General features: G+C 71.6%; 50 protein-coding genes and 1 pseudogene (2 of these 51 only partly in view). 27 read left to right on the top strand and 24 right to left on the bottom strand.

What is annotated here, in order from left to right; all coding sequences use genetic code 11:
* The 3 genes from ABEB00_RS10945 to ABEB00_RS10935 all read right to left on the bottom strand — a co-directional run.
* Positions 1-739: the 5' portion of an HAD family hydrolase gene (locus ABEB00_RS10945; RefSeq protein WP_345619114.1), read on the bottom strand. Its footprint begins 74 nt before the window's first position; 739 of the gene's 813 nt are visible here — the first part of the coding sequence; it begins with the start codon at positions 737-739; its stop codon lies off the left edge, out of view.
* Positions 739-3,228, bottom strand: a complete 2,490-nt coding sequence (locus ABEB00_RS10940) for a phosphoribosyltransferase (protein WP_345619149.1) — start codon at positions 3,226-3,228, stop codon at positions 739-741. The genes ABEB00_RS10945 and ABEB00_RS10940 overlap by 1 nt, the downstream gene beginning before the upstream one ends.
* Before the next feature lie 65 nt (positions 3,229-3,293).
* A complete protein-coding gene (locus tag ABEB00_RS10935) occupies positions 3,294-4,460 on the bottom strand; it encodes an HpcH/HpaI aldolase/citrate lyase family protein (protein WP_345619112.1) in 1,167 nt (388 codons plus the stop codon).
* A gap of 205 nt (positions 4,461-4,665) precedes the next feature.
* Here ABEB00_RS10935 and ABEB00_RS10930 point away from each other — a divergent pair, with 205 nt between their 5' ends.
* Positions 4,666-5,643, top strand: a complete 978-nt coding sequence (locus ABEB00_RS10930) for a TerD family protein (RefSeq protein WP_345619110.1) — start codon at positions 4,666-4,668, stop codon at positions 5,641-5,643.
* Between the two features lies 1 nt (position 5,644).
* Here ABEB00_RS10930 and ABEB00_RS10925 read toward each other — a convergent pair whose 3' ends face one another.
* The 6 genes from ABEB00_RS10925 to ABEB00_RS10900 form a co-directional block, all read right to left on the bottom strand.
* The gene (locus ABEB00_RS10925) at positions 5,645-6,379 is read right to left on the bottom strand and encodes a TerD family protein (RefSeq protein ID WP_345619109.1); all 735 of its coding nucleotides are present in this window, start codon (positions 6,377-6,379) and stop codon (positions 5,645-5,647) included.
* Positions 6,380-6,580: 201 nt separating this feature from the next.
* The gene (locus ABEB00_RS10920) at positions 6,581-7,723 is read right to left on the bottom strand and encodes a DUF475 domain-containing protein (protein WP_345619108.1); all 1,143 of its coding nucleotides are present in this window, start codon (positions 7,721-7,723) and stop codon (positions 6,581-6,583) included.
* 75 nt (positions 7,724-7,798) lie between these two features.
* Positions 7,799-8,374: a TerD family protein gene (locus ABEB00_RS10915; protein WP_345619107.1), complete on the bottom strand. Its 576-nt coding sequence runs from the start codon at positions 8,372-8,374 to the stop codon at positions 7,799-7,801.
* A 91-nt stretch (positions 8,375-8,465) separates the two neighbouring features.
* Positions 8,466-9,041, bottom strand: a complete 576-nt coding sequence (locus tag ABEB00_RS10910; protein WP_345619106.1) for a calcium homeostasis/redox stress adaptation protein — start codon at positions 9,039-9,041, stop codon at positions 8,466-8,468.
* A gap of 158 nt (positions 9,042-9,199) precedes the next feature.
* The gene (locus tag ABEB00_RS10905; RefSeq protein WP_345619105.1) at positions 9,200-9,658 is read right to left on the bottom strand and encodes a peroxiredoxin; all 459 of its coding nucleotides are present in this window, start codon (positions 9,656-9,658) and stop codon (positions 9,200-9,202) included.
* Between the two features lie 155 nt (positions 9,659-9,813).
* A complete protein-coding gene (locus ABEB00_RS10900; protein WP_345619104.1) occupies positions 9,814-10,251 on the bottom strand; it encodes a DUF3052 domain-containing protein in 438 nt (145 codons plus the stop codon).
* Between the two features lie 437 nt (positions 10,252-10,688).
* Between ABEB00_RS10900 and aceE the strand changes: the two genes are divergently transcribed.
* The gene (aceE, locus tag ABEB00_RS10895; protein ID WP_345619103.1) at positions 10,689-13,421 is read left to right on the top strand and encodes a pyruvate dehydrogenase (acetyl-transferring), homodimeric type; all 2,733 of its coding nucleotides are present in this window, start codon (positions 10,689-10,691) and stop codon (positions 13,419-13,421) included.
* A gap of 192 nt (positions 13,422-13,613) precedes the next feature.
* Here aceE and ABEB00_RS10890 read toward each other — a convergent pair whose 3' ends face one another.
* Both ABEB00_RS10890 and ABEB00_RS10885 read right to left on the bottom strand, forming a co-directional pair.
* A complete protein-coding gene (locus tag ABEB00_RS10890; protein ID WP_345619101.1) occupies positions 13,614-13,922 on the bottom strand; it encodes a small hydrophobic protein in 309 nt (102 codons plus the stop codon).
* A 109-nt stretch (positions 13,923-14,031) separates the two neighbouring features.
* Positions 14,032-15,648 carry an MFS transporter gene (locus ABEB00_RS10885; protein ID WP_345619099.1) on the bottom strand — a complete coding sequence of 539 codons (1,617 nt, stop codon included), beginning with the start codon at positions 15,646-15,648 and terminating at the stop codon, positions 14,032-14,034.
* A gap of 132 nt (positions 15,649-15,780) precedes the next feature.
* Here ABEB00_RS10885 and ABEB00_RS10880 point away from each other — a divergent pair, with 132 nt between their 5' ends.
* Both ABEB00_RS10880 and ABEB00_RS10875 read left to right on the top strand, forming a co-directional pair.
* Positions 15,781-16,449, top strand: coding sequence for a TetR family transcriptional regulator (locus ABEB00_RS10880; RefSeq protein ID WP_345619098.1), 669 nt, complete (start codon positions 15,781-15,783; stop codon positions 16,447-16,449).
* A 176-nt stretch (positions 16,450-16,625) separates the two neighbouring features.
* On the top strand, positions 16,626-17,480 hold the full coding sequence (locus ABEB00_RS10875) for a DUF4429 domain-containing protein (RefSeq protein ID WP_345619096.1): 855 nt from the start codon (positions 16,626-16,628) through the stop codon (positions 17,478-17,480).
* A gap of 21 nt (positions 17,481-17,501) precedes the next feature.
* Here the strand turns inward: ABEB00_RS10875 and ABEB00_RS10870 are convergent, their stop codons facing one another.
* Positions 17,502-18,023: a MerR family transcriptional regulator gene (locus ABEB00_RS10870; protein WP_345619094.1), complete on the bottom strand. Its 522-nt coding sequence runs from the start codon at positions 18,021-18,023 to the stop codon at positions 17,502-17,504.
* 268 nt (positions 18,024-18,291) lie between these two features.
* Here ABEB00_RS10870 and ABEB00_RS10865 point away from each other — a divergent pair, with 268 nt between their 5' ends.
* From ABEB00_RS10865 to ABEB00_RS10855, 3 genes are all read left to right on the top strand, one after another.
* Positions 18,292-19,284 carry an aldo/keto reductase gene (locus tag ABEB00_RS10865; protein ID WP_345619092.1) on the top strand — a complete coding sequence of 331 codons (993 nt, stop codon included), beginning with the start codon at positions 18,292-18,294 and terminating at the stop codon, positions 19,282-19,284.
* An 87-nt stretch (positions 19,285-19,371) separates the two neighbouring features.
* Entirely contained in the window at positions 19,372-20,190 is an 819-nt protein-coding gene (locus tag ABEB00_RS10860) for a serine hydrolase domain-containing protein (RefSeq protein ID WP_345619091.1), read from the top strand.
* A 48-nt stretch (positions 20,191-20,238) separates the two neighbouring features.
* The gene (locus ABEB00_RS10855; protein WP_345619089.1) at positions 20,239-21,363 is read left to right on the top strand and encodes a DUF5954 family protein; all 1,125 of its coding nucleotides are present in this window, start codon (positions 20,239-20,241) and stop codon (positions 21,361-21,363) included.
* Positions 21,364-21,380: 17 nt separating this feature from the next.
* On the opposite strand, the gene ABEB00_RS10850 is transcribed toward ABEB00_RS10855, so the two are convergent.
* Positions 21,381-21,797, bottom strand: coding sequence for an ATP-binding protein (locus ABEB00_RS10850; RefSeq protein ID WP_345619088.1), 417 nt, complete (start codon positions 21,795-21,797; stop codon positions 21,381-21,383).
* A gap of 83 nt (positions 21,798-21,880) precedes the next feature.
* Here ABEB00_RS10850 and ABEB00_RS10845 point away from each other — a divergent pair, with 83 nt between their 5' ends.
* Both ABEB00_RS10845 and ABEB00_RS10840 read left to right on the top strand, forming a co-directional pair.
* A complete protein-coding gene (locus ABEB00_RS10845) occupies positions 21,881-22,714 on the top strand; it encodes a helix-turn-helix domain-containing protein (protein ID WP_345619087.1) in 834 nt (277 codons plus the stop codon).
* On the top strand, positions 22,689-22,943 hold the full coding sequence (locus ABEB00_RS10840; RefSeq protein ID WP_345619086.1) for a DUF397 domain-containing protein: 255 nt from the start codon (positions 22,689-22,691) through the stop codon (positions 22,941-22,943). The genes ABEB00_RS10845 and ABEB00_RS10840 overlap by 26 nt, the downstream gene beginning before the upstream one ends.
* A gap of 1 nt (position 22,944) precedes the next feature.
* On the opposite strand, the gene ABEB00_RS10835 is transcribed toward ABEB00_RS10840, so the two are convergent.
* On the bottom strand, positions 22,945-23,598 hold the full coding sequence (locus ABEB00_RS10835; protein ID WP_345619148.1) for a pirin family protein: 654 nt from the start codon (positions 23,596-23,598) through the stop codon (positions 22,945-22,947).
* A 61-nt stretch (positions 23,599-23,659) separates the two neighbouring features.
* Between ABEB00_RS10835 and ABEB00_RS10830 the strand changes: the two genes are divergently transcribed.
* From ABEB00_RS10830 to ABEB00_RS10810, 5 genes are all read left to right on the top strand, one after another.
* Positions 23,660-24,859, top strand: a complete 1,200-nt coding sequence (locus ABEB00_RS10830; RefSeq protein ID WP_345619085.1) for a PucR family transcriptional regulator — start codon at positions 23,660-23,662, stop codon at positions 24,857-24,859.
* Positions 24,860-24,955: 96 nt separating this feature from the next.
* Positions 24,956-25,879 carry an ACP S-malonyltransferase gene (locus ABEB00_RS10825; protein ID WP_345619084.1) on the top strand — a complete coding sequence of 308 codons (924 nt, stop codon included), beginning with the start codon at positions 24,956-24,958 and terminating at the stop codon, positions 25,877-25,879.
* 17 nt (positions 25,880-25,896) lie between these two features.
* Positions 25,897-26,928: a ketoacyl-ACP synthase III gene (locus ABEB00_RS10820; RefSeq protein ID WP_345619083.1), complete on the top strand. Its 1,032-nt coding sequence runs from the start codon at positions 25,897-25,899 to the stop codon at positions 26,926-26,928.
* Between the two features lie 73 nt (positions 26,929-27,001).
* Positions 27,002-27,250, top strand: a complete 249-nt coding sequence (locus tag ABEB00_RS10815) for an acyl carrier protein (RefSeq protein WP_345619082.1) — start codon at positions 27,002-27,004, stop codon at positions 27,248-27,250.
* 108 nt (positions 27,251-27,358) lie between these two features.
* Positions 27,359-28,630: a beta-ketoacyl-[acyl-carrier-protein] synthase family protein gene (locus ABEB00_RS10810; protein ID WP_345619081.1), complete on the top strand. Its 1,272-nt coding sequence runs from the start codon at positions 27,359-27,361 to the stop codon at positions 28,628-28,630.
* 134 nt (positions 28,631-28,764) lie between these two features.
* On the opposite strand, the gene ABEB00_RS10805 is transcribed toward ABEB00_RS10810, so the two are convergent.
* Entirely contained in the window at positions 28,765-29,259 is a 495-nt protein-coding gene (locus ABEB00_RS10805; RefSeq protein ID WP_345619080.1) for a DUF3145 domain-containing protein, read from the bottom strand.
* Between the two features lie 178 nt (positions 29,260-29,437).
* On the opposite strand from ABEB00_RS10805, the gene ABEB00_RS10800 reads away from it, so the two are divergent.
* Together ABEB00_RS10800 and ABEB00_RS10795 are read left to right on the top strand one after the other, a co-directional pair.
* A complete protein-coding gene (locus ABEB00_RS10800; protein WP_345619079.1) occupies positions 29,438-30,343 on the top strand; it encodes an SGNH/GDSL hydrolase family protein in 906 nt (301 codons plus the stop codon).
* Positions 30,344-30,428: 85 nt separating this feature from the next.
* Complete coding sequence (locus ABEB00_RS10795) at positions 30,429-31,406, top strand: aldose epimerase family protein (RefSeq protein WP_345619078.1); 978 nt, start codon at positions 30,429-30,431, stop codon at positions 31,404-31,406.
* A gap of 101 nt (positions 31,407-31,507) precedes the next feature.
* Here the strand turns inward: ABEB00_RS10795 and ABEB00_RS10790 are convergent, their stop codons facing one another.
* Positions 31,508-33,973, bottom strand: coding sequence for a beta-glucosidase (locus ABEB00_RS10790; RefSeq protein ID WP_345619077.1), 2,466 nt, complete (start codon positions 33,971-33,973; stop codon positions 31,508-31,510).
* A 139-nt stretch (positions 33,974-34,112) separates the two neighbouring features.
* Between ABEB00_RS10790 and ABEB00_RS10785 the strand changes: the two genes are divergently transcribed.
* Together ABEB00_RS10785 and ABEB00_RS10780 are read left to right on the top strand one after the other, a co-directional pair.
* On the top strand, positions 34,113-34,688 hold the full coding sequence (locus ABEB00_RS10785) for a TetR/AcrR family transcriptional regulator (protein WP_345619075.1): 576 nt from the start codon (positions 34,113-34,115) through the stop codon (positions 34,686-34,688).
* A 77-nt stretch (positions 34,689-34,765) separates the two neighbouring features.
* Positions 34,766-36,112, top strand: a complete 1,347-nt coding sequence (locus ABEB00_RS10780) for a pyroglutamyl-peptidase I (RefSeq protein WP_345619073.1) — start codon at positions 34,766-34,768, stop codon at positions 36,110-36,112.
* Here the strand turns inward: ABEB00_RS10780 and ABEB00_RS10775 are convergent.
* The 3 genes from ABEB00_RS10775 to ABEB00_RS10765 all read right to left on the bottom strand — a co-directional run bounded on the left by ABEB00_RS10775 (position 36,030) and on the right by ABEB00_RS10765 (position 38,526).
* Positions 36,030-36,914 (bottom strand): EI24 domain-containing protein, encoded by an 885-nt coding sequence (locus ABEB00_RS10775; protein ID WP_345619072.1) that lies wholly within the window; start codon positions 36,912-36,914, stop codon positions 36,030-36,032. The genes ABEB00_RS10780 and ABEB00_RS10775 overlap by 83 nt on opposite strands.
* A 42-nt stretch (positions 36,915-36,956) precedes the next feature.
* Positions 36,957-37,376 (bottom strand): organic hydroperoxide resistance protein, encoded by a 420-nt coding sequence (locus ABEB00_RS10770; protein WP_345619071.1) that lies wholly within the window; start codon positions 37,374-37,376, stop codon positions 36,957-36,959.
* Positions 37,377-37,503: 127 nt separating this feature from the next.
* On the bottom strand, positions 37,504-38,526 hold the full coding sequence (locus ABEB00_RS10765; RefSeq protein ID WP_345619069.1) for an NADP-dependent oxidoreductase: 1,023 nt from the start codon (positions 38,524-38,526) through the stop codon (positions 37,504-37,506).
* Between the two features lie 130 nt (positions 38,527-38,656).
* On the opposite strand from ABEB00_RS10765, the gene ABEB00_RS10760 reads away from it, so the two are divergent.
* Complete coding sequence (locus tag ABEB00_RS10760; RefSeq protein WP_345619068.1) at positions 38,657-39,124, top strand: MarR family winged helix-turn-helix transcriptional regulator; 468 nt, start codon at positions 38,657-38,659, stop codon at positions 39,122-39,124.
* Positions 39,125-39,150: 26 nt separating this feature from the next.
* On the opposite strand, the gene ABEB00_RS10755 is transcribed toward ABEB00_RS10760, so the two are convergent.
* From ABEB00_RS10755 to ABEB00_RS10735, 5 genes are all read right to left on the bottom strand, one after another.
* On the bottom strand, positions 39,151-39,930 hold the full coding sequence (locus ABEB00_RS10755; RefSeq protein ID WP_345619066.1) for a GntR family transcriptional regulator: 780 nt from the start codon (positions 39,928-39,930) through the stop codon (positions 39,151-39,153).
* The gene (locus ABEB00_RS10750; RefSeq protein ID WP_345619064.1) at positions 39,927-40,469 is read right to left on the bottom strand and encodes a GntR family transcriptional regulator; all 543 of its coding nucleotides are present in this window, start codon (positions 40,467-40,469) and stop codon (positions 39,927-39,929) included. The genes ABEB00_RS10755 and ABEB00_RS10750 overlap by 4 nt, the downstream gene beginning before the upstream one ends.
* Positions 40,470-40,914: 445 nt before the next feature.
* Positions 40,915-44,772 (bottom strand): hypothetical protein, encoded by a 3,858-nt coding sequence (locus tag ABEB00_RS10745; RefSeq protein ID WP_345619063.1) that lies wholly within the window; start codon positions 44,770-44,772, stop codon positions 40,915-40,917.
* Positions 44,773-44,873: 101 nt separating this feature from the next.
* Positions 44,874-45,275 (bottom strand): hypothetical protein, encoded by a 402-nt coding sequence (locus ABEB00_RS10740; protein WP_345619061.1) that lies wholly within the window; start codon positions 45,273-45,275, stop codon positions 44,874-44,876.
* A gap of 168 nt (positions 45,276-45,443) precedes the next feature.
* Positions 45,444-46,133 (bottom strand): SCO2400 family protein, encoded by a 690-nt coding sequence (locus tag ABEB00_RS10735; protein WP_345619059.1) that lies wholly within the window; start codon positions 46,131-46,133, stop codon positions 45,444-45,446.
* A gap of 223 nt (positions 46,134-46,356) precedes the next feature.
* Between ABEB00_RS10735 and ABEB00_RS10730 the strand changes: the two genes are divergently transcribed.
* The 8 genes and pseudogenes from ABEB00_RS10730 to ABEB00_RS10695 all read left to right on the top strand — a co-directional run.
* A complete protein-coding gene (locus tag ABEB00_RS10730; protein ID WP_345619057.1) occupies positions 46,357-47,523 on the top strand; it encodes a mandelate racemase/muconate lactonizing enzyme family protein in 1,167 nt (388 codons plus the stop codon).
* A pseudogene (locus ABEB00_RS10725) lies at positions 47,520-48,521 on the top strand (zinc-dependent alcohol dehydrogenase); the annotation flags it as partial. The gene ABEB00_RS10730 and the pseudogene ABEB00_RS10725, both read left to right, overlap by 4 nt.
* 242 nt (positions 48,522-48,763) lie before the next feature.
* Complete coding sequence (locus ABEB00_RS10720) at positions 48,764-49,732, top strand: hypothetical protein (protein ID WP_345619055.1); 969 nt, start codon at positions 48,764-48,766, stop codon at positions 49,730-49,732.
* 130 nt (positions 49,733-49,862) lie between these two features.
* Positions 49,863-50,978, top strand: a complete 1,116-nt coding sequence (gene chvE, locus ABEB00_RS10715; RefSeq protein WP_425586469.1) for a multiple monosaccharide ABC transporter substrate-binding protein — start codon at positions 49,863-49,865, stop codon at positions 50,976-50,978.
* A gap of 32 nt (positions 50,979-51,010) precedes the next feature.
* Complete coding sequence (mmsA, locus tag ABEB00_RS10710) at positions 51,011-52,561, top strand: multiple monosaccharide ABC transporter ATP-binding protein (protein ID WP_345619051.1); 1,551 nt, start codon at positions 51,011-51,013, stop codon at positions 52,559-52,561.
* Entirely contained in the window at positions 52,558-53,802 is a 1,245-nt protein-coding gene (gene mmsB, locus ABEB00_RS10705) for a multiple monosaccharide ABC transporter permease (RefSeq protein WP_345619049.1), read from the top strand. Before mmsA ends, mmsB begins: the two co-directional genes overlap by 4 nt.
* Positions 53,803-53,870: 68 nt before the next feature.
* Positions 53,871-55,019, top strand: coding sequence for an aldose epimerase family protein (locus ABEB00_RS10700; RefSeq protein ID WP_345619047.1), 1,149 nt, complete (start codon positions 53,871-53,873; stop codon positions 55,017-55,019).
* Between the two features lie 151 nt (positions 55,020-55,170).
* On the top strand, positions 55,171-56,680 hold the 5' portion of the coding sequence (locus ABEB00_RS10695) for a pyridoxal phosphate-dependent aminotransferase (protein ID WP_345619046.1). It continues 11 nt past the right edge of the window; the window shows 1,510 of its 1,521 coding nt (coding positions 1-1,510); the start codon lies at positions 55,171-55,173; its stop codon lies beyond the right edge, outside the window.

The following is a 56,680-nucleotide window of genomic DNA, read 5'->3' as shown; positions in this document are numbered from 1 at the left end:
GGGCCGTGATCGTCGGTCCGGCCCAGCCGGTGTCGGCCAGTTCGCCGTGGCCGGGGCGCCAGCCCCGGTCGGCGGCGAGCAGCAGGTCGGCGTCGAGGAGGGAGTCGCCGGCGGCGAGGGTGAGTTCCGCGCCGGTGCGGCGGGCGACCTCGCGCATGGCGGCGCTCTTGGTGAGCGGCCCGGGGACGGCGTAGAGCTTGCGGCCCTGGAGGGAGACGGTCCAGCCGTGGTTCGCGGCCCACACGGCGAGTTCCTTCACCCAGTCGCCGGGCAGCAGGTCGCGTTCGACGACGAGGTAGGCGAAGAGGTCCTCGGCGACCCGGTGCTTGCGCACCCAGCCCGGGTCGGCGGTGGCCAGGAGATGCGCGCGCACCTCGTCCAGCGGGGCGCACTCCTCGGCGAGCCGTGCGGTCACCCGGGCGTGCCAGTCGGCGTCGCTGACGCCGTCCACCAGCAGATGGCCGCCGTTGGCGCAGATCGCGTACCGGGCGGGGGCGCCGGGCAGCCCGACCCGCCGGTACTGCGCCCGGGTCCGCGTCGTGGTCGGCACGAAGACCGTCCGCTCACCGAGTTCGGCGAGCAGCGCGGCGGCGGTCTCCGTCAGGTAGGACAGCGGTTTGCCGTCGTAGACCTCGACGCACAGCAGGCGGGGCGCGTCCTGGTCGGGCATGGTCAGGTCGAGGGCGGCGGCGGAGTAGATGAGGGTGCGGTCGAGGTCGCTGGCGACGAGGACGGGCATCAGACCGCCACCGCCCGGCCGTCGGCGCCGGTCGCGCCGCGCGTGTAGCGCGGGTGGATCAGGCCGACGCAGGTGTAGGGCAGGTCGGCGACCTCTTCCACGGGGACGCCCCGCTGGTCGGCGAGGAGGCGGACGTGGGTGAGGTCGGCGCCGGCCCCGGCCCGCGCCAGGACCTTCCAGGGGACCCGGCGCAGCATCACTCGGGTGGTCTCGCCGACGCCGGGCTTGACGAGGTTGACGTCGTGGATGCCGTACTCCTCGCTGATCCGCTCGACCGCCGCCCAGCCCTCCCAGGTGGGGGTGCGGTCGGCCGCGAGCAGTTCCCCGGCCTGGGCGGTGACGGCGTCCAGCACCTCGGGGAAGCGGGCGGAGACCGCGTCGAGGAAGACGGGTGAGAGGTCGGCGCCGGCGAGTTCGCGGTAGAACTTCGCGCCGTGGAAGTCGTGCGGTCCGACCAGGTCGGCACGGAGGACGGTGCGGGAGATCAGGCCGGAGACGGTGGAGTTGAGGCAGGCGGAGGGGATCAGGAAGTCGTCGCGGGTGCCGTAGGTGCGCACGCAGGAGCCGGGGTCGGCCAGCACGGCGATCTCCGGGTCGAACCCGCCGATGCCGTCGGACACCTCGAACGCGTCGAGGGCGGCGGCGAGTTCGCGGGTGATGGCGCCCTTGCCGGTCCAGCCGTCGACGAAGACGACGTCGGCGGGGTCGTGGTGGGCGGCCAGCCAGCGCAGCGCGTTGGCGTCGATGCCCCGGCCCCGGACGATCGACACGGCGTAGTGCGGCAGGTCGAGGCCGTGGCGGAACCGCGCCCAGCGGCGCATCAGGACGCCGACGGGGGTGCCCGCGCGGGCGAGCGAGACGAGGACCGGGCGCGGGGACCGTTCGGCGAGGACGATCTCGGTGACGGCGCCGACGGCCTGTGCCATGCGGTCCGCCGAGGCCGCGAGCGCCTCGTGGAACAGGTCCTGGTACTCCTCGCTGGGCTGGTACTCCACGGGCAGCGACTCGGCGTAGTGGGCGCCGCCGCTCTGGATGGCCTCCTCGCGTTCCTCGGTGGGCGCCTCCAGCGTCACGTCCGAGAGGTCCCGCAGGAGCCAGCCGACCTCGTCGGGGGCGTACGAGGAGAAGGCGGGGCCGCGGAGGGGCTCGGGGAGCATGGCGGGGCTTCCTCCAGGAAGATCCGGGGCGGACGGGGCCGCGGGGACGTGGGACGGGACGACCACGAGCAGGACGTGCGGGACGTGCGCGGCGAGCCGGGCCAGCAGGCCGTCGGGCGCGTGCAGCGCGGGGGTGTCGGCGCGCGAGTCGACGACGGCGACGACCGTGTCGAAACCGGCGCCGGCCACGTTGTAGGCGTACCGCTCGCCGGGGCCGTCGGCCGGGTCGTCGTGGGCGGGGAAGACCAGGCGGGTGCGTATCGCGTAGCCGGGGTCGTCGACGGCGAGGACGGGCGAGCGGGTGGTGGTGGAGTAGCGGACCTCGGCGCCGACGACCTGTTCCAGTTCGTGGGCGAGGCGCAGGGGGGCGTACATCAGTTCCTCGAAGCCGAGGACGAGCACGCGGCCGTGGTCCGCGGCGGCGGGCAGGGCCTCGGCGAGCCGGGCGGCCATGGCGGGCAGGGCGCTCTCCAGGCGGGCCCGGTGGGCGGGGGTGAAGCCGTGCCGTCCGCCGTCGGGCAGGCCGCGCGGCCAGCGCAGGTCCACGCGGCGGACGGTGCCCGCGGCGGAGGCGGGCGGCAGGGGGCGGGCGGCGGCCGCCGCCTCGTGTTCGGCCACCAGGCGCTGCCCCTTCTCCAGCACGCCCTCCGGCAGCCGGACGGTGCCGGAGGCGGCGGTGACCAGGTCCACGCGGGCGCCGATCTCCCGGGCGAACCGAGCCAGGCGGCCGGCGTCGGCGGGCGAGCGCATGTCCACCAGCGCCACCACCACGTACCGGCCGCGCGGGTAGCGCTCGTGCAGGGTGCGGACGGTGTTGAGCACGGTGTTGCCGGTGGAGAACTCGTCGTCGACGAGGACCAACGGCCCCCGGCCGGCCAGCAGCGCCGGGTCGGCGGGCAGCAGCAGATGCGAGGTGGCGTGCGAGTGGGACTCCTCGAAGCCGCCCGCCGGGGCGACGCCGTCGACCGGGCGCCGCGTGGAGTGCAGGTAGGGGGCGGTGCCCAGGCCGTCGGCGACCGAGTGGCCGAGGCCGGTGGCGGTCTCCGCGTAGCCGAGGACCACGGCCGTACGGGCTTCCTCGGCGCTCAGCAGGTCCCGTACCCGCCGGCCGAGGGCGAAGCCGTGGCCGTGGACGACGGACGGCGACTGCGGTACGTGCTTGCCGAGCACGTGGGAGACGAGCAGGTGCGCCCGCTTGGGGTTGCGGCGCAGGGCGAGGCCCAGCAGGCCGGTCAGCTTCTCGTCGCCGACGAGGCCGACGCCGAGCCGGTCGGCGACCCATGCGCCGGTCCAGGTCCCGGCGCCTTCGCGGGCGGGCGGCCGCTCGTCCATGTGGTCCTGTCTGCGGTTGTCCACTGCGTGATCCATGATCCCTTGTGCTCGGTGGGGGGTGTGCTTCAGTCGGACAGGCCGGCGGCGAGCAGTTCGACGAAGCCGATGTCCTCGTTGGCGACACCGAACACCTCGGCGCGCAGCAGGGTGCGCTCGGCCCAGGCGCGGTGCGGCTTCACCTCGTTCATCTTGTTCGTGTACGCCGACCTCAGCACACCGCCGCCGCAGCGCTCCGGGCGGAGGATGTCCTGGGCGTCGCTGAACTCCTCGTGGCTGACCACGGAGAGCGCGTGCACCGGGAGGACGTGGGAGGGGTGGATGCAGGTCTTGCCGAGCAGGCCGTTGACCTGGTCCAGGGAGATCTCCCGGAGCAGTCCGTCCATGGCGTGCTCGATCAGGCGCGCGCGCAGACCGGCGGCCTGTCCGTCCAGGAAGGGGCTCTGGCGCAGTTGCGGCTTGAACATGCGCTCCTGGGCGCGGAAGTACTCCCAGACCGGTCCGGTGACGGTGAAGCCGGTGCCGTCGGCGCGGCCGAGCATGTTCACCACGTCGGCGATCACATTGGCGACGATCTGGACGTCGTAGGCGGTCATGTCGGGGCTGCGGCGCAGGCCGTAGGAGGAGCAGAAATCGGTCACGCCGAGCCGCAGCGCGAGGACCCGGTCGCGGTACTTGTCGACCGCCCGGAAGATGCCTTCCAGCGTGTGCACGCGTGACTCGCGGTAGAGCAGTTCCGGGGACTCCAGGACGGGCATGGCGAACAGGCGCCGGCCCGAGGCGGCCTCGGCGGCGGACATCGCCTCCAGGAACGGTATGCCGCGTTCCTCGGTGAACTTGGGCAGCACGAACCCGGAGAGCACCGCGACGGCGGGGCCGAGGCGCCGGGCCAGGTCGGTGATCTGCTCGGGGGTGCGCACCCGGACGAAGAGCAGGGGCAGGTCCGGCGCGGGCCGCCCGGCCAGGTCGGTGAGCTGGCGCACCAGGTTCTCCTCACCGGCCGGCACGTCGGCGTCGTCGATGGAGTCCTCCAGGCAGAGCACCATCGAGACCACACCGCGCGCGGCCTGCTTGAGGATGTCGTCGGCCAGTCTGGGCCGGGTGGCCGGGCTGTAGAGCGTGGCTCCCAGGGCCGCGGCCAGCAGCCGGGCCGGGGAATCGGCGGTGAACGCGCCCGGCTCCTGGTGGAACAGGCGCTTCCGCACCTCGGGGGCGATGTTCCCGAAATGACGCATATGAACTCCCCCGATATCTGGGCGACCTGTGAAACGTCGGAAGGTGGCCGGTAATAGTACGTAGGAACCTATGTCCGCAGTTCCCACCGGGTATGAATTCCAGGTAACCCGGCCATGTCGGCCGCACCGGGCGGTGCGGCCCGCATCGGTGCGAGTACCCGCCCCCGCGTTGTCGTGACCAGGACCGAGAAGGCAGGATGACGGCATGACGCACGCGATGCTGAAGGGGTCGAACGTCCCGCTGGAGGCCACCACGGTACGGGCTGTACTGCGCTGGGCGCCCGGCCCGGGGGTGCCGGACGTCGACGCCTCCGCACTGCTGCTGGGCCCCGACGACCGGGTGCGTTCCGACGAGGACTTCGTCTTCTACAACCAGCCGCGGCATCCGTCCGGGCAGGTGTGGCGGCTCGGCAAGAAGCGGGTCGCCGAGGGTCTGACCGACACGATCCAGACAGACCTGACGGGCGTCGAGCCGTCGGTCGGCCGGATACTCCTGGTGGCGTCGGCGGACGATGTCCCCTTCGACCGGGTCGGCTCGCTGCGCATCCTGCTGTACGACGCCGCGGCCGACGACACCCAGCCGCTGGCGTACTTCGACGTCAGGCCGGAGACCGGTGCGGAGACCGCGCTGATCTGCGGGGAGCTGTACCGGCGCGGGGAGAGCTGGAAGTTCCGGGCGCTGGGCGAGGGCTACTCCAACGGTCTGCAGGGCCTGGCGACCGACTTCGGCATCCTGGTGGACGAGTCGGACTCCCTGGACACCGAGGCGTCCGACGCGTTCTACCTGGCGCCCGCCCGGCCCGTCGCCGCCCCGCCCGAGTACCCCACGTCGGCCCCGACCGCGCCCGTCCACCCCCCTGCGGCCCGGACGGCGCCCGCGCACTCCCCCTCGGCCCCGACCACGCCCGGCCGGCCACTGCCGCCGGAGCAGCCCGCCGGGGTGCCCGCCCAGTCCTCCTACGGCTATCCGCAGCAGCCCCCGGCGACGCCGCCGGCCTACGGTTACCCGCAGCCGGCCGGACAGTCCACGTACGGCTATCCGCCCGCGCCCGCGCCCACCCCGGCGACGGTGACCGGCACACAGTCCGGCTACGGCTATCCGCAGCCGGCGGCCGCGGCGCCCGTGGTCCCCGACCCGGAGTTCCGGATGCCGCCGCAGGGGCCGCAGTTCCTCGGCCGGTGAGTCAGCGGGCCGTCGCCTTGTAGCCGCGGCCCCACTGCAGGCCCCAGCCGTAGAGCCGGTCCAGTTCGCCCTGGAAGCCGTAGACGAACTTCACCTCGCGGCGCACGATGATCTCGCCCTTGACGTTCTCGATCATCACCACGGCGCAGGACCGGGCCTGCGGGTGGCGTTCGTCGAGGCTTATCTCGATCCGGGGGCCGTTGCTCGGGTAGAGCGTGACGCTGGCGTGCGTACGGTCGAAGGCGGGCGTCTGGTCGTAGATGTAGGCGAAGACCAGGAGCCGCTTGATGGAGTCGCGGTGGTCGAGGTTGACGTAGATCGTCTCGCCGGAGCCGGAGCCGAACCGGTCGTCGCCGCTGAGCTTGACGTACGGCGCGGCGTTGACGTCGCCGAAGTAGCCGCCGAGCGGCTGGACGACGCCGCGCGAGCCGTCCTGGAGTTCGTAGAGGCAGCCCAGGTCGAGGTCGACGTTGACCATGCTCTGGCTGTGGCCCATGACCTCCGGCGGCTTGAGCGCCTTGAGGGGGTGGCGCAGCAGGCTCTCGCGGTGCGCGCCGCCGATGTCGGAGGTCCGCATCCGCCAGGCCAGGTTGATCCGGAGGTTGCCGGTGGCCGCGCCCTGCTTGGTCAGCGAGACGTGGTTGTGCCGTTTGGTCAGCTCGATGGCGTTGCTCGCCGCGCTGCCCGAGTCGAAGTCGGCCTCCCGGCCCCGCCGCAGCCCGTCGAAGAAACCCATTCCCGCCCCCACATGTCACACATCAGCACCTCATCGAAAGGCCGCGGGTCCTTCGTCGCACCCGCAGTCCTGACGCCGACGGGGCGGCGCCGAGGAGTCGTCCTCGACGGCCGCCCCGTTCAGAGCGTTCCTCGTCCGGAGGCGGTTCACACCAGCGGCGCCGGGGCACCGGGGGCGAACCGCATCCTTCGATCAGGGGTTTCACACCCCGGAGGAGACCTCCGCCTGCTGCTCGCCGCCCGGTCCGCCGGCCTCGGCGAGCCGCTTGTTGCGGCGGACCGAGGACCAGAACGAGGCGCCGATCAGCACGACGCCGATGAGACCGGTGACGATCTCGTTGATCTCGTACTGGATGGTGACCAGCAGGATCACGGCGAGGGCGCCGATGGCGTAGTGGGCGCCGTGCTCCAGGTAGACGTAGTCGTCCAGGGTGCCCTGGCGGACCAGGTAGACGGTGAGGGACCGGACGTACATGGCGCCGATGCCCAGGCCGAGGGCCATCAGGACGATGTCGTTGGTGATGGCGAAGGCGCCGATGACGCCGTCGAAGGAGAACGACGCGTCCAGGACCTCCAGGTAGAGGAACATGAAGAACGCGGCCTTGCCCGCCAGTTTGACCGCCGACTTGGGCTTGCCCGTGCGTGCGGCCTCTTCCTCGGCCTCGTGCTCGCGTTCCTCCTCCTCTTCGAGCTTGTTCTCGAAGTGGCCGGAGAGGCCGCCGACGATCATGTAGGTGATCAGGCCCGCGATGCCGGACAGCAGGACCGTCTCGGCCTTGTCGGCGTGCGCGCCGCCGTGCTGGTGGGCGTGGGCGCCGAAGGTGATCGCGGAGACCAGCAGCACGATCAGGGCGATGCAGGCCGACAGCATGTCGACCTTGCCGAGCTTGGCGAGCGGGCGCTCCAGCCAGTTCAGCCACTTGATGTCACGGTCCTCGAAGATGAAGTCGAGGAAGATCATCAGCAGGAACATGCCACCGAAGGCGGCGATCGACGGGTGGGCGTCGGTCACCAGCTCCTGGTAGCGGTCCTTGTCGGTGAGGGCGAGGTCGACCGCCTCGATGGGGCCGAGCTGGGCGCTGATCGCCACGATCACGACGGGGAAGACCAGCCGCATGCCGAAGACGGCGATGAGGATGCCGACGGTGAGGAAGATCTTCTGCCAGAAGGCATTCATCTTCTTCAGGATTCCGGCGTTGACCACCGCGTTGTCGAAGGACAGCGAGATTTCCAGGATGGTCAGGATCGCCACGATGCCGAAGGCGGTCCACCCCCCGTAAAGAACCGCCGCGACCAGGCCGAGCGCGGTGACCGCGAACGACCAGCCGAAGGTTTTCAGAAGCACTGGCTACCCAATCATCTCTGGGGGTCCCCCCAAGCGAGAGCTTGGGGGAGGGTTTCCCCCACGCCGTACTCGGCTTTACGAAACGTTGACTCCGAAGTCTAGAGCGATGCCTCGCAGCCCCGACGCGTACCCCTGTCCCACCGCTCGGAACTTCCATTCGCCCCCGTGCCGGTAGACCTCACCGAAGATCATCGCGGTCTCGGTGGAGGCGTCCTCGCTGAGGTCGTAGCGGGCCAGTTCCTGGCCGTCGGCCTGGTTGACGACCCGGATGAAGGCGTTGCCGACCTGGCCGAAGGTCTGTCCGCGGTCGTCGGCCGCGTGGATGGAGACCGGGAAGACGATCTTGTCGCAGCGGTCGGGCACCCGGGAGAGGTCGATCAGGAGCGACTCGTCGTCGCCTTCGCCCTCGCCGGTCAGGTTGTCACCGGTGTGCTCGACCGAGCCGTCCGGGCTCCGCAACTGGTTGTAGAAGACGAACCAGTCGTCGCCGAGTACCCGGCCGCCGCCGCACACCAGCGCGCTGGCGTCGAGGTCGAAGGGCGCTCCGGTGGTGGAGCGCGCGTCCCAGCCGAGCCCGACCATCACCTGCGTGAGGTCGGGTGCGGCCTTGGACAGGGAGACGTTGCCCCCCTTGGCGAGCGTGACGCCCATGATGCTGTCCCTCCCCGAGTGGTGGTTCCTGGTGGTCGTGCGCGTCCGGCGCCGCACACCGGGTGTGCGGCGCCGGACGACGGGGTGCCGCTCAGACGTTCACGCCGAAGTCCTGCGCGATGCCGCGCAGGCCGGAGGCGTATCCCTGGCCGATGGCGCGGAACTTCCACTCGGCGCCGTGGCGGTACAGCTCGCCGAAGACCATGGCGGTCTCGGTGGAGGCGTCCTCGCTCAGGTCGTAGCGGGCGATCTCGGCGCCGCCGGCCTGGTTGACGACGCGGATGAAGGCGTTGCGGACCTGGCCGAAGGACTGCTGGCGGTTCTCGGCGTCGTAGATCGAGACCGGGAAGACGATCTTCTCGACCTCGGCGGGGACGGTCGCGAGGTCGACCTTGAGCTGCTCGTCGTCGCCCTCGCCCTCACCGGTGGTGTTGTCGCCGGTGTGCTCGACCGAGCCGTCGGGGCTCTTGAGGTTGTTGAAGAAGATGAAGTGCGCGTCGCTGGCGACCTTGCCGGAGTTGTTCAGCAGCAGTGCGCTGGCGTCCAGGTCGAAGTCGGTGCCGGTGGTGGTCCGCACGTCCCACCCCAGACCGATGATGACCGCGGTCAGGCCCGGGGCCTCCTTGGTCAGCGAAACGTTGCCGCCCTTGCTGAGGCTGACTCCCACGGGTCCTCCATTGGTGTGCGGGGGCGGGAAGCCCCGTAGTGCGTTGGATGTCGGATCAACGTGTCGATCCTAGTGACGGGTTCCCGCACCCCGCAGGCCCTGAGACCGACAAATCACGGGGTGTCGGGTCGCGGCAGGCCGGGTCGCGGGGTGCCGGGTCACAGGCTGTCGAGCGCCGTGACGTACTCGGTCAGGTCCCGGGCGTCCGGCAGCGCGTTGACGACCGTCCAGCGCACGACGCCCTCCCGGTCGATGACGAAGGTGCCGCGCACCGCGCACCCCTTGTCCTCGTCGAAGACGCCGTAGGCGCGCGAGACCTCGCCGTGCGGCCAGAAGTCGGAGAGCAGGGGGTACTCCAGGCCCTCCTGCTCGGCGAAGACGCGCAGGGTGTGGATGGAGTCGTTGGAGACGGCGAGCACCTGGGTGTCGCGTTCGGAGAACTGCGGCAGGTGGTCGCGGACCTCGCACAGCTCACCGGTGCAGACGCCGGTGAAGGCGAACGGGTAGAAGAGGAGCACCACGTTCTTGTGGCCGCGGAAGTCGGAGAGCTTCACGGCGGCGCCGTGGTTGTCCTTCAGCTCGAAGTCGGGGGCCTTGTCGCCGACCTGGATCGCCATCGTCCTGTTCGTCCCTTCGGAGGGGGAATTCGCTCAGGAACACCCTACGCAGGGACCTTCGCGGTCCGGGGGACGGGCCGACCTCGATCGGCCCGTCCTGGGGGCCCGTCCGGGGGACGGGCCCTGCTCGTCCGCGGGGCGGAGCCGGGGTCCGGCTACCGCTTGGACTTGGCGGCCTTCGGCGTCGCCAGCCGGCTGCCGCTCCAGTCCTTGCCGACGCTGACGCTCTTGGCCGCCGTCAGCCCGGCCGTCGTCGCGGCCTCCGAGATGTCGCTGGGCTCGACGTAACCGGCACGGCCGGTCTTCGGCGTGAGGAGCAGGATCGCCCCGCCCTCCTCGATGTACTGGGTGGCATCCACCAGCGCATCCGTCAGGTCGCCGTCGTCGTCACGGAACCACAGCACGACGGCGTCGGCCACGTCCTCGTAGTCCTCGTCCACCAGGTCGGTCTCGATGACGCCCTCAATGGCCTCGCGGAGCTCCTGGTCGACGTCGTCGTCGTAGCCGATCTCCTGGACCACCTGCCCGGGCTGGAACCCCAGCCTGGCGGCAGGGTTCGTCCGCTCCTCCGCGTGGTCCGCGGTCGCGCTCACGGGTTGCCTCCTGATCATGTTTTCGAATGGGGGTTCCCCCCGACCCGTCCGGGTCCGGGGGAGTCTCAGCCACGCGCGTGCGCGAAGCATTGGCCGTAGTCCACACGGGCGGGGCGGATCGCGCAAGTACCCGGCCACCGGGACCGCCGAAACGGTGACGATCCCGACCGTGTCGCCGCAACTCCAGGCACGCCGCCCGCATCGAAGAGTGACGTACACCACACCCTTCTGCCCCGTTTGCGTAATTGGGAACCATACAGGGGTACGAGTATCGAATGAATCCGCCCGGGACGCCGGGCGGGGTATCGGTTACCTCACGGTAGAGGTGACGTCCGGCCTTGTGAGGTACACGATGGGGAACGGTGCGGGCGCCCGCGCGCGACCCGGCGAACCCGGCACACCCTGGTAATACGGTCCTCCGACAGTGAAGGAACAGCGTGGTTTCCGCATCCGATCGCAACCCGATCATCATTGGCGGCCTGCCGAGTCAGGTTCCTGACTTCGACCCCGAGGAAACCCAGGAGTGGCTCGACTCCCTCGACGCCGCCGTCGACGAGCGCGGCCGGGAGCGGGCCCGCTACCTGATGCTGCGGCTGATCGAACGGGCGCGCGAGAAGCGCGTGGCCGTGCCCGAGATGCGCAGCACGGACTACGTCAACACGATCCCGACCAAGAGCGAGCCGTTCTTCCCCGGCAACGAGGAGATCGAGCGGAAGATCCTCAACGCGACGCGCTGGAACGCCGCCGTGATGGTCTCCCGGGCCCAGCGTCCGGGCATCGGCGTCGGCGGGCACATCGCCACCTTCGCCTCCTCCGCCTCCCTCTACGACGTCGGCTTCAACCACTTCTTCCGCGGCAAGGACGAGGGCGACGGCGGTGACCAGGTCTTCTTCCAGGGCCACGCCTCACCGGGCATCTACGCGCGCGCCTATCTGCTGGACCGGCTCAGCGAGCGGCACCTGGACGGGTTCCGGCAGGAGAAGTCGGCGGCGCCGCACGCGCTCTCCTCCTATCCGCACCCCCGGTCGATGCCGGACTTCTGGGAGTTCCCGACGGTGTCGATGGGGCTCGGCCCGATCGGCGCGATCTACCAGGCGCGGATGAACCGCTACCTGCACGCGCGCGAGATCACCGACACCTCGAAGTCGCACGTCTGGGCGTTCCTCGGGGACGGCGAGATGGACGAGCCGGAGTCGCTGGGCCAGCTCTCCATCGCCGCCCGCGAGGGCCTGGACAACCTCACCTTCGTCGTCAACTGCAACCTCCAGCGGCTCGACGGCCCGGTGCGCGGCAACGGCAAGATCATCCAGGAGCTGGAGTCGGTCTTCCGGGGCGCCGGCTGGAACGTGATCAAGCTGGTGTGGGACCGCACCTGGGACCCGCTGCTCGCCCAGGACCGCGACGGCGTGCTGGTCAACCGGATGAACACCACGCCGGACGGGCAGTTCCAGACGTACGCCACCGAGTCCGGCGCGTACATCCGCGACCACTTCTTCGGCGACGACCACCGGCTGCGCGCGATGGTCGAGAACATGAGCGACGACCAGATCCTGCACCTGGGGCGCGGCGGCCACGACCACAAGAAGATCTACGCGGCGTACAAGGCGGCCCTGGAGCACAAGGGGCAGCCGACGGTGATCCTGGCCAAGACGGTCAAGGGCTGGACGCTGGGGCCGAACTTCGAGGGCCGCAACGCCACCCACCAGATGAAGAAGCTGACCGTCGACGACCTCAAGCGCTTCCGCGACCGGCTGCACCTGCCGATCTCCGACGCCGAGCTGGAGTCCGGCGCGCCGCCGTACTACCACCCGGGCCGGGACACCGAGGAGATCCAGTACATGCACGACCGCCGCAGGGCGATGGGCGGGTACGTCCCCACCCGCGTCGTGCGGTCCAAGCCGCTGGCCCTGCCGGACGACAAGACGTACGCGAGCGTGAAGAAGGGCTCGGGCAACCAGTCCATCGCCACGACCATGGCCTTCGTCCGGCTCCTGAAGGACCTGATGCGGGACAAGGAGCTGGGCAGGCGGTTCGTACTGATCGCGCCGGACGAGTACCGCACGTTCGGCATGGACTCCTTCTTCCCGAGTGCGAAGATCTACAACCCGCTCGGGCAGCAGTACGAGTCGGTGGACCGGGATCTGCTGCTCGCCTACAAGGAGGCGCCGACCGGGCAGATGCTGCACGACGGCATCTCCGAGGCCGGCTGCACGGCCTCGCTGATCGCCGCGGGCTCGTCGTACGCCACCCACGGCGAGCCGATGATCCCGGTCTACGTCTTCTACTCGATGTTCGGTTTCCAGCGCACCGGCGACCAGTTCTGGCAGATGGCCGACCAGTTGGCGCGCGGTTTCGTCCTGGGCGCGACCGCGGGGCGTACGACGCTGACCGGTGAGGGGCTTCAGCACGCGGACGGCCACTCGCAGCTCCTCGCCTCCACCAACCCGGCGTGTGTGGCGTACGACCCGGCGTTCGGGTTCGAGATCGCGCACATCGTCCGGGACGGGCTGCGCCGGATGTACGGCCCCGACAGCGAGGACGTCTTCTACTACCTCACCGTCTACAACGAGCCGATCCGGCACCCCGCCGAGCCGGAGAACGTGGACGTCGAGGGAATCCTCAAGGGGGTCCACCGCTTCAGCGAGGGCACGGCCGGCTCGATCCCGGCGCAGATCCTGGCCTCCGGGGTGGCACTGCCCTGGGCGGTCGAGGCGCAGCGGATCCTCGCCGAGGAGTGGAACGTGCGGGCCGACGTCTGGTCGGCGACCTCCTGGAACGAGCTGCGGCGCGAGGCGGTCGACTGCGAGCAGCACAACCTGCTGCACCCGGAGGAGGAGCAGCGGGTGCCGTACGTGACCCGCAAGCTGTCCGGTGCCGAGGGCCCGTTCGTGGCCGTGTCGGACTGGATGCGGGCGGTGCCGGACCAGATCGCGCGGTGGGTGCCGGGCACGTGGCAGTCGCTGGGCGCGGACGGCTTCGGCTTCGCGGACACCCGCGGCGCGGCGCGGCGCTTCTTCCACATCGACGCGGAGTCGGTGGTCGTGGCGGTCCTCACCGAGCTGGCCCGCGAGGGCAAGGTCGACCGGTCGGCACTGAAGCAGGCGGTCGACCGGTACCGCCTGCTGGACGTGACCGCGGCCGACCCGGGGGTCGCGGGCGGCGACGCGTAGCGCTCCGCGGGTGCCGGGGGAGGTTGGCAGCGGGGGCGCTGGTCCCGGCGGGGCGGTGTCCCGGCGGGGCCGTGTCCCGGCGCGGCGGACTCCTCCGGGCGGCGTCGGCGGGGGCATGAGTGGGCCCCGGCGGCGGGGTGCCGACGGGGCCCTTGCTCGGAGTTCGGGTCTGGTCTGGGGCTGGGTCTGGGGTCAGAACATGCCGCCGGTGGGCGACGCCGTTCCGATGAGCCAGACGAGGGCCAGGAGCGTGTCGATCGCACCCAGGACCACGGCGACGACCGCCGTCACGGGGCGTGAGCCCGCCCAGGTGCGGCCCATGGCCAGCCATCCGCAGACGATCGCCGCGGGGCCGAGGACGATCCCCAGCACGAAGAACCCGGCGACCGCGCAGACGACGCCGATGATTCCGAGCGTCGCGCGATCCGGCCCGCTCCGCGACCCCGTCCGGCCGGGTGAGCGGGGGTACTTGCGCGTTCCCTGTCCAAAGCTCGCCATCATCAACTCCCCGAACCTGATATCCAGTTCAAGCTTTCCTGGTTCGATGGGCGAGTACCCCCGACGGGCCGGTCAATCCCTCCCCGCGGCGCGGCGCACGCGGCGGCCGGTCTCAGACGTGGCCGACGCCCGCGCCCGCCTCCGCGTGAGCACCGCGCTTGGTGAGGAAGGCGACGAACACCGCCACCACGGCGACACCCGCGGCGACCAGGGCCGCCAGGCTCATACCGGAGAGGAAGGTGTCGTACGCGACGCCCGTGATCTTCGCCGCGACCGGCGCCGGGGTGCCCTCGGGCACCGGGGCGATGCCCTGCTGGACCGCCTGGGCCACCTGGTCGAGCTGGGACGGTTCGACCGGCGGGAGGTCCGCCTTCGCCCAGTTGTCCGCGAGGTCGCTGTCGACCTTGGAGGCCATCACGGCACCGAGCACCGCCGTACCGAGGCTGCCGCCGATCTGCATCGCGGCCTGCTGGAGCCCGCCGGCCACACCGGACAGCTCCAACGGGGCGTTGCCGACGATGACTTCGGTGGCGCCGACCATGACCGGCGCGAGACCGAGGCCGAGCAGGGCGAACCAGACGGACATCAGCACGCTGCCGGTGTCCGTCTCCAGCGTGGAGATGCCGTACATGGCGACCGCGGTCAGGGCCATGCCGCCGGCCAGCGGGACCTGCGGGCCGATCTTGGTGATCAGCGCGCCCGCCGCCGGGGAGCCGACGATGATCATCGCGGTCAGCGGCAGCAGGTGCAGGCCGGCGTCGACGGGGCTCATGCCGTGCACGTTCTGCAGGTAGAAGGTGACGAAGAAGAGGCCGCCCATGAAGGCGATGGCCATCAGCATCATCAGGACGACGCCCGCCGACAGCGCCACCGAGCGGAACATCGTCAGCGGGATCAGCGGCTCCCTCACCTTCGTCTCCCAGAAGGCGAAGAGGGCGAAGCCCACCACGGACACGGCGATGAACAGCCACGTCTTGCCGTCGCCCCAGCCCCACTCCGGGGCCTTGATGAGCGCCCAGACGAGGCAGAACATCGAGGCCGAGAGCAGCACGATGCCGAGGATGTCGAAGGAGCGCGGCGCTTTCTCCGCCCGGTGGTCGAGGAGGATCAGCGCACCGAACACGAGGGCGAGGACACCGACCGGCACGTTGATGAAGAACACCGACTGCCAGTTGACGTGCTCGACCAGCACACCGCCGAGGATCGGGCCGCCCGCGGTGGAGGCGCCGATGACCATGCCCCAGATGCCGATGGCCATGTTGAGCTTCTCGGCCGGGAAGGTGGCGCGCAGCAGGCCGAGCGCGGCCGGCATCAGCAGCGCGCCGAACAGGCCCTGGAAGACCCGGAAGACGATGGCCACGGTGATGCTGTCGGAGAACCCGATGGCGCCCGAGGAGGCGGCGAAACCGGCCACGCCGATCAGGAAGGTCTGCCGGTGACCGAACCGGTCGCCGAGCTTGCCCGCGGTGATCAGGCTGACCGCGAGGGCGAGGAAGTAGGCGTTCGTTATCCACTGCAGCTCGGACCAACTGGCGCCCAGGTCCTTGCCGATGGCCGGGTTGGCGATGGTCACGATGGTGCCGTCCAGCGCCACCATCATCACCCCGAACGCGACGGTGATGAGGGTGGCCCACGGATGACCGCGTAACCCCTTGGCCGGCTTCTGACCCGACGGGTCGGAGGACGGCCTGTCCGGTCCCGACGCGTCGACGGTGATCTGACTAGTCATACACTTGAGATTAGTGACAGCCACTGACAATTGACAAACCGATTCACTTGTCGGCAACTGACGCGACACCCCCCAATCGCCCGAGCTGGGGAGACAGTTGGAGAAGAGGCCCTGGTGGGGACGGTGGAGACGGTGGAGACAGCGACCGAGACGGAGTCCGTCGAGGGCGGCGCTTCCTCGCCCGGCCTGCGCGAACGCAAGAAGCGGCGCACCCGCCAGGCGCTGCTGCGGGCCGCGCTCCGACTGTTCACCGAGCGGGGCTACGAGGAGACCACCGTCGACGACATCGCCGCCGCCGTCGGTGTCTCGCAGCGCACCTTCTTCCGCTACTTCGCCAGCAAGGAGGAGGTGGCGTCCTGCGCCTCGCGGCTCGCGGAGTCGCACTTCGTCGAGGCGGTACGGGCCCGCCCGCCCGGCGAGGCCCCGCTGGACGCGCTGCGCCGCGCGCTGATGCAGAGCTGGGACGGCATCGGCGAGGCCATCGGGCAACTGCTGCCGCTGGAGGTGCACCTGCGCTTCTATCAGGTGATCGAATCCACCCCGGCGCTGCTCGCCGCCCATCTGCGGCGGGCCACGGAGCTGGAGGAGGAGATCGCCCGGATCGTCGCCGCCCGCGAGGGGCTGGACCCGGCGGACCCGCGGCCGCGCGTGGTGGTGGCCGTCTTCGGCGCGGTGATGCGGGTGACGGAGCGGATCTGGTCGGCCAACGCCGACGCGGACCTCGCGGCACTGCGCGCCCTGACGGCGTCCTACCTCGACCAGTTGCAACCGGCCCTCACGGAGACCTGGCGAACGACCTGATCCCCGCACCGCCGTCGCCGCCCGCCTTGCGGTGGCCGGCGACCGCGCCCACGGAAACGACACCTGCCGGGCCGGTTTGTCCGAGGCCTCGACGGCCGGACGCGCGTAGAGATCGGAGAAACAGCGGCCCGCGCGGGGAGGGGACGGAGCCGCCCGTGCCGCATACGATGAGCCGTATGGGTGACGTGCTGGCCGGAATTCATGCCGTCTGGGAGTTCGAGTCCGACTCCGTGCTCATCCGTTACGAACGGGGGATTCGAACGCCGAAGCTTTTCCAGGTACTCGGGGAACGACGGGTCCCCCTGGAGGCGATCGCCGGGGTGACGCTCACCCCCGGCCGACGCGGCACAGTAGTACTGCGCATCGCGCCGCGGCAGGGCGCCGACCCGCTGATCGAGGCGGCGGCGGGCCAGCTCAGGGAGTCGTCCGACCCGTACCGGCTGGTACTGCCGGCCGAGCGCGGGACGCTCGCCGAGTACTACGCGGACGAACTCCGGGCGCTACTGGACGCCCCGGGACCGGCGGACCGTCATCTGGTGGCCGCGCCGGACGTACCGCTGCACTTCAAGGCGTACGACGCGAAGGCGTCCTTCGACGGGACCGCGGTCTCCTTCCGGTGGTTCTGGACGGGGGCCTCGTCGGCGAAGTGGAAGGCCGGCGACCAGACGTTCCCGGTGGCCGCTCTCAGCGGGGTGGAGTGGCGCTCGCCCGAGGTGTTCGAGGGCCATCTGCGGCTGCGGCGGCGCGAGGAGGCGGTGGAGCCGGCGCCCGCGCAGGCCGACCAGGACCCGGCGTCCGTGGTGTTCGGGCTCGGCTACGGGGCGGTGCACGAGTCGCTGCCGTTCGCGGCGGCGGTACTGGCCGCGGTGCGGCGTGCCTCGCCCGAGAACGCGGTGCCGGTGGCCGCCGCGCGCCGGGACCCCGCGGACATCGCGGAGCGGATCCGGCACCTCGGGGAACTGCACCAGGCGGGGCTGGTGACGGACGAGGAGTTCTCCTCGAAGAAGGCGGAGTTGCTGGCGCAGCTCTGACGGCCACGGGCGGGACAGCCCTTAGCCTTCGGCGTCCTCGTAGAAACCGATCTTGCGGTCGAGGACGGCCAGCGTGTCCTGGAGTTCCGAGATCCGGGTGAGCACGTCCCGCCGGGTCGACTCCAGCAGTTCGCGCCGGTCGCCGTAGGTGCTCCGGCCCTCGCGCACCATCTCGGCGTAGCGGACCATGCCGGCCACCGGCATGCCGGTCATCCGGAGCTTGCCGACGAAGTCGAGCCAGTCCAGGTCGGCGTTGGTGTAGCGGCGCTGGCCGGTGTGGGAGCGGTCGATGTGCGGCATCAGGCCGATCCGCTCGTACCAGCGCAGGGTGTGGGCGCTCAGCCCGGTGCGGGCGACGACCTCGCTGATGGTGTAGCGGTCCTGCCCCTCGGGCCGGGGAGGGCGCCGGGACGCGGAGGAACAGTCGGCCGCCCCGGCGGCTGTCCCGGCAGCCGCTCCGGTGACTGTCCCGGTGGCTGTCCCGGTGGCTGTCCTGGTGGCGTTCGGCCGGTTGGTCGCGGCCGTGGTCGGCATCACCGTCATACCCCCACGCTATGGCCTTGGAGTGCGCTCCAGGCAAGCGACCCGGGTAAGAAAACGGCGGGCGGCCGACGCCGGTGGAAATCGGCGTGCGCGGGACGGAACCGGTCACTGGCGTGCCTTCACCCTCACCCGCTCTCGCCGCGCCTGACCCGCCGGCGGGGGCCGGTCCTCCGGCTTGACTTCGAGCGCGCTCCAAGTCCTAGCGTCGGAGGCGTCCGTCAGTGCTCAAAGTACCGCCCGGTCCGCCGGGCAGGAGGAGTATCCGCGCATGATCACCCGAACCACGCTCGGCTCGCCCGGTCTCACCGTCAGCGCGATGGGCCTGGGGTGCATGGGGATGAGCGAGAGCTACGGCGCCGCCGACTGGGACGGCGGCCTGACCACCATCGACCGGGCCCTGGAGCTGGGCATCACGTTCCTGGACACCGCCGACGCCTACGGCACCGGGCACAACGAGGTACTGGTGGGCCGGGCCATCCACGGCCGCCGGGACCAGGTGCAGCTCGCCACCAAGTTCGGCATCGACCGCAGTGCCGGCGACCGGGCACGCCGCATCCGCGGTGCCCGGGACTACGTGCTGCGCTCCTGCGACGCCTCGCTGCTGCGGCTGGGTGTCGAGGTGATCGACCTGTACTACGCCCACCGCCCGCCCCAGGACGTGGAGATCGAGGAGACCGTCGGGGCGATGGCCGAGCTGGTCGAGGCGGGCAAGGTCCGCCATCTGGGCCTGTCCGAGGTCGACGGCGAGCTGCTGCGCCGGGCGCACGCGGTGCACCCGATCACCGCGGTGCAGAGCGAGTACTCGCTGTGGACCCGCGACGTCGAGGCGGTCACCCCGGTGATGGCCGAGCTGGGGGTCGGGCTGGTGCCGTACTCGCCGCTGGGGCGGGGGTTCCTGACCGGCACCCTGGACCGCTCCACGCTGGGCGAGAAGGACTTCCGGCGCACCAACCCCCGCTTCGCCGGCGAGGCGGGCGAGGCCAACGAGAAGATCGCGCAGACCGTGCGCGAGGTGGCCGACCGGCTGGGTGCCACCCCGGCCCAGGTGGCGCTGGCCTGGGTGTACGCCCAGGCCGAGCGGCTCGGGGTGGCGGTGGCGACCATTCCGGGCACCCGCAGCCCGGCCCGGCTGGAGCAGAACGCGGCCGCGCTGGAGCTCCCCCTGGACGCCGAGGCGCTGGCCGCGCTGGACCCGCTGAGCGGCCAGGTGATGGGCGAGCGCTACACCCCCGCGCACACCACTGAGGTCGCTCGGGGTTAGCCGGTGCACTTGACGACGGAGAAGCGGGCATGTGCCGATCGGTCTATCCGGATCACCGTCGGTGACTCAACGCTTAGGCTCGGTGGCATGTCTCTCAAGAGCCTCGCGTTGATCGAGAAGTGGCCTGTTCCCACCGCCGCGGCGGGTGTGGTGCGGGCCGACGGCACGGTGCTGGGAACGCACGGACCGGCCTCGCGGCGCTTCCCGCTGGCCTCGGTCACCAAGCCGCTCGCGGCCTACGCGGCGCTGGTCGCCTACGAGGAGGGCGCGATCGAGCTGGACGAGCCCGCCGGCCCGCCCGGGTCGACGGTCCGGCACCTGCTCGCGCACACCTCGGGGCTCGCGTTCGACGAGCACAAGGTGACCGGGCCGCCCGGGGAGCGGCGGCTGTACTCCAACGCCGGTTTCGAACAGCTCGGCGACCATGTCGCGAAGGCCACCGACATCCCGTTCGGCGAGTACGTCCGGCAGGCGGTGCTGGCACCGCTCGGCATGACGTCGACGACCCTGGACGGCTCCCCCGCGAAGGACGGCGTCTCCACCGTCGAGGACCTGCTGCGGTTCGCCGCCGAGGTGCAGGCGCCTCGCCTGCTGGACCCGCGCACGGTCGCCGAGGCGATCAGCGTGCAGTTCCCGGGCACCAAGGGCGTGGTCCCGGGCTACGGCCACCAGAACCCCAACGACTGGGGGCTCGGCTTCGAGATCCGCGGCGTCAAGACCCCGCACTGGACCGGCTCCGCGTCCTCCCCGCACACCTTCGGACACTTCGGACAGTCCGGTACGTTCCTGTGGATCGACCCCGACGCCGGGCTGGCCTGCGTGGCGCTCACCGACCGGGTGTTCGGGCCGTGGGCGGTCGAGGCGTGGCCGCCGTTCACCGACGCGGTGCTCTCCGAGTCGGCGTAATTCCCTGTTTCACGGCGAAACCACCCCCACTTCCGGCACATTCGACACATGACCGGTTTTGAGGACACGGCGCCCGGCTATCTGACCTTCCGGGTCGCCCCACAGGAAGGTCCCATCGCGGCGTTCGCCGAGCAGGAGGCGTGGCAGGCGCGGGAACGGTATCCCGGGCTGATGGGGGTGGGCCTCGCGGAGTTCTTCCACGCACGGGAACTGGACGCGGGCGGCTGGGAGCTTTCCGAGTACGGCAGCGACACCCCGCAGGGCGCCCGGGACACCCTGGGGTCGACCTTCCGGATGCGCTCCAAGGAGGCCGAGCGCGAAGGGGACGCGAAGGCCCAGAAGACGTGGATGTCGGCCGCCCACCGCATGGACCGGGAGGTCGTCAACGACCTCCGGGTCCGCGGTGAACGGTTCCGCATCGTACGGGCCTCGAAGTTCATCCGGATGGGGAACGGTGGGCCGGAACCGCCCCGGCCCTCCGACCCCGACGTGGCGGAGGTCGGCGAGGCCTACCGGGTCAAGTCCCGCACCAAGGGCTTCGTGGTCGACCCCTACACCAGCACCGGCCTCTCCGACTCCCTGCTGAGGCTGGACCTCGTGCAGCTCGTCGGGCCGGCCGCGGGCGCACCGGACGACGTACGCGCCGACGCGCGGCGAGCCGCTCGGACCTGTCCGGGCGGGGTGCTGCTGCCGGCGGTGTTCATGGTCGCCGAGCGGGAGGACGGCGAGTGGCAGTCCTTCAACCCCGGCGCCTCGCACTCCACCCCCCAGGGCGCCCGCGACGGTCTCGCGGCGTGGCTGCGGGTCATGGCGCCGTTCACCCTGCGGCTGTCGGACGAGAAGAAGGCGGAGTACGCGCGCGCGGCCGACATCCTGGACGAGAAGCGCGGCAACAGCCTCAGCGTCGACGGCATCCGGTATCGCGTCACCCGCGTCGAGCGGCTGGTCCGGATCGGCCCCGACGGCCCGGAGGGGCCCCGGCCCAGCGACTTCGACCCGGAACCGCCGGTGGAGGTCCACACCCGGCAACTGAAGGAGCAGGGCCTGTGGAAGGACGAGGAGGAACCACTCGTCCTCGACGAACGCACCCTTGAGCTGAAGGCGCTCTGGGAAGAGGAGGAGGCCCGCCGCCAGGCGGTCAAGGAGCGCAAGGCAAACAAGAAGCGCGACTGAGCCGGCTACGGGGTCGATCACTTGACCCCGCACTCGAACCACACCGTCTTGCCCCTCCCGTCAGGGAGCGGTCGCACTCCCCAGCGGTCGGTGAACGCCTCGACGAGGGACAGGCCCCGGCCGCCCTCGGCGAGTACGTCACCGACCGCTGTGACGGGCAGCCGCGGGCACCTGTCGGACACCTCCACCCGCACCCCGCCCGGCAGCAGCAGGAAGCAGACCCGACCACGCCGGTCGGGCACATGCCGTACGACGTTGGCGATCAGCTCCGTGAGCGCCAGTTCCGCGGCCTCGGTCACCTCGGACAGCCCCGAGCGGACGAGGTAGAGCCGCAGGATGCGCCGCAGGTGCCGCGCCGAGTGCTCCCCCAGGGCGAACTCGGCGTGGTACTCGCTCTCGATGTCCGCCACCTGCGGACCATTTACGTGATGCACGCCACAAGGGTGCGACGCGGTGAGTACGCTCGACTACGCAACGAAACGAACGCCGTGAGGCGTTGGAGCCCGGAGGTACCACCGTGGCCAACATCCAGTCGCTCGACCCGAGCGCCTCCCCACTCGACTACTACGGCTGGGAGCTGCGCCGTCAGCGTGAGGCACAGGGCCTGAAACAGGGCCAGCTCGGAGAAATCATCTTCTGCACGGGCTCACTGATCGGACAGATCGAGACCACGAAGAAGGTCCCCACCCGGGACTTCTCCGAGCGCGTCGACGTCGCCCTCGACACGGACGGCCTGTTCTCCCGCCTGATCGGCCTGGTCCTCCGCAGCCAACTCCCCACCTGGTTCCAGCCGTACGCGGAGATGGAGGCGAAGGCGGCATACATTTCCACGTATCAGGCGCAGTTGGTGTACGGGCTCTTGCAGACGGAGGAGTACGCGCGGGCGGTACTGGCTACCGGTGTCACGGACGATCTCGAAAACCTGGTCACCGCGAGGATGGAGCGTCAGCGCATCCTGGACAAGACACAACCGCCGCTCGCCTGGGCCATCCTGGACGAGGCCGTACTGCACCGGCCGGTCGGCGGCCCGGAGGTCATGCGGGCGCAACTGGCCCACCTGCTGAGGTTCGCGAACCACCGGTGGATGCGGATTCAGGTGCTGCCGTTCGAGGTGGGGCAACACGCGAGTCTGGCCGGGTCGTTCAACCTGCTGCGGTTCGTGGACAACCCCGAGATCGTCTACACGGAAGACGTCATCGCCGGTCACATGACCGCCAACCCCAACATCATCTTGGAGGCTGCACGCCGTTACGCTCATCTCCAAGCCGCAGCCCTCTCCGTCGAGGCTTCGGCGGCATTGATCGCCCGCCTCTTGGAGGAGCGCTATGGAGAACAACCTCAGTTGGCGTAAGTCCAGCTACAGCGGAAACACCGGCGGTGACTGCGTCGAGTGCACCGTAACCGGCGGCGCAGCCTGGCGTACCTCCTCGTACAGCGGCCCGAGCGGCGGCGACTGCGTCGCGGTCTCCGACAGTTGCCCCACAGGAGCCGTCCCCGTCCGGGACAGCAAGAACCCGGCCGGGCCCGTGGTCACCGTCGGCGCCGACGCCTGGCAGGCGTTCCTCGGCGGCCTGCGGTAACTCACGCGGCCATTTCCCACAGCAGTAGCTCCGTGTCGGTCACGCCCACCGCCTCCGAGCCCCGCGCGCCGGTGACGCGGGCCGCGTCGCCCGCGTCGAGTCGTTCGCCGTCCAGGCGGACGGCGCCGCGCACGACGTGGACGTACACGTACGCCCCGTCCGGCACCGCCGTCCGCTCCCCCGGGGCCAGTCGGCGTACGTGCAGCAGTGCGCCGGCTTCGGGGAGGGCGTACGGCGTGGAGTCGGCGATGCCTCGGACGATCTCGTAGGAGGGCTTGCCGCCCGGCTCGTGCGGGGCCAGCCACATCTGGAGGAAGGTCAGGGACGTGCCGGCGGCGTTGCGCTCGACGTGGCGGACGCCGCCCGCGGCGCTGAGGTGTTGCACGTCCCCGGCGCGGACCACCGTCTCCCGTCCGGTGTTGTCCCGGTGGGTGAGTTCGCCCTCGACCACCCAGGTCACGATCTCGGTGTGGCTGTGCGGGTGTTCGTCGAAGCCGGCGCCGGGCCCGAGGCGCTCCTCGTTGCAGGCGATCAGGGCGCCGAAGCGGAGGTTGCCGGGGTCGTAGTGGGGCCCGAAGGAGAAGGCGTGCCGCGACTCGATGCCGGCGGCCGGGTCGCCCCCTGAGTAGCGCTCGTCGGCGCGGCGTACGTCCATCACGCCGTCCACCGTAGACCCGGCGGCAAGCGTCGCCGTCCCGATAAGGCAGTCTTGTCCCGTGCCCGAACCCGAAACCAGCAAGCCCGATGCCGCGGCGCACGCCGTCCATGACCACGGCCCGACCCTGAAGCGGCTGGAGAAGTCGGCCGGCTCGCTCGCCGCGCAGGCGATCACGCGGATGGACGAGACGCTGCCGTGGTACCGGGCCATGCCGCCGGAGAACCGCTCCTGGATCGGGCTGGTGGCGCAGGCCGGTATCGCCGCCTTCACCGAGTGGTTCCGGCGTCCGGACGCCCCGCAGGCCATCTCCACCGACGTGTTCGGTACCGCGCCGCGTGAGCTGACCCGGGCGATCACGCTGCGGCAGACCGTCGAGATGGTGCGGACCACGATCGAGGTCATGGAGTCCGCGATCGACGAGGTCGCCGCCCCCGGTGACGAGTCGGTGCTGCGCGAGGCGCTCCTCGTGTACGCCCGGGAGATCGCCTTCGCCACCGCCCAGGTGTACGCGCAGGCCGCCGAGGCCCGCGGCGCCTGGGACGCGCGGCTGGAGTCGCTGGTGGTGAACGCGGTGCTCAGCGGCGAGGCCGACGAGGGCGCGGTCTCGCGGGCCGCCGCCCTGGGCTGGAACTCGCCCGAGCATGTCTGCGTGGTGCTGGGCACGGCGCCCGACGGGGACTCCGAACTGACCGTGGAGGCCATCCGGCGGGCCGCCCGGCACGCCAAGCTCCAGGTGCTGACGGGGGTGCTCGGGCACCGGCTCGTGGTGATCGCGGGTGGCAGCGACAACCCGCTCGCCGTGGCCAGGTCGCTGATCGGCCCGTTCGCGCAGGGCGCCGTCGTGGCCGGACCGGTGGTGCCGGACCTGCTGGCCGCGACCCGGTCCGCGCAGGCCGCCGCCGCCGGGCTGAAGGCGGGTTCGGCCTGGCCGGACGCCCCGCGGCCGGTGCTGGCGGACGATCTGCTTCCGGAACGCGCGATGGCCGGGGACCCCTCGGCCCGTGACCAGTTGGTGGAGGAGATCTACAGACCGCTGGAGGAGGCCGGAGCCGCGCTCCTGGAGACCCTCAGCGTCTATCTCGAACAGGCGAGCAGCCTCGAAGGCGCCGCCCGGATGCTCTTCGTCCACCCCAACACCGTGCGCTACCGGCTCCGACGTGTGACTGACGTCACCGGCTGGTCGCCCTCCGATGTACGCTCCGCGTTCACACTGCGGATCGCGCTGATCCTGGGGCGCTTGGCCGATCGAGAGACGTAGGCCCTAGTCTTTTGTGGAGGGTCTACAAATCCCCCTCCCGTTCTTCGTCCCTGTCCCCACGGGCGGCCGTGCCCGTCTCCAAGAGAGAGTGTGAGAGTGCTCGTACTCGTCGCTCCCGGCCAGGGCGCCCAGACGCCCGGCTTCCTGACTGACTGGCTCGAACTTCCCGGTGCCGCCGCCCGCGTCGCCGCGTGGTCCGACGCCATCGGACTCGACCTCGCCCACTACGGCACCCAGGCCGACGCCGACGCGATCCGCGACACGGCCGTCGCCCAGCCGTTGCTGGTCGCCGCCGGTCTCCTGTCCGCCTCGGCGCTCGGTGACATCGCCGACATCGCGCCGGGCGCGGTCGCCGGGCACAGCGTCGGCGAGTTCACCGCCGCCGTCCTCGCGGGCGTCCTCGACGAGAGCGCCGCGCTGTCCCTGGTCCGCGGGCGCGGTCAGGCCATGGCCGAGGCCGCCGCCGTCAGCGAGACCGGCATGTCGGCGCTGCTCGGCGGTGACCCCGAGGTGAGCGTCGCGCACCTGGAGAAGCTCGGTCTGACTCCGGCCAACGTGAACGGCGCCGGGCAGATCGTCGCGGCCGGGACGCTGGCGCAGCTCGCCGCGCTGAGCGAGGACAAGCCGGAGGGGGTGCGCAAGGTCGTCCCCCTGAAGGTGGCCGGCGCGTTCCACACGCACCACATGGCGCCCGCGGTCGAGACGCTGGCGCGGGCCGCCAAGGAGCTGTCCCCCGGCGACCCGAAGGTGACCTACGTCTCCAACAAGGACGGGCGGGCGGTCACCACCGGCGCCGAGATCCTGGACCGGCTGGTCGGCCAGGTCGCCAACCCGGTCCGCTGGGACCTGTGCATGGAGACGTTCAAGGAGCTGGGGGTGACCGCCCTGATCGAGGTCTGTCCCGGCGGTACGCTCACCGGTCTGGCCAAGCGCGCGCTGCCCGGCGTGAAGACGCTGGCCCTCAAGTCCCCCGCCGACCTCGACGCCGCCCGCGAACTGCTCGCAGAGCACGGCGCGTGAGAAGGAGCATCGAGAGCATGTCGAAGATCAAGCCCAGCAAGGGCGCCCCGTACGCGCGCATCCTCGGCGTCGGCGGCTACCGCCCCACCCGGGTCGTGCCCAACGAGGTGATCCTGGAGAAGATCGACTCGTCCGACGAGTGGATCCGCTCGCGCTCCGGCATCGAGACCCGGCACTGGGCCTCGCCGGAGGAGACCGTCGCGGCGATGTCGATCGAGGCGTCCGGCAAGGCGATCGCGGACGCCGGGATCGCGCCTTCGCAGATCGGCGCCGTGGTCGTCTCGACCGTGTCGCACTTCAGCCAGACCCCGGCCGTCGCCACCACGATCGCCGACAAGCTGGGCACCGACAAGGCCGCCGCCTTCGACATCTCGGCGGGCTGCGCCGGCTTCGGCTACGGGCTGACGCTGGCCAAGGGCATGGTCGTGGAGGGTTCCGCCGAGTACGTGCTCGTCATCGGTGTGGAGCGGCTCTCCGACCTGACCGACCTGGAGGACCGGGCCACGGCGTTCCTCTTCGGGGACGGCGCGGGCGCGGTCGTGGTCGGCCCGTCCCAGGAGCCGGCGATCGGCCCGACGGTCTGGGGTTCCGAGGGCGACAAGTCCGAGACGATCAAGCAGACCGTCACCTGGGACCGCTTCCACGTCGGTGACGTCACCGAACTCCCCCTGGACAGCGAGGGCAACATCAAGTTTCCTGCGATCACGCAGGAGGGCCAGGCGGTGTTCCGCTGGGCCGTGTTCGAGATGGCGAAGGTCGCCCAGCAGGCGCTGGACGCGGCCGGAATCAGCCCGGACGACCTGGACGTCTTCATCCCGCACCAGGCCAATGTGCGGATCATCGACTCGATGGTGAAGACATTGAAGCTGCCGGAGCACGTCACGGTCGCCCGTGACATCCGCACCACCGGCAACACCTCGGCCGCCTCGATCCCGCTCGCGATGGAGCGGCTCCTGGCGACCGGCGAGGCGAAGAGCGGCGACACCGCACTCGTCATCGGCTTCGGGGCGGGTCTCGTCTACGCCGCGACGGTCGTTACCCTCCCCTAGGCACTCCGTACCGGATCATGCGTCCGGTGCGAAACGCACGCCACCCTCTGGAACACAACGAAGGAGCGCCGTCATGGCCGCCACCAAGGAAGAGATCGTCGCCGGTCTCGCGGAGATCGTGAACGAGATCGCCGGTATCCCCGCCGAGGACGTCGAGCTGGACAAGTCCTTCACCGACGACCTGGACGTCGACTCGCTGTCCATGGTCGAGGTCGTCGTCGCCGCCGAAGAGCGCTTCGACGTCAAGATCCCGGACGAGGACGTCAAGAACCTCAAGACCGTCGGCGACGCGACCGACTACATCCTCAAGCACCAGAACTGATCCTCCGGATCACCGTCCTGGGCTGACTGCCCCGCCACCCGGCGGTGGCGCCGTTCCCCGCCGTGCGCGGGGAAGGTCCTCCTCGCATACGTTGGAGAAAGATTCCCCGTGAGCCCGACCAATCGCACCGTGGTCGTCACCGGTATCGGCGCAACCACACCGCTGGGTGGCGACGCAGCCTCTACTTGGGAAGGCCTGATCGCCGGCAAGTCCGGCGTCAAGCCCCTGGAGCAGGAGTGGGCCGCCGACCAGGCGGTCCGCATCGCCGCACCGGTCGCGGTCGAGCCGACCGAGGTCATTCCGCGGCCGCAGGCCCGCCGCCTGGACCGGTCGGCGCAGTTCGCGCTGGTCGCCGCCCAGGAGGCGTGGGCGGACGCCGGTTTCGAGGCGAAGGCCGGCGAGGACCCCCAGGTCGACCCCGACCGGCTGGGCGCGGTCATCGCCTCCGGCATCGGCGGCGTGACGACCCTGCTCGGCCAGTACGACGTGCTGAAGGAGAAGGGCGTACGCCGCGTCTCCCCGCACACCGTGCCCATGCTGATGCCCAACGGCCCCTCGGCCAACGTGGGTCTGGCCGTGGGCGCCCGCGCGGGCGTGCACACCCCGGTCTCCGCCTGCGCCTCGGGCGCCGAGGCCATCGGCTACGCCATCGAGATGATCCGCACCGGCCGCGCCGACGTCGTCGTCGCCGGCGGTACGGAGGCGGCGATCCACCCGCTGCCCATCGCCGCGTTCGGCAACATGATGGCGATGTCCAAGAACAACGACGACCCGCAGGGCGCCTCGCGTCCCTTCGACACCGCCCGGGACGGCTTCGTCCTGGGTGAGGGTGCCGGTGTCGTCGTCCTGGAGTCCGCCGAGCACGCCGCCGGGCGCGGCGCCCGCGTCTACGCGGAGGCGGTCGGCCAGGGCATCTCCGCCGACAGCCACGACATCGTGCAGCCGGAGCCGGGCGGCCGCGGCATCTCGCGCGCCCTGCAGAACCTGCTGGACAACACCGACCTGGACCCGGCGGAGATCGTGCACGTCAACGCGCACGCCACGTCGACGCCGGCCGGTGACATCGCCGAGCTGAAGGCGCTGCGGAAGGTGTTCGGCGACGACGCCGACCACATGGCGGTCTCCGGTACGAAGTCGATGACCGGGCACCTGCTCGGTGGCGCGGGCGGTGTGGAGTCCGTCGCGGCGGTCCTCGCCCTGTACCACCGGGTGGCGCCGCCGACCATCAACGTCGTGAACCTCGACCCCGAGGCCGAGGCGCACGCGGACATCGTGCGGGACGAGGCGCGCAAGCTGCCCGTCGAGGGCCGGATCGCGGCGCTCAACGACTCGTTCGGGTTCGGCGGGCACAACGTCGTCCTGGCGTTCCGGAGCGTCTGACAGTTCCCGTGAACGGCGAGTGGCCCGCACCCCCGGTGGGAGCGGGCCACTCGCCGTTTTCGCTGTCCGTCGTCGGCCGGGTGACGGCCGGATGGCGCCCGGACGGCGGCCGGACGGCGGCCGGTGGGGGCGTCCTACACCACCTGGTGGAGCCAGCGGACCGGGGCGCCCTCGCCGGCGTGGCGGAAGGGTTCGAGTTCGTCGTCCCAGGGCTTGCCGAGGAGGCGGGCGATGTCGGCCGCCAGGTCGCTCTCGTCGTGCTGGGAGCGGACCAGGGCGGCGCGCAGCCGGTCCTCGGGGATGAGGATGTCGCCGTGGACACCGGTCACGGCGTGGAAGATGCCGAGATCCGGGGTGCAGCTATAGCGCTCGCCCTCGGCGCCGGTCCGGGGCTCGGAGGTCACCTCGAAGCGCAGCAGGTGCCAGCCGCGCAGCGCGGAGGCGAGCTGGGAGGCGGTGCCGGGCCGGCCCTGCCAGGAGAACTCCGAGCGCCAGGTGCCGGGCGCGGCGGGCTGCCGGATCCAGTCCAGGCTGACGCGCGTGCCGAGCACCCCTGCGACGGCCCACTCGACGTGGGGGCAGAGCGCGCGCGGAGCGGAGTGCACGTACAGAACTCCACGTGTCGTCACCGGAACCTCCGGGCAGAGCGGGACATCTCGGAACGGGCGGAACGGCAGCGGCCAGGGAAGCCGTGTTGAGGGCGAGGCTACCGTGCGGGGGCGCGGGGAGTGTGACGTACCGTCGGTCCCGGTACCGGGAAACCTCCGGTATTCACCCGGCAGGACGCGGACCGAGGAGGGGACGGGCATGGATCAGGGGACTCACCGGGACCGGGGCGGGCGCGGCCGGCGCCGCTCGCGCGCGGTCCTCGCCGTCCTGGCCGCGACCCTGCTCGGTGTCACGGGCTGTGAAGCCGGGGGCGGCGGCGCGGCGGCCGGCCGGTCGCCGAGCCCCTCGCCCACCCCGCTGTGGGACACCAGCCCCGCGTCGGTCGCGGCGGTCGGCGACTCCATCACCCGCGGCTTCGACGCCTGCTCGGTGCTGTCGGACTGTCCGACGGTGTCGTGGGCGACCGGCAGCAGCGGGAAGGTGGACAGTCTCGCCGTACGGCTGCTGGGCGCCTCGCGGGCGGCGGAGCGGAGCTGGAACTACGCGGTGACCGGGGCGCGGATGGCGGACGTGGCCGGGCAGATGACCCGGGCGGCGGCGCGGCGGCCGGAGCTGGTGACGGTGATGGCCGGGGCCAACGACGCCTGCCGGTCCTCCGTGTCGGCGATGACGCCGGTGGCCGACTTCCGGGAGGGGTTCGAGGAGGCGGTGCGGACCCTGCGCGAGAAGCTGCCCGAGACACAGGTGTACGTGTCGAGCATCCCGGACCTGAAGCGGCTGTGGTCGCAGGGCCGGACCAACGCGCTGGGCAAGCAGGTGTGGAAGCTGGGCATCTGCCCGACGATGCTGGGCGACGCGGACGCCGTGGACGCGGCGGCCGTCGAGCGGCGCCGGACCGTCGAGGAGCGGGTGGAGGAGTACAACGAGGTGCTCGCGGAGGTCTGCGCGAAGGACCGCCGCTGCCGCACGGACGGTGGCGCGGTCCACGACTACCGCTTCGGGACGGGCCAACTGAGCCAGTGGGACTGGTTCCACCCGAGCGTGAACGGCCAGGCCAGACTGGCCGAGATCGCCTACCGGGCGGTCACCGCGAAACGGTCCTAGACCGGCCGGGACCGGTCCTGGACTCGTCCTGGACTCGTCCTGGACCAGGCTTGTGGACCGGGGGGCCTGTCATAGAGTTCCGCACATGAACGAACTCTTCGGCACACTTTCCGACGGCACGCCCGTGCACCGCTGGACGCTCGAACGCGCGGGTGTGCGGGTGCGGGTCCTGTCGTACGGCGGGATCGTGCAGTCGGTGGAGGTACCGGACCGGGACGGGCGGGTCGCCGACGTGGTCCTGGGGTTCACCGGCCTGGAGGGGTACGTCGACCATCCGGGGCCGTACTTCGGCGCGCTGGTCGGGCGGTACGCCAACCGGATCGCGGGCGGGCGTTTCACGCTGGACGGGCGGCAGTACACGCTGGCCCGGAACAACTGGCCGAACTCGCTGCACGGCGGCGAGCGCGGCTTCGACAAGTTCGTGTGGGACGTGGCCCCGGTCGAGCACGGCGTCCGGCTGCGCCGGGTCAGTCCGCACGGCGAGGAGGGGTTCCCGGGGCGGCTGGAGGTGGCGGCCACGTACACGCTGGACGGGTCGGGTGCGCTGCGGATCGGGTACGAGGCGGTCACCGACGCGCCGACCGTGGTGAACCTGACCAACCACAGTTACTTCCACCTGGGCGGGGCGGGTTCCGGGCACGCGGGCGGGCACGAACTGCGGCTGGCGGCCTCCCGGATCACCCCGGTGGACGACGTGCTCATCCCGACGGGTGAACTCCAGGACGTGGCGGGGGGCCGCTTCGACTTCCGGCAGGCCCGCAAGACGGGGTCCGGCTACGACCACAACTTCGTGCTGGACAAGGGGGTGACCGAGGCGCCCGAGGAGGCGGCCGAGCTGTACGACCCGGCGTCCGGGCGGGTGCTGACGGTGGCGACCACCGAACCCGGCCTCCAGCTCTACACCGCCGAGCACCTCGACCCGCCGTTCGCGCCCGGCGACGGGATCGCGCTGGAGACGCAGCACTTCCCCGACTCGCCGAACCGGCCGGAGTTCCCGGGCACGGTGCTGCGGCCGGGCGAGGTGTTCCGCTCGGAGACGGTGTACGCGTTCTCGGTGCGTTGACCCCCCTGGGCGGCGGTGACCCGCGGCAGCGGTGAGCCCCGGCCCGGCTGTCAGGTGCCGGACCGGGGCTGTTCGGGGCCCCGGGGGGAGGGGGTACCGCCTCAGACGGTAATCGTCGTGGTGATCCGGCGGTCCGTGATCGACCGGCCCACCTGCAATGCGTACGAACCCTTCACAACCGACCAGGCGCCCGCCGCCTCGTCCCAGGTCTCGAAGGCGCGGCGGGGCAGGTCGACGGTCACCTCGACGCGCTCGCCGGGCGCGGCCACGGCGCTCGCGAAACCGGCCAGCACGCGGGCCGGGCGGTCGGGGCCGGGTTCGGCGGGGGCGAGGTAGAGCTGCACGGTCTCGCGGCCGGGGCGGTCGCCGGTGTTGCGCAGCCGGACCCTGGCCGTGGCACCGTCGACCTCCAGCGACTCGTACGTCCACTCGGTGTAGCCGAGGCCGTGGCCGAAGGGGTAGGCGGGGGTGCGGCCCTGCTTCTCCCAGGCGCGGTAGCCGATGAAGACTCCCTCGTCGTAGGGGAGTTTCCCGTCCCGCGGCACGACCCGGGTGACGGGGGCGTCGTCGAGGGAGCCCCAGGTGGTGGGGAGCCGGCCGCCGGGTTCGTGGGCGCCGGTGAGTACGTCGGCGAGCGCGGCGCCGCCCTCCTGGCCGGGGAACCAGCTCAGCAGCACGGCGGCGGCCTCCGCGCGCCAGGGCAGTTCCACCGGGGAGCCGGAGTTGACCACCACGACCGTGCGCGGGTTGGCGGCGGCCACCGCGCGGACCAGGTCGTCCTGGCGGCCGGGGAGGGCGAGGTCGGTGCGGTCGAACCCCTCGGACTCGACGCGTTCGGTGGTGGCGACGACGACCACGGCCGTGTCGGCGTGCCGGGCGGCCTCGACGGCCTCGGCGATCAGCTCGTCCGGGTCGCGGAGCGGTTCGGCGTGGGCGAGGGCGAAGGTGACGACCTTGATGGGGATGTCCGCGGGGAACTCGACGGTGTGGGTGAGGGAGACGTCGACGCTCTCCCCGGCGGTCAGCGCCACCTCGGCGCGGGGTTCGGGGGCGCCGAAGAAGGACAGGAAGGGGTCGTCCTTCTCGGGGCGCTGGACGCCGTCGAAGTACGTGGTGCCGTCGACGGTGAGGGCGAAGGCGCCCAGGCCCTTGATGCCGAAGGTGTGGGTGCCGCTCTCGCGCGGGGTGAAGGTGCCGGCCAGCTCGACGGTGTGCAGGGCGTCGTGGGTGACGCCCTCGGGCAGGTCGGAGCCCATCCACTGGAGGTGGCCGCTGGGTGCGGAGGCGGTGCCGATGACCGCGCCCGCCCGGTCGCGGCAGACGGCGCGCAGTTCGAAGCCCTGGCCGGCGGCGGCGAGTTCGGTGTGGGGGTCGGCGCCCAGGGTGTAGGTGAGGGTGCCTTCGGGGAGCGCGGCGGTGAGTCCGTCGAGCGGGGAGACGAGGTGCGCGGGGAAGACGGTGGCGGAGCCGCCGCCGAGGGCGCGGGCGTCGCGGGCGGCGGCGCCGATCAGGGCGACCGTACCGCCGGGCCGCAGGGGCAGCGCCCGGCGTTCGTTGCGGACCAGGACGAAGGAGCGGCGGGCGATCTCGCGGGCGAGGGCCTCGCCGTCGACGGGGGCGGGCGGCTCGGCGACGACGGGCTCGGCTCCGGCCAGGGCGCCGACGCGGGCGGCGAGGCGGAGCACGTTGCGCACGGCCGCGTCGACGTCGGCCTCCTCGGCCTCCCCGGCGCGCACGGCCCGGGCGAGGGCCTCGCCGTACACGGTCTGCGGGCCGGGCATGGCCACGTCGAGGCCGCCCCGGATCGCGGCGGTGGTGGAGCGGGCCGCCGCCCAGTCGGAGACGTTGAAGCCGTCGAAGCCCCACTCGCCGCGCAGGATCTCCTCGACGAGGTGCCGGTGCTCGGTCATCGTGGTGCCGTTGACGGAGTTGTAGGCGGTCATGACGCCCCAGGGGCGGGCGGCGCGGACGACGGCTTCGAAGGGGGCGAGGTACAGCTCGCGCAGGGCGCGGCCGGAGACCTGGTTGTCGACGGTGAAGCGGTCGGTCTCGGCGTCGTTGGCGACGAAGTGCTTCATGGTGGTGCCGACGCCGCCGGACTGGACGCCGGTGACGTAGGCCGCGCCGATCCGCCCGGTCAGGTACGGGTCCTCGCTGTACGTCTCGAAGTGCCGGCCGCCGAGCGGGGAGCGGTGCAGGTTGACGGTGGGGGCGAGCAGCACGTGGACGCCCTTGCGGCGGGCCTCCTGGGCGAGCAGGACCCCGGCGCGGCGGGCCAGCTCCGGGTCCCAGCAGGCGGCGAGCGCGGTCGGGGAGGGCAGCGCCACGGACGGGTCGTCGGCGGTCCAGCGCACGCCGCGCACACCGATCGGGCCGTCGGACATCACGAGGGAGTCCAGGCCGATCTCCGGGAGGGCGGGCAGGGTCCACATGTCCTGTCCGGAGAGCAGCCGGGTCTTGGCCGCCAGGTCGAGCTTGCCGAGGGCCCGGTCGACGGCCCGTTCCCGGGCGACGTCCGCACCGTCGTCGTCGCCGTCCCGTACTGCCCGTGCCTCTGTCTCCGCCACCGCGGCACCTCCTCGTCGAAGCGGTCACCGGCCGTCGGGGGCCGGTCGGTGTCCATCCTGCGCGCAGTACCTGGCGATCGGTAGGTTTCGTCACCCTGTCGTTATCTTCGGGGTACTCGTATGCCGTAGCGTGACGGCCATGACGACCAGGTCAAGGGGTGCGGAGCGGCGCGCGGAGATCGTGCGGGCCGCCCTGGAGGTGATCGCGGAACGGGGCTACCGGGGCGCGAGCCTGGCCGCCGTCGCCGAGCGGGTGGGACTCACCCAGCAGGGGCTGCTGCACCACTTCCCGACCAAGGAGGCGCTGCTGGTCGCGGTGTTGCGGGAGCGGGACGACTGGGACGCGCTGCCCTCCGGGCGGCTCCGCCTCGACCTGCTCGCCTCCCTGGTCGAGTACAACGCGATGCGTCCGGGCATCATCCAGACCTTCTCCGCGCTGCTCGGCGAGAGCGTCACGGAGGGGCATCCGGCGCGCGGCTACTTCACCGAGCGGTACGGCGAGGCGCGCGCCTCCATGGCGGAGCTGCTGCGCGCCGAGTACGGCGACCGGCTGCCGGGCGGGCTGACCCCCGAGCGGGCGGCGCCGCTGGTCGTGGCGGTGCTGGACGGCCTCCAGTACCAGTGGCTCCTGGACCCGGAGTCGGTGGACATGCCGGCCGCCTTCCGGGACTTCCTGACGCTGCTGGGCGAGCCCCCGCAGGGCCACGCCCCGTAGCGCACGTCACTTCCGCCACGCCATACTGCCGCCGTTCACGGACGCACCCCGCGGCGACGGAAGGGACCCGAATTTCCTTGAACGGCATACGTGTTCGGATCGGCGTACTGGGAGTGGCCCTGGCGGCGGGGCTCATAGCGCCGGCGACAGCGGCAACGGGGCCGGGGATGGCGGCGGGGGCGGAGGCCGCTGTGGGCGCCGCCTCCTCCCCCACCGTCGAGGAGCTGCGGCTCGACCGGGCGGTTCCGCAGGAGATCCTGCGGCGGTCCGGGTTCGACGCGGTGGCGCCCGCGTTCGCCAGGAGCCTCGACCGGGCCGGTTCCTGGGCCGAGGCGCGGCGTGTGGTCTCCCGGCAGGGCGAGGCGCTGTGGCGGCGGGCGGTGGACCGGGTACAGGGGCGGGGTCCGGCGCGCGGGGACCTGCCACAGGCACTGAGCCGGGACGACGACCGGCCGCTGTACTGGGCGCGGCTGGGCATGACCCGTGAACTACGGTCCTGGGACCCCCGGTTCGGGCTCGGCGAGGAACGGCGGGCCGCGCTGCTGTCCGCGCTGGAGCGGGCCTCGCGCGGCCAGGACGACATCCGGCTGCCGCGCGGCAAGGGGCTCAAGCGGGTTGTGGTCACCGGCTTCGACCCGTTCACCCTGGACCGGGACATCCGGATCTCCAACCCCTCGGGGGCCGCCGCGCTCGCCCTGGACGGCACGGTGATCGAGACGGCGGCGGGTCCGGCGCGGGTGGAGACGGCCGTGTTCCCGGTGCGCTGGCGGGACTTCGCCGAGGGGACCGTGGAGCGGGCGCTGCGGCCGTATCTGCCCCGGGCGGACCTGTTCACGACCGTGAGCCAGGGGCGGGTGGGGCGCTTCGACGTGGAGCGGACCAACGGGGCCTGGCGGGGCGGCTTCGCGGACAACGAGAACGTCTCGCGCACGGAGACGATCCCGGTCACCGACCCGGCCACCCAGCCGCAGTGGACGACGACGACCCTGCCGTACGCCGAGATCGTGGCGGCGGCGACCGGGCGGTTCCCGGTGTACGACAACACGAGCGTGACCGAGATCCCGGCGGGCGGGACCGTGCCGGTCGTACGGCCGCAGGGGCCCACTCCCGGCTCGACGGCGCGGGCCGGGGGCGGCGGGGACTACCTGTCCAACGAGATCGCCTACCGGGTGACGCTGCTGCGGGACCGGCTCGGGCTCGGCGACCGGCTCCCCGGCGGGCATGTGCACACGCCGGTGCTCCAGTTCGGGGCGGGCAACACCACCGAGGTCACCGACGCCGAGTTCGTGCGCGACCGGCTGGACATCGTGGCGCAGGTGCGGGAGATCGTGGCGGTGGCGGTCAGCGCGGCGGGCCGTACGGACCGGGCGCGGACGGACCGGGCGCGGACGGACCGGGCGCGGACGGACCGGGCGCGGGGCTGATCACGGGGCCGGCCGCCACGTCGCCCGCCGGATCGTGATCGCCCGCCCCTTCGCGGGTCTCCTCGCCCAGCAGTTCGCGGGCGAGGAGGGTGGCGCCGGCGACCGCGCCCGGCATCAGGAACACCGCGACGACCGGCACCAGGAAGGCGAGGCCCAGCGGCGTGCCGAAGCCCCAGACCAGCATCTTGCGGGAGCGCAGCAGGGCCAGGCGGTCACGGAGTTCGACGCCGCGCCGCTGGAGGGCGACGGAGGCCAGTTCCTCGGTGAGGAAGAAGCCGGTGACGAAGAACCCGATCACCGGCACCACCGTCTGCCCGACGACCGGGATGAAACCGCAGGCGAACAGCAGCACGCCCCAGACGAGGGCCCGCACGAGCACGCGCAGGCTGTCCCGGCCGGAGATCCACAGCTCCCGCCAGAGCGGCAGGTCGGACTCGGGGGCGATGCCGTCCGGGGAGACGTCCCGGTCGACCCGCTCGGAGAGGCTCTCGTAGAAGGGCTGGCCGACCAGCAGGGTCACCGCGGTGAAGGTGAGGACCGCGAGGAGCAGGGCGAGGGCGAAGAGGACGGCGGTGAGGAAGCCGCGGAAGAGGCCGAGCCACGGGCTCGACCAGTCGTCGGCGAAGGGGGTGGCCCAGCCGACGAAGTCCGCGCCCCACAGCGCCAGCGCCACCAGCGCCGCCGCGTACAGCACGAGGGTGATCAGGCCCGGCAGCAGACCGAAGCCGTAGCTCTTGCCGTGCCGGGCAACCCAGCGCTGGCCCTTCAGGAGATGGCCGAATCCCGCCCCAAGATCACGCATGGGCCGAACTCTATCGGCCGGCGCCGGGCCCGGGGACGGGGTCTAGGCAAGCGTGACCGTGATGTTGCCCCGGGTCGCCTTGGAGTACGGGCAGACCTGGTGGGCCTTCTCCAGCAGCTCCCGGGCGGTGGCGGCGTCGACGTTCGGGAGCGCGGCGGAGATCTCCACGATGATGCCGAAGCCCTCGTCGTTCTTGCCGATCCCGACCTTCGCGGTGACGGTCGAGCCGGAGACGTCGGCGCCCTCCTGGCGGGCGACGACGGCGAGGGCGCCCTGGAAGCAGGCGCTGTACCCGGCGGCGAAGAGCTGCTCGGGGTTGGTGCCGGCGCCGCTGCCGCCCATCTCCTTCGGCGGGTTGACGACCACGTCGAGCTTGCCGTCGTCGGTGGCCACCCGGCCGTCCCGGCCGTTCTCGGCGGTGGCGACGGCGGTGTACAGGACCTCGGACTGCTGAATCGGCATGCGGGGTGTCCTCCTCGTCGGTCCGCCGGGACTCGCGCCCACGATCACCGACGGATTTCGGAATTAACTTACCGCATACCGAAAACAACAGGGAAGGGTGAGGGGGTACGGGAGGGCGCCGGAGGCGTCAGAGCTTGACGATCATCTTCCCGGTGTTGTCGCCACGCAGGACGCCGAAGAACGCCTCCAGGTTGTTCTCGATGCCCTCGACGACCGTCTCGCGGTACTTCAGCCGGCCATCGCGGACCCAGGGACCGACCTCCTCGACGAACTGCGGCTGGAGGTCGTAGTGGTCGCCGACGAGGAAGCCCTCGATGCGGCCGCGGGTCTGGATGAGCCGGGCGAGGTTCTTCGGGCCGGGGGCGGGCTCGGTGTTGTTGTAGAGGGAGATCATGCCGCAGACCGCGATCCGGCCGTCCCGGTTGAGGGAGCCGATCGCCGCCTCCAGGTGGTCGCCGCCGACGTTGTCGAAGTAGACGTCGACACCGTCGGGGGCGGCGGCGCGGAGCTGGCCGCTGACGTCGCCGTCCTTGTAGTTGAAGGCGGCGTCGAAGCCGTACTCCTCCTTGAGGAGCTTGACCTTCTCGTCGGAGCCGGCCGAGCCGATGACCCGCGAGGCGCCCTTCAGCTTGGCGATCTGCCCGACCTGGCCGCCGACCGCGCCGGCGGCGCCGGAGACGAAGACCGAGTCGCCCTCCTTGAAGGAGGCGGTGCGCAGCAGACCGGCGTAGGCGGTCAGGCCGGTCATGCCGAGCACGCCGAGGTACGTCGAGAGCGGCGCGGCGTCGGGGTCGACCTTGACGGCGTTCTTCGCGTCCACGGCGGCGTACTCGCGCCAGCCGAAGAAGTGCAGGACGTGGTCGCCGACGGCGATGCCCTCGGCGTTGGAGGCGACGACCTCACCGACCGCGCCGCCCTGCATGACCTTGTTCAGCTCGAAGGGGGCGACGTAGGACTTGGCGGCGCTCATCCGGCCGCGCATGTACGGGTCGACGGACAGGTACAGGTTGCGTACGAGCACCTGGCCCTCACCGGGGGTGGGGACCTCGGCCTCGACCAGCTCGTAGTCCTCGGTCTTGGGCCAGCCGACGGGGCGGGCGAGGAGGTGCCACTCGCGGTTCACGGTGGGGAGTGCGGTGGAGTCGCTCATGTGGGGGCGCCTTTCTGCTGGAACGGATCGGGAGCGGATCGGGAGTGGATCGGTCAGTTGTTTCACTACCTGAAACAACCATGCTCCTGAACTTTTCAGCTTGTCAAACAACACGTACTACCCTGGAGCCATGGCCTCCGAGTACCCGACCCGCCGCCCCGACGCACTGACCATGGAAGTCGTGGAGCTGATCGGTGACGTCGTGGCCCGTTTCTACGCCGACTACGAGGAGGCGGCCGGCGAGCGTGCGCTGACCGGCGCGCAGGCGCGGCTGCTGAGCCTGCTCTCCCTGGAACCGCTCCCGATGCGGAAGCTGGCCAAACGCCTGAAGTGCGAGCCGTCGAACGTGACGGGCATCGTGGACCGGCTGGAGGCGCGGGGGCTGGTGGAGCGCCGCCCGGACCCGAACGACCGTCGCGTGAAGGTGGCGGCGGCGACGGAGGAGGGCCGCCGGGCCGCCCGCGACCTACGCGAGTCGCTCCGCTTCGCCCGGGAGCCACTGGCGGCCCTGTCGGGGGAGGAACGGGAGGCGCTGCGGGGGTTGTTGCGGAGGATGCTGGGCGCTGACGCGGGCCCGGAGGCCGACTCCCCCGCCTGAGACGCCCGCCTCCCGCCGGGGGCGTCTCACTCCACGTCGAACTCGTACCGCAATTCGTAGAGGTGTCCGGCCTTCACCATGACCGTCACCTCGACGGGACCGCCCTCGTCGCCGTGGACGACCCGGAGGGTGCGCAGGACCGGCGTGCTGCTGGTGAGGCGGAGGGCCTGGTACTGCTCCTGGGTCGGAATCCTCGCGGAGACGCGGTCCACACTGCGACGCGGGGGATGACCCAGTTCCGTCGGCAGCGCGGGGGCTCCGCCCTTGATCCTGCGGCGCTCCGCCAGTGCCGTACCCCGGGCGATGCCCACCGGGTAGTAGCAGTCGACCAGCTCCGCCGGCTCGTCGTCGATCATGAGGAGCTGGCTGCGCAGCAGCGCCGTGCCGTCCACCGGGAGACCGAGGGCGGACCGGACGTCGGCGGGCGGGCGGACCTCCGCGACGTCACGCAGGACGCTCCGGGCGTGCGTGCCGTGCCTGGCCGCCTCCGTGAGCCAGCGATAGGGCTCATCGGGGCTGCCCGGGGTCATGAGTGCGGCGAGGCGAACCGTCCGCCGCCGATGCTCCCGGACGGTGACCGAGGCTCCCGCCCTGCCGACCACCAAGCTCTCCTCCTTGAGAAGTCGCAGCGCCTTCTGCACTGTGGCGTTCGAGGCGTCGAAACGCTCCTTGAGTTGTGCCGTCGAGGGCAGACTCGATCCCGGCGTCAGTTCACCGCTCATGATGTCGTCACGCAGATCGGCCGCGATCCGCTCGTGCAGCGAGCGACGGTCGACGGCTTCCGTTTCTGCCTTGGGCACGGTCATCCGATCCTGATCTGGTAGCGCAGTCTCTGCCGTGAAGCAGGCATCACCATACGGTCGACCTGGATCGGACGGTCGTCGCGGTCCAGGGTCAGCCGGGTGAGCCGGAGGACCGGTTCGTCCGGCCCGGTCTCCAACGTCTGGCGCTCCTCCTCCCCCGGCAGCCCGGCCACGACGTCCTCGGTCACCAGGACTCCGACGTGGCCGAGTTCGGCGAGCAGGGTGACGGCTCCGCCGGGGATCTTCGCGGTGCGGGCGAGTGCGGTGCCCTGGGCGATGGGCATCGGGTAGTACGTGTCGGTCAGCTCGTTCGGCCGCCCGTCGAGGAGGATCACGCGCCGACGCACCACGACCGGCTCCCCCTCCTCGATGCCGAGCAGCGCCGCCACCTCATCGGGTGCCCGCACCTCGCCGGCGTGCACGATGCGCTGGCTCCCCCGGCCGCCGCGCGCCGCGGCCTCGGCGCCCCAGGCATCACCCTGTCCCTCCGCCCGAGGCATCAGATACGGCAAGGACGCGCTGACCCAACTGCTCGCACTCACGAAGCCCTCCTCACGGCCGGTACGGACCCCACGCGGACCCTCAACGTTAGGCGACTACGCCCACGCGTTCCCCGCGACATCGGCCACCTAGCCACTATTCGCGAAAGGCAGTATGGTTGCGATCGTCGGACGCCCCAGATCCCGAGGTGGCCCATCGTGCCCTTGTCACGGCAGTGTCGTTTCCCGCGCTCGCGCGCCTCTGTGCGCGACGCCCGTACCTTCGTCCGCGAGGTTCTCTCGGACTGGGGTCACACCGATCAGGTGGACGACATAACGCTGTGCGTCTCCGAGTTGGCCACGAACGCGCTCCTGCACGGAGCGCCGCCCGGCAGGGAGTACTGCGTGAGCCTGGGTGGCCTTCAAGACCCACGGGTCCGCGCGCACAGGAGCGGTTGACGCGGACGAGTCGGAGACTTCCGCTCAGGCTTCGGCGTGACGCGCCGTGTCAAGGTGTCGGCGGTCGGGCGCAGCGCAGTGCCTCGTCCAGCGCCTCGGGGCACAGCGTCGCCAACTCCGCGAGGAAGGATTCGTGCGAATGGAGGGACAGTGCCCAGCGGAGCAGTGACCTGCCCTCGGAGGTGCGGCCCCGCGCCTGGGCGGCCGCCACCAGCGCCCTGGCCTGCTGGGACGGTGCGGTGATGGTGCGGGCGACCTCTACGGCCCCGTCGGGATCGTCCACCTTGGCCAGTGCCTTGGCCGCGCCGACCCACGTCCCGGCGCGGTTCGCGGCGTCCGGCGCGGTGCGGGCGAGGCCTGCGGCCCGTCGCGCCAGCCGGACCGCCTCCTGGTTCCGGCCCGCTTCCGCCAGGGCTTCCGCCACTCCCGCCAGGGCGCCGGCGCCCTCCTCCCGCGACACGGTCTCCTCCTCGTCGGCGATGGCGTCCACCAGGTCGACCGCTTCGTCCGGTCGGCCGATCATCACCAGCGCACGTCCCACACTCACCAGTGCCCTGACGCGGCCGGTGGCATCGGGCGCGGTGCGGGCCAGGTCGGCGGCCCGGTACGCCAGACGGACGGCTTCCTCCGTCCGCCCCGCCTCGGCCAACGCTCCGGCCGCGGCCGCCAGCGCCGTCGCCCGGTCGTCCGGCTTGGTGATGGTGTCCGCGAGCCGGATGCTCTCGTCGGCGCACGGCCCCTTGGCCAGTGCTCTCGCCACCGCCACCTGTGCCCAAGCCCGCCATACGGGGTTGGGCGCGGTGCGGGCCAGGTCGGCGGCAGTACGGGCGAGGCGTACGGCCTGGTCCGTGCGTCCCTTCTCCGCCAGGATGTCGACCACGTCCGCCAGATCCGTCGCCTGATCGTCGGCGTCGACGTGGTCGCGGGCCTCCCGGAGGAACGTCTCGGTGAGCCGGTCCGCCTCGTCCCACTGCTCCAGCTCCGTCAGCACTCCCACCGCGCTGCCCAGCACCCTGGCCCGGGTCCCCGGATCCATGATCGCGGGCGCTTCGTCGACAGCGGTCCGGGCGAGCCCCACGGCTTCCCGGGTACGTCCCGTCCCGGCCAGGGCCCGAGCCAACCGCAGGACGCGGGAGGTCGTACGGGAGGGAACGGGTGCGGAGCGGGCCACGTCGATGGCGACATCGACGCACCGCGTGGCGTCGTCCGTCTGTCCGAGGTCGGCCAACACCCGTGCCACGTCGACCAGGGACGAGGCCCGGGCCGCGGGAGCACTGACGGTGAGCGCGGTCTCGGCGGCGGTGCGGGCGAAACGCGCGGCTTCCTCCGTCCGCCCGGCCTGCTGAAGGGCGGGCGCCACGAGCGTCAGCGTGGCGACCCGCGCCTTCGGGTCACTGACCCCTTCGACCAGGTCGGCGGCGGCCAGGCCGTGCCGTATCGCCTCTTCCGTGTGTCCGTGCGCCGCCATGGTCCGTGCCACGTCGCTCAGAGCTGTGGCGCGTGGCCCGGGATCGCCGATCGAACTCGCGAGGGAGACGGCTTCCTCCAGTCGCCCCGCCTCCACCCACGTCTTCGCCAGGCGAGTAAGCATGCTTACGCGGACTTCCGAAGCGTCCACGGTCCGTGCCGCCTCGGCGGCCTCATCAGCCAGACCGGCGGCCGCCACTCCCTGCCCCGCCTCCACGAGCACTCTCATCATGTCGGTCCACGCGCGTGACCGGCGCTCCGGATCACCGATCCGGCGTGCGGCCCGGACGGCTTCCTCCCGCCGGCCCGCCCTCAGCAGCACGAACGCCGCCCCGCTGTACGCCCGCCCCCTGTCGTCCGCATCGCTGAGTTCGTCCGCCACCTTCGCCGCCTCACGGGCCAGGTCGGCGGCCTCACCCGGCCGCTCCGTCTCCACCAACACCTGGGCCACCTCGACCAACGCCTCCGACCGGCGCTCCCCGTCACCGATCGTGCGCACGAGGCGAATGGCTTCCTCCCGTTGTCCCGCCCTCGCCAGCATGACCGCCAACGAGTGCGAAGCCTGCTCCCGGTGCTCCGCATAGCGCAGCGCGACAACCGCCCCTGCCGCGGTACGGGCAAGGGCCGCGGCCTCGTCCGGCCGCCCCGCTGCCACCCACACCTCCGCGACCTCGGCACCCACCCGGAACCCCTCCACCGTGTCCGTCATGGCGGACACCGCCTCGGCGGCCTCACGAGCGAGGCCGGCGGCCTGTTCCGGCCGCCCCGCTCTCAGCACCTCTCGCGCCACCACCACGAAGGCCCAGGCCCGCTCCCCCGCGCCGCCGATCGAGCGCGCCAGCGCGGCGGCCCGGTCGATCTGCCCCGAGACCGCCATCGCCTCGGCGCAGCTCCGGAGGGCCGTGTCCCGGATCGAGGGTTCGACCAGGGCGTGTACGGCGCTCAGGACGAGCTCCGCTTCCCCGGTGACCAGCGCTTCTCGCAGCACGGGCTCGAACAGCCAAGCCTCATGGGGGGAGAACGCCACCCGAGCGGTGAGCAGCGCCGCCGCCTTGCGGCCGTGCCCGAGTTTGGCCAGCACGGTGAGGGCCATGGCGGGAAAGCTCAGCGCCTTGTGCCCCAGTTCCTCGCGGCAGTGTGACAGGCGGACGCAGGAGACCAGGTCGGCCTCCGGTTCGGCCCGGTGCAGGGCGAAGGCGTCGGCGATCTCGGTGAGGGCCCCGGCGTCGCTTCCGGTGGTGAGCCACAACCGCTCGTGCCGTGCCGGGTCGGTCGCGAGGTCGGTCAGCCGTCGGGTGTCGCGCTGCTCGCGCAGCATCTGCGGATAGCCCGTCAACGCGTACTCCGGGGTGTCCGCCGGCCACCCCTGCTCCCGGTGGGAGTCGATGAAGTCGTGCACGCGCGACCGGTAGTCGCCCAGCACGGAGGGGCGCAGCATCTGGCGTGCGCCGACCAGGAGTTCCTGGTGCGCGAACGAGTACAGGGACGGGCGCCGGCCGTCGCTGAGGGTCCACTGCGCGGGGCGGAGCTGGAAGGAGCGCCCCGTCGCCCCGCCGAGGACCGCTTCGATGTGCCGGGCGGTACGGTCCCGGACCAGGAGCGCGAAGTCGGCGGCGCTGAGTCCGCCACCGGCCGCGGAGGTCAGGCCGACGAGGTCGAGGGAGACGCCTGCCGCGGCGATCATGGCGTTCAGGCTGCGTTCGGCGTCCTCGCGCACCACGCGGGCGGCGGCCGACTCGGCGAGGTCGTGGTTGATGAGGGGCGTACGCAGCGGATGGCCGGGGGACACATCGCTGGGCACGGGCGGGTTGGGCCGGCCGGCGACGATCACCCGCAGGCCGTCGGGCGGGGTACGCGGAAGCAGGCCGGCGATGCTGTACCCCGCGAAGGCGGACTCGACGCCGCTGTCCTCGTCCATGCCGTCGACCACCAGCACGAGCTGTCGCCCGCTGTTCAGGGCCCGCTCGGCGGCGCGGCGCAGAGCGTCGTGGAAGCCGCCGTACCCACCGCAGTCGACATCGCTGTCTTCCAGGTAGGCGCGCAACTGCTGTTGCAGCGTGGACAGGAAGGCGGTGCGGTCGGAGCGGCCGGCCAGCCGGGCGGTGATGAAGAAGGCCAGTACGTCGACGTCCGCCGGGGGGTTCAGGGCGAACTGTGCCATCAGGGCCGTCTTGCCCGACCAGGCCGGGGCCAGCCAGCGCCAGTACCCGGTGCCGTGCGGGTCCGCGCCGACGGCGAAGGCGCTCATCGCGGCGAGTTCGTCCTCCCTGCCCTCGAAGTGCGCCGCCGCGAGGATGCGGATCTCCGCCTCGTACACCGAAGGCGCCGCCTTGCTCGCGCCCCGCACGATCACGTCGCCCATGATCGTGGTGGTGCTGTTGTGGTCGCCGGTGATGACCACGCCGAGATCCCCGTCGGCGTCGACCGCCCGCTTACCCAAGGACGTCCCGCGCCCGGCCGTCGCCCCGGCGCCAGGACCAGGGCCGGTCTCCCTCTCCCGGACGGGTGACTCGGCGGTCCTGCGCGGGCCCCGCCACCACTTCACGACTCCTCGTTCTCGTCGCCGGTGACGGCGTGGCCGACACCCCCCGCGGCGGACACGCCCCGCTCTCCCGGGACGGCGGTAGCAGCGGTACCAGGGGAAGACGCGGGGGTGGGGGGCGCCGTGGACCGGAGGCGGTTGCGGTCGCCGGTGATCGCGCGGCCGACGCCGCCGCCGGACTGGACCGACCGGGCCCCCGCGGCCGGGGCGCCGGTGCGGAACAGGGCGAGCACGGAGACCACCAGGGCGAGCAGGCCCACCACCGCGCCCGCCACGCTCGCGGCCTGTCCGGCGGTGTCCAGATCCGCCAGGACCGCGACCGCCACCAGCGCGGCCGAGGCCAGCCCCGCCACCACCGCCGTCACGACGACCCAGGCCCGCGCCGCCCCTGACATGGCCATGTCCCCACCGTCTTCCCCGTGCCGCCCGGTCCGGGCGGTCCGGGCGGGATGACAGGACGGGACCGACCCGCTGAGTTCAGCCGTCAACTCCCGTTCCGGGCAACGGTATCCGCCCGGTCATGTCGGCAACCACTCGAACGGCCGCGGCGGCTCGCCCAGAAGCGCCACCTAGGAGCACCACCACAACACCTGATCGCACGTCTCCGAAGGCGTCGGGTCGGGCGATGTGGGGTCGTCGCTCGGGGAGGTGGTCGGGGGTGGTGTCGGGGTGTCCGCCGGGCCCGTTGCCGAAGGGGGCCGGTCCGTGGGGTCGGCCGGGGTGTGCGCCGGGGTGGTGGCGGCCGGGTTCCGGTCCGGCGGCGTCTCGTCGGCCGGGGTCGAGTCGCCCTCCGTCGGGGGCGCCGTGTCCGAGGAGGAGGACGAGGCGGAGTCCGAGGACGCGTTCGGGGACGGTGAACCCGTGGGTCCGGAGGTCTCGGAGGCGGGGAGGGACGTCTCGCCGGGCTCCCCCGTCGAGGTCCCGCCCTCGGACGGGTCCTGGTCCTCCGCCGTGGGGTGCGACGGTGGGTGCAGTGCGTCGGTGCCCAGTTCGGCGAGGCTCAGGCCGCCTGCCGCCAGGACGAAACCCGCCGCCATCAGCAGGGTGCGGCGGCGCCGGCGCCGGTGGGCGGCGGCCTTGCGGTCGCGGCGGCCGGCGCCCGGATCGGCCGGATCACCCTGGGCAGTCGGGTCGGCCGGGGCGTCGGCCGGGGTGGAGTCGTGTGCGTCGGTGGGCGGGAGGTGGTCGGCTGGGGTGCCGCACCCCGGGCAGGCGAGGGCGCCGTTGAGGTGCCGTCGGCACGGGAGGCAGTAGTCCATGACGCGGGAAGGTTAAGTTCCGCGCGGGGCGGGTTCCTAGAGCCGCCTGTGAAGGTTGTGTGGTAACCCGCCGTCACCCGGTGTATTCCGGCCGGACCGGGTTTCGAAACTCCCGAAACCGTTATGTGTCCTACCCATTGACACTCCCGCCGTGCTCTCCTTACTGTCACGCCAGCATTTCGAACGAGTGACGAAATATCGAACGAAGCGGAGGGCAACTGCCGTGCGCATCACCGGAATCAGCACGCACGTGGTCGGGACGCCGTGGCGCAACCTGACCTACGTCCAGGTGCACACCGACGAAGGGCTCACCGGAGTCGGCGAGACCCGGATGCTGGGGCACACCGACGCCCTCCTCGGCTATCTGAAGGAGGCCGAGGCCAACCACATTCTCGGCTCGGACCCGTTCGCTGTCGAGGATCTCGTGCGGCGGATGAAGTACGGCGACTACGGCCGCGCGGGTGAGATCGTGATGTCCGGCATCGCGGTCGTCGAGATGGCGTGCTGGGACATCAAGGGCAAGGCCCTCGGTGTGCCGGTGTGGCAGCTCCTGGGCGGCAAGGTCACCGACAAGGTGAAGGCGTACGCCAACGGGTGGTACACCACCGAGCGGACGCCCGAGGCGTACCACAAGGCCGCGCAGGGGGTCATGGAGCGCGGGTACCGGGCGCTGAAGATCGACCCGTTCGGGACCGGGCACTTCGAGCTGGACCACCAGCAGACCCTTTACGCCGTGTCGCTGATCGAGGCCGTGCGCGACGCGATCGGGCCGGACGCCGAGCTGATGCTGGAGATGCACGGCCGGTTCTCGCCCGCCACCGCCGTACGCCTCGCGCACGAGCTGGCGCCGTTCAAGCCCGCGTGGCTGGAGGAACCGGTGCCGCCGGAGAACCTCAAGGCGCTGCGGAAGGTCGCCGAGAAGGTCGACATGCCGATCGCGACCGGTGAGCGCATCCACGACCGGATCGAGTTCCGCGAGCTGTTCGAGGACCAGTCGGTCGACATCATCCAGCCGGACGTCGGCCACCTCGGCGGCATCTGGGAGACCCGCAAGCTCGCCGCCACCGCCGAGACCCACTACACGCTGGTCGCCCCGCACAACGTGGGCGGCCCGGTGCTCACCGCCGCCTCCCTCCAGGTCGGCTTCACCGCGCCGAACTTCAAGATCCTGGAGCACTTCAACGACTTCGCGGACGCGGAGATCAAGAAGGTCGTGAAGGGCGCCCCGCAGGTGGACCCGGAGGACGGCTGCTTCCACCTGTCCGACGCCCCGGGCCTCGGGGTCGAGCTGGACATCGACGCGGCGGCCGAGTTCCCGCAGCAGCAGGCCCGGTTCGACCTGTGGGCCGAGGGCTGGGAGCAGCGCAAGCCGAAGGGCGCCCAGGCGTGAGCACCGAGGTCGTCATCGACGCCCCCGGCGAGCACCGGGTGGTGGCACACACGCCGCGCGACCCGGCCGCCGGTGAGGCGCTGGTGCGGGTGCACGCCGTCGGCATCTGCGGCAGCGACCGCGAGGTCCACCAGGGCAACCGGCCCGAGGGGTACGTCCGTTACCCGCTCACCCCGGGCCACGAGTGGTCCGGCACGGTGGCGGCGGTCGGCGCGGGCGTGCCGGCCGGGCTGGTCGGCCGCAAGGTGGTCGGCGAGGGGTTCCGCAACTGCCAGGTCTGCGACCGCTGCCACGCGGGCGAGACGACCCTGTGCACGGCCGGGTACGAGGAGACCGGGTTCACCCAGCCGGGCGCCATGGCCGCCACGCTGACCCTTCCCGCCCGGCTGCTGCACGTCCTGCCGGACGACGCCGATCTGACGGCCGCCGCCCTGCTGGAGCCGGCCGCCTGCGTCGCCGCCGCCGCGCTCAAGGCGAACGCCCGCCCCGGCGAGCGGGTCGCGGTCGTCGGCACGGGGACGCTCGGCATGTTCGCCGTGCAGTTCCTCGCCGCCGGTTCTCCGGCCGAGCTGCTGGTCGTCGGCACCCGTGCCGACCGGGAGGAGCTGTCCCGCGGTTACGGCGCGAGCGACTTCCGGACCAAGGACCGGGAGCTGCCCGACGACTTCGACGTGGTGATCGAGACGGCCGGGTCGGCCGACGCGGCCCGCACCGCCGCCGCGCTGCTGCGGCGCGGCGGGCGGCTGGTGCTGACCGGCATCCCGGCCCCGGGCGCCGACGGCCTCGACCCGACCGACCTGGTGGTGCGGCAGGTGGAGGTGCACACCGTCTTCGGGGCGCCGCCGGACGCCTGGGCGCACACGGTCCGGGTCTTCGGCGCCGGACTGCTCGACCCGCTGCCGCTGGTGACGCACGAGCTGCCGCTCGCCGAGTTCGGCCACGCCATCGAGCTGGTGGGGTCGGGCGACCCGAAGGTCGGGAAGGTGCTGCTGCGGCCCCAGGAGGACGTGTCCCCGGGAGACCGGCCCCAGGGCGACCGGCCCCAGGGTGACCGGTCCCAGCGGCCCGAGGGCGGCTCCTCCCGGTCGTAGCCCCCAGTCGTACGCCGGTACGGAGGCGACCTGACGGCCCCCGTACCGGCGTACACCCGACCCGCACCGCCCGCCCTCGCCCGCCCGCCCTCCGCCGCCCGCCCTCGCCGCGCACCGCGTGCGGCACCTCGAACAACGAAGGACAGCTTGTGACCGACGCTTCCGCCCCGGCGGCCCGCCGGCCCGGTGAGCAGGCGCTCACCGCCCTCGGCCTGGCCGCACCCGCCCTCGATCCCGCCGACGCCTCGGCGCACTCCTTCCCCGGCGGCGGCCGCTGGCGCACCGAGATCCCCTCCTGCGAGGGGCCGGAGGCGCTGGCGGTGATCCTGAAGGAGTCCTCGCGGCTGGACGTGCCGATCCACCGGATCAGCCAGGGCAGCGGCGTCTGGATGCTCACCGACGCCGAGATCACCGAGATGGTCGAGGCCACCGCCGCGCGGGACATCGAACTCTGCCTGTTCACCGGCCCGCGCGGCACCTGGGACATCGGCGGCTCCACCCGGACCGACTCCGGCGGCGGGGGCCTGCGGGCCCGCGGCCACGACGCGGTCGCCGGGTGCGTCGAGGACGCCGTACGCGCCACCGGACTCGGGGTGAAGTGCCTGCTCGTCGCCGACGAGGGCGTGCTGTGGACGCTGCACCGGGCGCGGGCGGCCGGCCTCCTGCCCGAGGACACCACCCTGAAACTGTCGGCGCTGGTGGGGCCGGTCAACCCGGCCTCGTTCGCGGTGTACGAGCGGCTCGGCGCCGACTCCCTCAACGTGCCCAGCGACCTGACTTTGGATCACCTGACCGAGATACGACGGGTTTCGGCCGCGCCGATGGACATGTACATCGAGGCGCCGGACGATCTCGGCGGCTATGTCCGCATGTACGAGGTGGCCGAACTGATCCGGCGCGGCGCCCCGCTCTACCTGAAGTTCGGTCTCTCCAAGACCGCCGGGATCTACCCGTACGGCCACCACCTGCGGGAACTGACCCTGGCCACCGCCAAGGAGCGGGTGCGGCGCGGACGGCTCGCCCTCGACCTGCTCGCCCGGCACGGCGCGGACGGCGAGATGGCCCCGCTCGGCTCCCGACTGCCCGGCGCACTGCACAGGTTCGAGATCTCGTCATAACGTTCCGGAAACTCCCTTCTCAAAAGAAGACAGAGACGCGCACAATCCCACACACCTGCTCTCGGTCGATCCACCCCCACGTCTTGGCACCACCGGACCGAGCCCTGCACACACATCAAGGATGATGACCATGCGCAACCGCAGAGCCGCACTCGCCGCCGTCGCCTCGGCCGCCTCCCTCGCCCTGACCCTGACCGCCTGCGGCCAGAGCGGCGAGGGCGGCAGCGAGGAGGGCAAGGGAGAGGACAGCAAGGGCGCCACCATCGGCATCGCGATGCCGACCAAGTCCTCCGAACGCTGGATCGCCGACGGCAACTACGTCAAGAAGGAGCTGGAGGGCAAGGGGTACAAGACCACGCTGGTGTACGGCGAGGACGACCCCGACCAGCAGGTCTCGCAGATCGAGAACCTGATCACGCAGGGCGTGAAGGCCCTGATCGTGGCGGCCATCGACAACAAGTCGATGAACAACGTGGTGCAGCAGGCCAAGGACGCCGATATCCCGGTGATCTCCTACGACCGCCTGATCCTCGGCACCGAGAACGTCGACTACTACGCCTCCTTCGACAACGAGAAGGTCGGCGAACTCCAGGGCAACTACATCCTGGAGAAGCTCGGGCTGAAGGACGGCAGCGAGAAGGGCCCGTTCAACATCGAGCTGTTCGCGGGCTCCAACGACGACAACAACACGGGTTACTTCTTCCAGGGCGCGATGAACGTCCTGAAGCCGTTCATCGACGACAAGAAGCTGGTCGTCCGCTCCAAGCAGACGGCACTCAACCAGGTCACCACCCTGCGCTGGGACGGCGGCACCGCCCAGAAGCGCATGGACGACATCCTGACCTCGGCGTACAAGAGCGAGCGGGTCGACGCGGTGCTCTCGCCGTACGACGGCATCTCCATCGGCATCCTCTCGGCGCTGAAGTCGGACGACTACGGCTCCAAGAGCAAGCCGCTGCCGATCGTCACCGGCCAGGACGCCGAGCTGGCCTCGGTGAAGTCGATCATCGCCGACGAGCAGTCGATGACCGTCTACAAGGACACCCGCAAGCTGGCCAAGGTCTCCGCGGACATGGTCGACGCGCTGCTCAACGACAAGAAGCCCGAGGTCAACGACGAGAAGAGCTACGACAACGGTGCCAAGGTGGTGCCCGCCTACCTGCTGGACCCGGTAGCCGTCGACAAGGCCAACTACCAGAAGGTCGTCATCGACTCCGGCTACCTCAAGGCGAGCGACCTCAAGTAACCGCCTGCACCTAGTGATTGGAAGGCACGACCATGGCGGGACCCGTCCTGGAAATGCGCTCGATCGTCAAGACCTTTCCCGGCGTCAAGGCACTGTCGGACGTCACACTGACCGTCCGCCAGGGCGAGGTCCACGCCATCTGCGGGGAGAACGGGGCCGGCAAGTCGACCCTGATGAAGGTCCTCTCCGGCGTCCACCCGCACGGCACGTACGAGGGCGAGATCCTCTTCGAGTCGCGGACCTGCTCGTTCAAGGACATCCGGGCCAGTGAGCAGCAGGGCATCGTGATCATCCACCAGGAGCTGGCGCTGGTGCCCTACCTCTCCCTCGCGGAGAACATCTTCCTCGGCAACGAGCACGCCGACCGGGGCTTCATCAACTGGAACGACACCCTCAGGCACGCCTCCGAGCTGCTGCGCCGGGTCGGTCTGGACGAGCACCCCGAGACCCGCGTCGCCGACATCGGCGTGGGCAAGCAGCAGTTGGTGGAGATCGCCAAGGCGTTGTCGAAGAAGGTGAAGCTGCTCATCCTGGATGAGCCGACGGCGGCGCTGAACGACGAGGACAGCGGCAAACTGATCGACCTGATACTTCAGTTGAAGGAACAGGGCATCACCTCGATCATCATCTCCCACAAGCTGAACGAGATCCGTAAGGTCGCCGACTCGGTGACGATCCTGCGGGACGGCCGGACCATCGAGACGCTGGATGTGCGGGCCGCCGAGACCACCGAGGACCGGATCATCAGCGGGATGGTCGGCCGCGACCTGGAGCACCGCTTCCCGGAGCGCACCCCGCACGAGCCGGAGGAGGGCCGGGCACCGGCCCTGGAGATCCGCAACTGGACCGTGCACCACCCCATCGACCAGCAGCGCAAGGTCGTGGACGACGTCTCGCTCCAGGTGCGGCGCGGGGAGATCGTCGGGATCGCCGGCCTGATGGGCGCCGGGCGCACGGAACTGGCGATGAGCGTCTTCGGCCGCACCTACGGCCGCTACACCGCCGGTTCGGTCCTCAAGGACGGCGAGGAGATCCGTACCAAGTCCGTCCCGGAGGCGGTCAAGCACGGGATCGCGTACGTCACCGAGGACCGCAAGCACTACGGCCTGAACCTCATCGACACCATCAACCGCAACATCTCGCTCAGTGCCCTGGGCAAGGTGGCCAGGCGCGGGGTGGTGGACGAGCACGGTGAGCGGCAGGTCGCCGAGGGCTTCCGCAAGTCGATGAACATCAAGGCGCCGACCGTCTTCGAGCCGGTCGGCAAGCTCTCCGGCGGCAACCAGCAGAAGGTCGTCCTCAGCAAGTGGATCTTCGCGGGTCCCGAGGTGCTGATCCTGGACGAGCCGACGCGCGGGATCGACGTCGGCGCCAAGTACGAGATCTACACGGTCATCGACCAACTGGCCGCCGAGGGCAAGGCGGTCGTCTTCATCTCCTCCGAGCTGCCCGAACTGCTCGGCATGTGCGACCGCATCTACACGATGGCCGCGGGGCGGCTGACCGGTGAGTTCTCGCGGGCCGAGGCCTCGCAGGAATCGCTGATGCGTCAGATGACGAAGGACAAAGAGGTAACCCGATGAGCACGGATGTGACCGCCAAGACGCCGTCCCCGGCGCCGGCCGGGAAGGGCGGGGCGGCCGGCGGCGACGGCCTGCTCCCCCTGATGCTGGACGGCATGCGCCGCAACATGCGGCAGTACGGCATGCTGTTCGCCCTCGGTCTGATCGTGGTGCTGTTCGCGATCTGGACCGGCGGCGACCTGCTGCTGCCGCGCAACGTCTCCAACCTGGTGCTGCAGAACAGCTACATCCTGATCCTCGCGATCGGCATGATGCTGGTGATCATCGCGGGTCACATCGACCTGTCGGTGGGCTCGCTGACCGCGTTCATCGGCTCGATGGCGGCCGTGTTCATGGTGAAACACGATCTGCCCTGGCCGGTGGCGCTGGTGCTCTGCCTGGCGATGGGCGCGATCGCGGGAGCCGTCCAGGGCTTCTTCATCGCCTACGGCGGCATACCGTCGTTCATCGTGACCCTCGCGGGCATGCTGATCTTCCGCGGGCTCACCGAGATCTTCCTGGAGGGCCAGACCCTCGGCCCGTTCCCCGAGGGCCTGCAGAAGGTCGCCAACGGCTTCATGCCCGAGGTCGGTCCGAACACGAACTACCACAATCTGACGTTGTTGCTGGGTATCGCGCTGATCGCGTTCGTCGTGCTTCAGGAGCTGCGGGACCGCAAGCGGCAGCAGGAGTTCGCCCTTGAGGTGCTGCCGGCCAAGCTGTTCGCGCTGAAGCTGGTCGCGCTGGCCGCCGCCGTCCTGGTGGTCACGATGCTGCTGGCCAGCTACAAGGGCGCCCCGATCGTGCTGCTGGTCCTCGGCGTGCTGCTGGTCGGCTTCGGTTACGTCATGCGCAACGCGATCATCGGCCGCCACATCTACGCCATCGGCGGCAACCTGCCCGCGGCCAAGCTGTCGGGGGTGCGGGACAAGAAGGTCACCTTCCTGGTCTTCGTGAACATGGGCATGCTCGCGGCCCTGGCGGGTCTGGTCTTCGCCGCCCGCTTCAACGCGGCCTCGCCCAAGGCCGGACTCAACTTCGAGCTGGAGGCCATCGCCGCCTCGTTCATCGGCGGCGCGTCGATGAGCGGCGGCGTCGGCACGGTCCTCGGCGCGATCATCGGCGGCCTGGTCCTGGGCGTGCTGAACAACGGTATGAACCTCGTCGGCATCGGCACCGACTGGCAGCAGGTCATCAAGGGCCTGGTGCTGCTGGCGGCGGTCGGCTTCGACGTGTGGAACAAGCGCAAGGTCGGTTCGTAGTCCAGCTCGGGCCCCCGCCGTTCTCGGCGGGGGCCCGCTTCTTTCCCGGAAGTACAGGAGCCGCACACATGGAACTGAGCAGACGCACGGTCATCGCGGGCGCCGCCGCGGCGGGGGCCGCCGCCACCGCCGTCGGGGGCACCGCGCACGCCACGGCAGGACGCGGGCCGGTGAGGGAACTCTTCGGCACCCTCGCCGACGGCACAAAGGTGCACCGCTGGTCGCTGGCGAACGGCGGCACCCGGCTGAAGGTCCTCTCCTACGGCGGCGTCGTGCAGTCGCTGGAGACACCGGACCGGCGCGGCCGGTACGCGAACGTCTCCCTGGGCTTCGACAACCTCGCCGACTACGTCGCCCGCAGCCCGCACTTCGGCGCCCTGATCGGCCGGTACGGCAACCGCATCGCCAAGGGCCGCTTCACCCTGGACGGCAGGCAGTACCAGCTCTCCGTCAACGACGGCGAGAACTCCCTGCACGGTGGCGCGCTCGGCTTCGACTACCGGGTCTGGGACGTCGAGCCGTTCACCGAGGGCTCCGACGTCGGCCTGCGCCTGTACTACACGAGCGTCGACGGCGAGATGGGCTACCCCGGCACGCTCAAGTCGAAGGTGACGTACACCCTCACCCGGGCCGGTGACTGGCGCGTCGACTACGAGGCCGGCACCGACAAGGCGACCGTCGTCAACCTCACCAGCCACGTCTACTGGAACCTGGCCGGCGAGGGCAGCGGCACGATCGAGGACCACGAGCTGTCGATCGCCGCCTCCCGCTACACGCCCACCGACGCCGGTCTCATCCCCACCGGGGAGCTGGCGAAGGTCTCGGGCACCGCCTTCGACTTCCGGCGGGCCAAGCCCATCGGCCGGGACCTCCGGGACGGGCACCCGCAGCTCGTCCTCGCCAAGGGCTTCGACCACAACTGGGTGCTGGACAAGGGCAGCACCGCCCGCCCCGAGCACATCGCCACCCTGCGCGACGGCTCCTCCGGGCGCACCCTGCGCATCGCCACCGACCAGCCGGGCCTGCAGTTCTACTCCGGCAACTTCCTCGACGGCACGCTCACCGGCACCGGCGGCTCCGGCTACCGGCAGGGCGACGCCCTCTGCCTGGAGACGCAGCACTTCCCGGACTCACCGAACCAGCCGTCGTTCCCGTCGACGGTGCTGCGGCCGGGACAGACCTACCGGACGACGACGATCCACTCGTTCGACTCCTGACAGCCCCTCGGGCGAACCCCTCGGGCGAGCCCCTCGCGCGCCCCGGTCGTCACACTTCCCTCACCTGAGGTGAACGGCGGCGCACGCCGGTCCGTACTCATGGGCGGCCCGCGCTCCCCCCGCGCGGGCCGTCTCTGCTACGGAGGTCACCTTGGCCGGCGACGTCACCTCGCTGTTCCGCTCCACCGCGGCGCACAGCCCGTCGATGGCGGCGCTGGCGCGGGCGAGCGACGGAGCGGGGCCGGTGGACTTCTGCATCCCCTGCAACCCGTACTTCCCCACCCCGGCGATGTTCGAGGAGCTGGCGGGCCGGCTGCGGGAGATCATCACGTACTACCCGAGCGGCGCGGACACCATCACCGCCGAGCTGTGCGGCCTGCTGGGGCTGCCGCCGAGCTGTGTGGCGATGGGCAACGGCTCCACCGAACTGATCACCTGGATCGACCACCTGCTGGTCCGCGAGTCCCTCGCCGTCCCGGTGCCGACCTTCGGCCGCTGGACCGACCAGCCGCTGGAGACCGGCAAGCGGGTCGACATGTTCCCGCTCCAGGAGTCCAGCGGCTTCGTCCTCGACCTCGCGCGGTACGCCGACTTCATCCGGGCCCGGGGCACCCGGGTCGCCGTCGTCTGCAACCCGAACAACCCCGACGGCGGGTTCCAGCACAAGCACGCGCTGGTCCAGTTCCTGGACGCGCTGGCCGACCTGGACCTGATCGTCGTCGACGAGTCGTTCCTGGAGTTCGCGGACGCCGAGGCCGAACCGAGCGTGGTCCAGGAGGCGATGCTCCGCCCCAACGTGGTCGTGCTGCGCAGCCTCGGCAAGAACTTCGGCCTGCACGGCATCCGGTTCGGCTATCTGGTCGCCAACCCGGCGCTGGCCGGCCGGGTCCGTTCGATGCTGCCCAAGTGGAATCTCAACTCGTTCGCCGAGCACGTGGTGTTCATGCTCAGGGGGCACGGCGCCGAGTACGCGCGGAGCCTGTCGCAGGTGCGCCGCGACCGCCTGGAGATGGCGAGCCGCCTCTCCGCCCTGCCCGGCCTCACGGTCTACCCCTCCCAGGGCAACTTCCTCTTCGTGCGGCTGCCGGTGGGCGCCGAGGGCACGGTGGTACGGGACCGGCTGCTCACCGAGCACCGGGTCCTGGTCCGCGAGTGCGGCAACAAGATCGGTTCCTCCAGCCGCTTCCTGCGGCTCGTGGTGCGCCCCCAGGCCGACGTGCACCGCCTGGTGTCCGGCCTGGACCAGGTGCTCTACGGGGCCAGGGCAGGCGCCGCCGTACCCGAGGGGGCCGCCGGGGCCGGGGCCTGGAGCGGGGCCGGACCGGAGACCGGCTACAGCTCGGGCACGGCGGCCGTCGACCGCCTGGTGGGCCGGACCAACGGGTCGGGCCACCCGGTGATCACCGCCGGACCGGAGGCCGGCACCGGCACCGGCGTGCCGCTCCCGCTCGCCGCGCCGCCGGACCGGTTCCCGGCCGCCCGGTTCCCGGCGCCGCCGATACCGGCCGCGCCCCGCGCGCCCACCGGCCCCACCCCGCCCGGCGTCCCGGCCCGCGGTGGCCTCACCGCCGCGCAGGTCCGGGGCACCGACGGTCTGGAGGCGGCCCCGGCGACGGGCTGGCCGGGGCCGCCCGCCTGGCCCGACGCGGCGGGCATGGGCC

The organism is Streptomyces ziwulingensis (genome assembly GCF_039542605.1).
GTDB classification, from domain to species: Bacteria; Actinomycetota; Actinomycetes; order Streptomycetales; family Streptomycetaceae; genus Streptomyces; species Streptomyces ziwulingensis.
The sequence above is the reverse complement of the archived record's forward strand: the minus strand, read 5'-3'. Positions and strand labels throughout refer to the sequence as shown.

Bases quoted from the DNA above. Each gene is read 5' to 3' on its own strand.
- ABEB00_RS10940 (WP_345619149.1), bottom strand. From the start codon at position 3,228: ATGGACGAGCGGCCGCCCGCCCGCGAAGGCGCCGGGACCTGGACCGGC.
- ABEB00_RS10935 (WP_345619112.1), bottom strand. From the start codon at position 4,460: ATGCGTCATTTCGGGAACATCGCCCCCGAGGTGCGGAAGCGCCTGTTC.
- ABEB00_RS10930 (WP_345619110.1), top strand. From the start codon at position 4,666: ATGACGCACGCGATGCTGAAGGGGTCGAACGTCCCGCTGGAGGCCACC.
- ABEB00_RS10925 (WP_345619109.1), bottom strand. From the start codon at position 6,379: ATGGGTTTCTTCGACGGGCTGCGGCGGGGCCGGGAGGCCGACTTCGAC.
- ABEB00_RS10915 (WP_345619107.1), bottom strand. From the start codon at position 8,374: ATGGGCGTCACGCTCGCCAAGGGGGGCAACGTCTCCCTGTCCAAGGCC.
- ABEB00_RS10905 (WP_345619105.1), bottom strand. From the start codon at position 9,658: ATGGCGATCCAGGTCGGCGACAAGGCCCCCGACTTCGAGCTGAAGGAC.
- ABEB00_RS10890 (WP_345619101.1), bottom strand. From the start codon at position 13,922: ATGATGGCGAGCTTTGGACAGGGAACGCGCAAGTACCCCCGCTCACCC.
- ABEB00_RS10885 (WP_345619099.1), bottom strand. From the start codon at position 15,648: ATGACTAGTCAGATCACCGTCGACGCGTCGGGACCGGACAGGCCGTCC.
- ABEB00_RS10875 (WP_345619096.1), top strand. From the start codon at position 16,626: ATGGGTGACGTGCTGGCCGGAATTCATGCCGTCTGGGAGTTCGAGTCC.
- ABEB00_RS10870 (WP_345619094.1), bottom strand. From the start codon at position 18,023: ATGACGGTGATGCCGACCACGGCCGCGACCAACCGGCCGAACGCCACC.
- ABEB00_RS10865 (WP_345619092.1), top strand. From the start codon at position 18,292: ATGATCACCCGAACCACGCTCGGCTCGCCCGGTCTCACCGTCAGCGCG.
- ABEB00_RS10860 (WP_345619091.1), top strand. From the start codon at position 19,372: ATGTCTCTCAAGAGCCTCGCGTTGATCGAGAAGTGGCCTGTTCCCACC.
- ABEB00_RS10855 (WP_345619089.1), top strand. From the start codon at position 20,239: ATGACCGGTTTTGAGGACACGGCGCCCGGCTATCTGACCTTCCGGGTC.
- ABEB00_RS10840 (WP_345619086.1), top strand. From the start codon at position 22,689: ATGGAGAACAACCTCAGTTGGCGTAAGTCCAGCTACAGCGGAAACACC.
- ABEB00_RS10835 (WP_345619148.1), bottom strand. From the start codon at position 23,598: ATGGACGTACGCCGCGCCGACGAGCGCTACTCAGGGGGCGACCCGGCC.
- ABEB00_RS10820 (WP_345619083.1), top strand. From the start codon at position 25,897: ATGTCGAAGATCAAGCCCAGCAAGGGCGCCCCGTACGCGCGCATCCTC.
- ABEB00_RS10815 (WP_345619082.1), top strand. From the start codon at position 27,002: ATGGCCGCCACCAAGGAAGAGATCGTCGCCGGTCTCGCGGAGATCGTG.
- ABEB00_RS10800 (WP_345619079.1), top strand. From the start codon at position 29,438: ATGGATCAGGGGACTCACCGGGACCGGGGCGGGCGCGGCCGGCGCCGC.
- ABEB00_RS10795 (WP_345619078.1), top strand. From the start codon at position 30,429: ATGAACGAACTCTTCGGCACACTTTCCGACGGCACGCCCGTGCACCGC.
- ABEB00_RS10785 (WP_345619075.1), top strand. From the start codon at position 34,113: ATGACGACCAGGTCAAGGGGTGCGGAGCGGCGCGCGGAGATCGTGCGG.
- ABEB00_RS10775 (WP_345619072.1), bottom strand. From the start codon at position 36,914: ATGCGTGATCTTGGGGCGGGATTCGGCCATCTCCTGAAGGGCCAGCGC.
- ABEB00_RS10770 (WP_345619071.1), bottom strand. From the start codon at position 37,376: ATGCCGATTCAGCAGTCCGAGGTCCTGTACACCGCCGTCGCCACCGCC.
- ABEB00_RS10765 (WP_345619069.1), bottom strand. From the start codon at position 38,526: ATGAGCGACTCCACCGCACTCCCCACCGTGAACCGCGAGTGGCACCTC.
- ABEB00_RS10760 (WP_345619068.1), top strand. From the start codon at position 38,657: ATGGCCTCCGAGTACCCGACCCGCCGCCCCGACGCACTGACCATGGAA.
- ABEB00_RS10755 (WP_345619066.1), bottom strand. From the start codon at position 39,930: ATGACCGTGCCCAAGGCAGAAACGGAAGCCGTCGACCGTCGCTCGCTG.
- ABEB00_RS10740 (WP_345619061.1), bottom strand. From the start codon at position 45,275: ATGGCCATGTCAGGGGCGGCGCGGGCCTGGGTCGTCGTGACGGCGGTG.
- ABEB00_RS10735 (WP_345619059.1), bottom strand. From the start codon at position 46,133: ATGGACTACTGCCTCCCGTGCCGACGGCACCTCAACGGCGCCCTCGCC.
- chvE (WP_425586469.1), top strand. From the start codon at position 49,863: ATGCGCAACCGCAGAGCCGCACTCGCCGCCGTCGCCTCGGCCGCCTCC.
- mmsA (WP_345619051.1), top strand. From the start codon at position 51,011: ATGGCGGGACCCGTCCTGGAAATGCGCTCGATCGTCAAGACCTTTCCC.
- mmsB (WP_345619049.1), top strand. From the start codon at position 52,558: ATGAGCACGGATGTGACCGCCAAGACGCCGTCCCCGGCGCCGGCCGGG.
- ABEB00_RS10700 (WP_345619047.1), top strand. From the start codon at position 53,871: ATGGAACTGAGCAGACGCACGGTCATCGCGGGCGCCGCCGCGGCGGGG.